At 57.4% G+C, this 57,260-nt stretch carries 56 protein-coding genes and 1 riboswitch (1 of these 57 running past the window's edge); of the genes, 36 read left to right on the top strand and 20 right to left on the bottom strand.

All coding sequences use genetic code 11. The annotated features are described in order from the left end of the window. From cobA to AC2FGB_RS00260, 5 genes are all read left to right on the top strand, one after another. Positions 1–125 carry the end of a uroporphyrinogen-III C-methyltransferase gene (cobA, locus tag AC2FGB_RS00280; protein WP_496693353.1) on the top strand. 604 nt of this gene lie to the left of the window's left edge, so only the last 125 of its 729 coding nucleotides appear in the window; its start codon lies off the left edge, out of view; its stop codon occupies positions 123–125. Beyond that, on the top strand, positions 118–861 hold the full coding sequence (gene cobF, locus AC2FGB_RS00275) for a precorrin-6A synthase (deacetylating) (RefSeq protein WP_496693352.1): 744 nt from the start codon (positions 118–120) through the stop codon (positions 859–861). The genes cobA and cobF overlap by 8 nt, the downstream gene beginning before the upstream one ends. Before the next feature lie 43 nt (positions 862–904). Next, a riboswitch (cobalamin riboswitch) is annotated at positions 905–1,113 on the top strand. Between the two features lie 37 nt (positions 1,114–1,150). Next, a complete protein-coding gene (locus tag AC2FGB_RS00270; RefSeq protein WP_142632876.1) occupies positions 1,151–1,321 on the top strand; it encodes a CbtB domain-containing protein in 171 nt (56 codons plus the stop codon). Between the two features lie 4 nt (positions 1,322–1,325). Then, complete coding sequence (locus AC2FGB_RS00265) at positions 1,326–2,024, top strand: CbtA family protein (protein WP_142632874.1); 699 nt, start codon at positions 1,326–1,328, stop codon at positions 2,022–2,024. Between the two features lie 66 nt (positions 2,025–2,090). Next, positions 2,091–2,585: a hypothetical protein gene (locus AC2FGB_RS00260; RefSeq protein ID WP_496688610.1), complete on the top strand. Its 495-nt coding sequence runs from the start codon at positions 2,091–2,093 to the stop codon at positions 2,583–2,585. Here the strand turns inward: AC2FGB_RS00260 and AC2FGB_RS00255 are convergent. Then, positions 2,582–2,995: a DUF1636 family protein gene (locus AC2FGB_RS00255; protein ID WP_496688612.1), complete on the bottom strand. Its 414-nt coding sequence runs from the start codon at positions 2,993–2,995 to the stop codon at positions 2,582–2,584. The genes AC2FGB_RS00260 and AC2FGB_RS00255 overlap by 4 nt on opposite strands. 68 nt (positions 2,996–3,063) lie before the next feature. Between AC2FGB_RS00255 and AC2FGB_RS00250 the strand changes: the two genes are divergently transcribed. The 7 genes from AC2FGB_RS00250 (at position 3,064) to mdoH (ending at position 12,555) form a co-directional block, all read left to right on the top strand. After that, on the top strand, positions 3,064–3,522 hold the full coding sequence (locus AC2FGB_RS00250) for a DUF302 domain-containing protein (RefSeq protein ID WP_271947979.1): 459 nt from the start codon (positions 3,064–3,066) through the stop codon (positions 3,520–3,522). 77 nt (positions 3,523–3,599) lie between these two features. After that, positions 3,600–5,219, top strand: coding sequence for a thiamine pyrophosphate-binding protein (locus AC2FGB_RS00245; protein ID WP_281994377.1), 1,620 nt, complete (start codon positions 3,600–3,602; stop codon positions 5,217–5,219). Beyond that, on the top strand, positions 5,206–6,390 hold the full coding sequence (locus AC2FGB_RS00240) for a CaiB/BaiF CoA transferase family protein (RefSeq protein ID WP_142632866.1): 1,185 nt from the start codon (positions 5,206–5,208) through the stop codon (positions 6,388–6,390). Before AC2FGB_RS00245 ends, AC2FGB_RS00240 begins: the two co-directional genes overlap by 14 nt. Before the next feature lie 181 nt (positions 6,391–6,571). Beyond that, positions 6,572–7,942, top strand: coding sequence for a tetratricopeptide repeat protein (locus AC2FGB_RS00235; RefSeq protein ID WP_142632864.1), 1,371 nt, complete (start codon positions 6,572–6,574; stop codon positions 7,940–7,942). Positions 7,943–7,976: 34 nt separating this feature from the next. Continuing rightward, positions 7,977–9,194: an OpgC family protein gene (locus tag AC2FGB_RS00230; protein WP_281994375.1), complete on the top strand. Its 1,218-nt coding sequence runs from the start codon at positions 7,977–7,979 to the stop codon at positions 9,192–9,194. Continuing rightward, complete coding sequence (locus AC2FGB_RS00225) at positions 9,191–10,690, top strand: OpgD/OpgG family glucan biosynthesis protein (protein WP_496693351.1); 1,500 nt, start codon at positions 9,191–9,193, stop codon at positions 10,688–10,690. The genes AC2FGB_RS00230 and AC2FGB_RS00225 overlap by 4 nt, the downstream gene beginning before the upstream one ends. Continuing rightward, positions 10,687–12,555, top strand: a complete 1,869-nt coding sequence (mdoH, locus tag AC2FGB_RS00220; protein ID WP_496693350.1) for a glucans biosynthesis glucosyltransferase MdoH — start codon at positions 10,687–10,689, stop codon at positions 12,553–12,555. The genes AC2FGB_RS00225 and mdoH overlap by 4 nt, the downstream gene beginning before the upstream one ends. On the opposite strand, the gene AC2FGB_RS00215 is transcribed toward mdoH, so the two are convergent. Together AC2FGB_RS00215 and AC2FGB_RS00210 are read right to left on the bottom strand one after the other, a co-directional pair. After that, on the bottom strand, positions 12,556–13,371 hold the full coding sequence (locus AC2FGB_RS00215) for a CE1 family esterase (protein WP_271947991.1): 816 nt from the start codon (positions 13,369–13,371) through the stop codon (positions 12,556–12,558). Then, complete coding sequence (locus AC2FGB_RS00210; RefSeq protein ID WP_142632854.1) at positions 13,368–13,841, bottom strand: rhodanese-like domain-containing protein; 474 nt, start codon at positions 13,839–13,841, stop codon at positions 13,368–13,370. The genes AC2FGB_RS00215 and AC2FGB_RS00210 overlap by 4 nt, the downstream gene beginning before the upstream one ends. 226 nt (positions 13,842–14,067) lie before the next feature. Between AC2FGB_RS00210 and AC2FGB_RS00205 the strand changes: the two genes are divergently transcribed. From AC2FGB_RS00205 to selD, 7 genes are read left to right on the top strand one after another with little or no spacing between them, the layout of a single operon-like run. Then, positions 14,068–16,941, top strand: a complete 2,874-nt coding sequence (locus AC2FGB_RS00205; RefSeq protein ID WP_496693503.1) for a monovalent cation/H+ antiporter subunit A — start codon at positions 14,068–14,070, stop codon at positions 16,939–16,941. Continuing rightward, positions 16,941–17,300, top strand: a complete 360-nt coding sequence (locus tag AC2FGB_RS00200) for a Na+/H+ antiporter subunit C (protein WP_142632852.1) — start codon at positions 16,941–16,943, stop codon at positions 17,298–17,300. Before AC2FGB_RS00205 ends, AC2FGB_RS00200 begins: the two co-directional genes overlap by 1 nt. Then, positions 17,297–18,841: a monovalent cation/H+ antiporter subunit D gene (locus tag AC2FGB_RS00195; protein WP_271947996.1), complete on the top strand. Its 1,545-nt coding sequence runs from the start codon at positions 17,297–17,299 to the stop codon at positions 18,839–18,841. Before AC2FGB_RS00200 ends, AC2FGB_RS00195 begins: the two co-directional genes overlap by 4 nt. After that, a complete protein-coding gene (locus AC2FGB_RS00190) occupies positions 18,838–19,338 on the top strand; it encodes a Na+/H+ antiporter subunit E (protein ID WP_142632848.1) in 501 nt (166 codons plus the stop codon). Before AC2FGB_RS00195 ends, AC2FGB_RS00190 begins: the two co-directional genes overlap by 4 nt. Next, on the top strand, positions 19,335–19,604 hold the full coding sequence (locus tag AC2FGB_RS00185) for a K+/H+ antiporter subunit F (RefSeq protein WP_496688625.1): 270 nt from the start codon (positions 19,335–19,337) through the stop codon (positions 19,602–19,604). The genes AC2FGB_RS00190 and AC2FGB_RS00185 overlap by 4 nt, the downstream gene beginning before the upstream one ends. Positions 19,605–19,611: 7 nt before the next feature. Beyond that, the gene (locus tag AC2FGB_RS00180; RefSeq protein ID WP_142632844.1) at positions 19,612–19,998 is read left to right on the top strand and encodes a Na+/H+ antiporter subunit G; all 387 of its coding nucleotides are present in this window, start codon (positions 19,612–19,614) and stop codon (positions 19,996–19,998) included. Positions 19,999–20,003: 5 nt separating this feature from the next. Then, entirely contained in the window at positions 20,004–22,163 is a 2,160-nt protein-coding gene (gene selD, locus AC2FGB_RS00175) for a selenide, water dikinase SelD (protein ID WP_496693349.1), read from the top strand. Here selD and mnmH read toward each other — a convergent pair. Both mnmH and AC2FGB_RS00165 read right to left on the bottom strand, forming a co-directional pair. Continuing rightward, positions 22,154–23,206, bottom strand: a complete 1,053-nt coding sequence (mnmH, locus tag AC2FGB_RS00170; protein WP_496693348.1) for a tRNA 2-selenouridine(34) synthase MnmH — start codon at positions 23,204–23,206, stop codon at positions 22,154–22,156. The genes selD and mnmH overlap by 10 nt on opposite strands. Before the next feature lie 44 nt (positions 23,207–23,250). Further along, entirely contained in the window at positions 23,251–23,916 is a 666-nt protein-coding gene (locus AC2FGB_RS00165; RefSeq protein WP_496688631.1) for an SOS response-associated peptidase, read from the bottom strand. A gap of 55 nt (positions 23,917–23,971) precedes the next feature. Here AC2FGB_RS00165 and AC2FGB_RS00160 point away from each other — a divergent pair, with 55 nt between their 5' ends. Then, entirely contained in the window at positions 23,972–25,630 is a 1,659-nt protein-coding gene (locus AC2FGB_RS00160; protein ID WP_281971806.1) for a tetratricopeptide repeat-containing sulfotransferase family protein, read from the top strand. Between the two features lie 65 nt (positions 25,631–25,695). Here AC2FGB_RS00160 and AC2FGB_RS00155 read toward each other — a convergent pair whose 3' ends face one another. Further along, positions 25,696–27,273, bottom strand: a complete 1,578-nt coding sequence (locus AC2FGB_RS00155) for a bifunctional metallophosphatase/5'-nucleotidase (protein WP_142632834.1) — start codon at positions 27,271–27,273, stop codon at positions 25,696–25,698. Between the two features lie 107 nt (positions 27,274–27,380). Between AC2FGB_RS00155 and AC2FGB_RS00150 the strand changes: the two genes are divergently transcribed. The 4 genes from AC2FGB_RS00150 to arsC are packed head-to-tail and all read left to right on the top strand — an operon-like array spanning position 27,381 to position 29,540. Then, on the top strand, positions 27,381–27,719 hold the full coding sequence (locus AC2FGB_RS00150; RefSeq protein ID WP_496693347.1) for a DUF952 domain-containing protein: 339 nt from the start codon (positions 27,381–27,383) through the stop codon (positions 27,717–27,719). Next, a complete protein-coding gene (locus AC2FGB_RS00145; RefSeq protein ID WP_496693346.1) occupies positions 27,716–28,147 on the top strand; it encodes a DUF1330 domain-containing protein in 432 nt (143 codons plus the stop codon). Before AC2FGB_RS00150 ends, AC2FGB_RS00145 begins: the two co-directional genes overlap by 4 nt. After that, positions 28,144–29,202 carry a quinone-dependent dihydroorotate dehydrogenase gene (locus AC2FGB_RS00140; protein ID WP_496693345.1) on the top strand — a complete coding sequence of 353 codons (1,059 nt, stop codon included), beginning with the start codon at positions 28,144–28,146 and terminating at the stop codon, positions 29,200–29,202. The genes AC2FGB_RS00145 and AC2FGB_RS00140 overlap by 4 nt, the downstream gene beginning before the upstream one ends. Then, positions 29,199–29,540, top strand: coding sequence for an arsenate reductase (glutaredoxin) (gene arsC, locus AC2FGB_RS00135; RefSeq protein ID WP_496693344.1), 342 nt, complete (start codon positions 29,199–29,201; stop codon positions 29,538–29,540). The genes AC2FGB_RS00140 and arsC overlap by 4 nt, the downstream gene beginning before the upstream one ends. Here the strand turns inward: arsC and AC2FGB_RS00130 are convergent. The 3 genes from AC2FGB_RS00130 to AC2FGB_RS00120 are packed head-to-tail and all read right to left on the bottom strand — an operon-like array spanning position 29,537 to position 31,797. After that, positions 29,537–30,853, bottom strand: coding sequence for an MATE family efflux transporter (locus AC2FGB_RS00130; protein WP_496693343.1), 1,317 nt, complete (start codon positions 30,851–30,853; stop codon positions 29,537–29,539). The two genes, arsC and AC2FGB_RS00130, sit on opposite strands and share 4 nt — an antisense overlap. 6 nt (positions 30,854–30,859) lie before the next feature. Beyond that, the gene (locus AC2FGB_RS00125; RefSeq protein ID WP_271948008.1) at positions 30,860–31,378 is read right to left on the bottom strand and encodes a PaaI family thioesterase; all 519 of its coding nucleotides are present in this window, start codon (positions 31,376–31,378) and stop codon (positions 30,860–30,862) included. Then, entirely contained in the window at positions 31,378–31,797 is a 420-nt protein-coding gene (locus AC2FGB_RS00120) for a PaaI family thioesterase (RefSeq protein ID WP_142632821.1), read from the bottom strand. The genes AC2FGB_RS00125 and AC2FGB_RS00120 overlap by 1 nt, the downstream gene beginning before the upstream one ends. 113 nt (positions 31,798–31,910) lie before the next feature. On the opposite strand from AC2FGB_RS00120, the gene AC2FGB_RS00115 reads away from it, so the two are divergent. The 8 genes from AC2FGB_RS00115 to AC2FGB_RS00080 all read left to right on the top strand — a co-directional run bounded on the left by AC2FGB_RS00115 (position 31,911) and on the right by AC2FGB_RS00080 (position 39,695). Beyond that, positions 31,911–32,279, top strand: coding sequence for a MerR family transcriptional regulator (locus AC2FGB_RS00115; protein WP_142632819.1), 369 nt, complete (start codon positions 31,911–31,913; stop codon positions 32,277–32,279). A 298-nt stretch (positions 32,280–32,577) separates the two neighbouring features. After that, positions 32,578–32,979, top strand: coding sequence for a MerR family transcriptional regulator (locus tag AC2FGB_RS00110; protein ID WP_142632817.1), 402 nt, complete (start codon positions 32,578–32,580; stop codon positions 32,977–32,979). Positions 32,980–33,027: 48 nt separating this feature from the next. Then, the gene (locus tag AC2FGB_RS00105; protein ID WP_496693342.1) at positions 33,028–34,809 is read left to right on the top strand and encodes an acyl-CoA dehydrogenase C-terminal domain-containing protein; all 1,782 of its coding nucleotides are present in this window, start codon (positions 33,028–33,030) and stop codon (positions 34,807–34,809) included. A 51-nt stretch (positions 34,810–34,860) separates the two neighbouring features. Further along, complete coding sequence (locus AC2FGB_RS00100) at positions 34,861–35,073, top strand: hypothetical protein (RefSeq protein WP_142632813.1); 213 nt, start codon at positions 34,861–34,863, stop codon at positions 35,071–35,073. A gap of 79 nt (positions 35,074–35,152) precedes the next feature. Next, positions 35,153–35,791: a glutathione S-transferase family protein gene (locus tag AC2FGB_RS00095; RefSeq protein WP_281971801.1), complete on the top strand. Its 639-nt coding sequence runs from the start codon at positions 35,153–35,155 to the stop codon at positions 35,789–35,791. 10 nt (positions 35,792–35,801) lie between these two features. Continuing rightward, the gene (locus tag AC2FGB_RS00090; protein WP_142632809.1) at positions 35,802–37,013 is read left to right on the top strand and encodes an acetyl-CoA C-acetyltransferase; all 1,212 of its coding nucleotides are present in this window, start codon (positions 35,802–35,804) and stop codon (positions 37,011–37,013) included. Further along, a complete protein-coding gene (locus AC2FGB_RS00085; protein ID WP_496693341.1) occupies positions 37,013–37,501 on the top strand; it encodes a cupin domain-containing protein in 489 nt (162 codons plus the stop codon). The genes AC2FGB_RS00090 and AC2FGB_RS00085 overlap by 1 nt, the downstream gene beginning before the upstream one ends. Continuing rightward, a complete protein-coding gene (locus tag AC2FGB_RS00080) occupies positions 37,494–39,695 on the top strand; it encodes a 3-hydroxyacyl-CoA dehydrogenase NAD-binding domain-containing protein (protein ID WP_496693340.1) in 2,202 nt (733 codons plus the stop codon). Before AC2FGB_RS00085 ends, AC2FGB_RS00080 begins: the two co-directional genes overlap by 8 nt. 67 nt (positions 39,696–39,762) lie before the next feature. Here the strand turns inward: AC2FGB_RS00080 and AC2FGB_RS00075 are convergent, their stop codons facing one another. From AC2FGB_RS00075 to AC2FGB_RS00065, 3 genes are all read right to left on the bottom strand, one after another. Then, positions 39,763–40,491 (bottom strand): Hint domain-containing protein, encoded by a 729-nt coding sequence (locus tag AC2FGB_RS00075; protein WP_246097113.1) that lies wholly within the window; start codon positions 40,489–40,491, stop codon positions 39,763–39,765. Positions 40,492–40,677: 186 nt separating this feature from the next. After that, on the bottom strand, positions 40,678–41,325 hold the full coding sequence (locus AC2FGB_RS00070; protein ID WP_281971797.1) for a sulfotransferase family 2 domain-containing protein: 648 nt from the start codon (positions 41,323–41,325) through the stop codon (positions 40,678–40,680). Next, positions 41,322–42,257 carry a DMT family transporter gene (locus AC2FGB_RS00065; protein ID WP_142632801.1) on the bottom strand — a complete coding sequence of 312 codons (936 nt, stop codon included), beginning with the start codon at positions 42,255–42,257 and terminating at the stop codon, positions 41,322–41,324. Before AC2FGB_RS00065 ends, AC2FGB_RS00070 begins: the two co-directional genes overlap by 4 nt. A gap of 152 nt (positions 42,258–42,409) precedes the next feature. On the opposite strand from AC2FGB_RS00065, the gene AC2FGB_RS00060 reads away from it, so the two are divergent. Continuing rightward, entirely contained in the window at positions 42,410–43,423 is a 1,014-nt protein-coding gene (locus tag AC2FGB_RS00060; RefSeq protein WP_281994364.1) for a hypothetical protein, read from the top strand. Between the two features lie 6 nt (positions 43,424–43,429). On the opposite strand, the gene upp is transcribed toward AC2FGB_RS00060, so the two are convergent. The 7 genes from upp to AC2FGB_RS00025 form a co-directional block, all read right to left on the bottom strand. Next, positions 43,430–44,062 carry a uracil phosphoribosyltransferase gene (gene upp, locus AC2FGB_RS00055; RefSeq protein WP_281994363.1) on the bottom strand — a complete coding sequence of 211 codons (633 nt, stop codon included), beginning with the start codon at positions 44,060–44,062 and terminating at the stop codon, positions 43,430–43,432. Continuing rightward, positions 44,059–45,045, bottom strand: a complete 987-nt coding sequence (locus AC2FGB_RS00050) for an adenosine deaminase (RefSeq protein ID WP_281994362.1) — start codon at positions 45,043–45,045, stop codon at positions 44,059–44,061. Before AC2FGB_RS00050 ends, upp begins: the two co-directional genes overlap by 4 nt. Further along, a complete protein-coding gene (locus AC2FGB_RS00045; RefSeq protein ID WP_496688648.1) occupies positions 45,042–46,253 on the bottom strand; it encodes a phosphopentomutase in 1,212 nt (403 codons plus the stop codon). The genes AC2FGB_RS00050 and AC2FGB_RS00045 overlap by 4 nt, the downstream gene beginning before the upstream one ends. Beyond that, a complete protein-coding gene (locus AC2FGB_RS00040; protein WP_281994990.1) occupies positions 46,250–47,557 on the bottom strand; it encodes a thymidine phosphorylase in 1,308 nt (435 codons plus the stop codon). Before AC2FGB_RS00040 ends, AC2FGB_RS00045 begins: the two co-directional genes overlap by 4 nt. Positions 47,558–47,561: 4 nt before the next feature. Then, positions 47,562–47,954: a cytidine deaminase gene (locus AC2FGB_RS00035; protein ID WP_142632791.1), complete on the bottom strand. Its 393-nt coding sequence runs from the start codon at positions 47,952–47,954 to the stop codon at positions 47,562–47,564. A 102-nt stretch (positions 47,955–48,056) separates the two neighbouring features. Next, positions 48,057–49,148, bottom strand: coding sequence for a cupin domain-containing protein (locus AC2FGB_RS00030; protein ID WP_142632789.1), 1,092 nt, complete (start codon positions 49,146–49,148; stop codon positions 48,057–48,059). Next, positions 49,123–49,815 (bottom strand): hypothetical protein, encoded by a 693-nt coding sequence (locus tag AC2FGB_RS00025; RefSeq protein ID WP_271948030.1) that lies wholly within the window; start codon positions 49,813–49,815, stop codon positions 49,123–49,125. Before AC2FGB_RS00025 ends, AC2FGB_RS00030 begins: the two co-directional genes overlap by 26 nt. Positions 49,816–50,001: 186 nt before the next feature. Here AC2FGB_RS00025 and AC2FGB_RS00020 point away from each other — a divergent pair, with 186 nt between their 5' ends. The 3 genes from AC2FGB_RS00020 (at position 50,002) to AC2FGB_RS00010 (ending at position 55,943) form a co-directional block, all read left to right on the top strand. Next, positions 50,002–52,275 carry an NADP-dependent malic enzyme gene (locus AC2FGB_RS00020; protein WP_282027863.1) on the top strand — a complete coding sequence of 758 codons (2,274 nt, stop codon included), beginning with the start codon at positions 50,002–50,004 and terminating at the stop codon, positions 52,273–52,275. A 265-nt stretch (positions 52,276–52,540) separates the two neighbouring features. Then, positions 52,541–54,430: a propionate-CoA ligase PrpE gene (gene prpE / locus AC2FGB_RS00015; protein WP_142632783.1), complete on the top strand. Its 1,890-nt coding sequence runs from the start codon at positions 52,541–52,543 to the stop codon at positions 54,428–54,430. 73 nt (positions 54,431–54,503) lie between these two features. Next, positions 54,504–55,943: an amidase family protein gene (locus tag AC2FGB_RS00010; protein ID WP_496693339.1), complete on the top strand. Its 1,440-nt coding sequence runs from the start codon at positions 54,504–54,506 to the stop codon at positions 55,941–55,943. 263 nt (positions 55,944–56,206) lie between these two features. Here AC2FGB_RS00010 and AC2FGB_RS00005 read toward each other — a convergent pair whose 3' ends face one another. After that, positions 56,207–56,968: an NAD kinase gene (locus AC2FGB_RS00005; RefSeq protein ID WP_142632779.1), complete on the bottom strand. Its 762-nt coding sequence runs from the start codon at positions 56,966–56,968 to the stop codon at positions 56,207–56,209. Positions 56,969–57,260: the final 292 nt, after the last annotated feature.

The following is a 57,260-nucleotide window of genomic DNA, read 5'->3' as shown; positions in this document are numbered from 1 at the left end:
CGACCCCCGATCAAAAACTGCAACGCTCGACCATCGGCGCCTTATCGCAGCAGTTGGAAACCGAGATCGGCACCGCCCCGGCCCTGATCCTGTATGGACCTCTGGCTGAGTTCGAAAATGATTGACCTGACGCTGATCGGAATTGGCACCGGCAACCCGGATCATGTGACATTTCAAGGGGCGCAGGCGATCCGTTCGGCGGACCTGATCCTGATCCCCCGCAAGGGCGAAAACAAGGCCGATCTGGCAGGGCTGCGCGAGCAGATCATCGCTCAGGTCGCGGATACTCCTCCGCAAATCGCGTATTTCGACATTCCCAAACGCCGTGCCGATGATGGCTATTTACGCGGAGTGGACGAATGGCACGACGCGATTGCATTGCGCTGGCACGAAGCCATCGCAGCCCACCCGAAGGCCCGCCATGTGGCGCTGCTGATCTGGGGGGATCCGTCTCTGTATGACAGTTCACTGCGAATCGCGGCACGTTTGACCCTTCAGCCAGAAACACGGGTGATTCCCGGCATCACAGCGCTGCAAGCGCTGACGGCGGCCCATGCGATTCCGATCAACGAACTGGGCGCGCCCTATATCGTAACAACTGGTCGTCGCATCCGGGACGAAGGATGGCCGGAAACCGCAGAAAACGTGGCGGTGATGCTGGATGGCGAATGTTCATTCCAAAACCTGGACATGCAAGACTTGGACATTTGGTGGGGCGCATATGTCGGCATGAAAGAGGAAATCCTGATCAAAGGCCCTTTGGCCGAGGTTGCGCAGCAGATTCTGGACCGCCGCGCCCTTGCCCGTGCCGACCATGGTTGGATCATGGATATTTATTTGCTGAAAAAGCGCATAATCTGACACAATACGTCGCAAATGATGATTGCACCGCCACAGCTATAGCGGCTAAATGGGGGTGTCTGGTCCTGCCGGAGAAATCCGGATGCTAAGAGGGAATTTGGTGCGACTGCCTCGGTGGTCAACTCCAAAGCCGCCCCCGCGACTGTAAGCGGAGAGCCCCTGTTCAACCAGCCACTCCCGGTTCTCCGGGGGGAAGGCGAACAGAGGCATCGACCCGCAAGCCAGGAGACCTGCCAGGCGCAAAAACGAAACACCGGCCGTCGGGTGCGGCGGCAGAGGAGAATACAAAATGGCAACACAAACGAAAACAGCATCCGCCGCGCGTACAGGCTTTGTTCCGGTCATGTTTGCAGTGGTTCTGGGTCTGGGCCTCATCACGCTGACCGGTCACGTTCAGGCAGCGGCCCTGCATGATGCAGCGCATGACGTGCGTCACGCGACCGGCTTCCCCTGCCACTAAGACCGTGTTCAGTCGTATATTGACCAGCGCGTTGTTCGCTGGTGCTGCAGCGGGGCTGATTGCCGCCTTGCTGCAGTTGGTATTTGTGCAACCAGTATTGTTGCATGCCGAGCTTTATGAATCCGGAGAGCTGGTGCATTTCGGGGGCGAGACCGTATCGGCTCATCCCGAGCTGCCGCGCATGTTCTCTGAACTGACGCGTGATGCGCTGAGTGTCATCTTTACCATGCTGACCTATACCGGCTATGCGCTGGTGATGGTTGCGCTGATGTCGGTAGCCGAAGGTCAAGGGCATCAGATTGATGGCCGGACCGGCGTTCTTTGGGGGTTGGCCGGATTTATCGCCTTCCACCTTGCACCAGGTTTCACCCTGGCGCCCGAAGTGCCGGGTGTCGCAGCAGCCGATGTCTATGCACGTCAGGTCTGGTGGTTCGCAACGGTTGCAGCAGCCCTTGTCGCCATGTGGTTGATCGCCTTTGGAGGTAACCTGATCAGCTATGTGATCGCTGCGGTACTTCTGTTGGTGCCACATCTTATCGGTGCACCCGAGCCCGATGTTTTCACCGGCCCTGTGCCGACTGAAATTGGCGCATTGTTCGCCGCACGAGCTTTTGGAATCGGTCTGGTTGCATGGGTTCTGGTTGGCGCGTTCGCTGGCTATTTCTGGCAGAAAGAAGCGCAACCTTCCGAAGCAACGGCCTGATCGCACTTCGAATGAACGCGCCGGGTGTAAACTTGGCGCGTTTCCCTATGTTTTCAAGGAAATACAATGACCCGTTCACTTGCTCTATTCGTGATCGGTCTGGTCTTTGGCGGCGGTGCAGGATTTGTAATTGCTGCTGCAAATGGCGTCACATTTGATGGCCACGACCATTCTGATCCGTCTCTTCACGGAGCCTCACACACTGAGACCATGGCCCACGATCATTCCACGGCCCTGAACCTACCGGCAGGCGCAGATGCACCTACACTGGACATCGCTCTGACACAGGATCCTATGTCTGGCTGGAACCTGCATGTCATGCCAAAAAACTTTACCTTCGCACCGCAGAACGCATCGACCGCAGACATGGCAGGCGAAGGGCACGCGCATGTTTACATCAACGGAGAAAAGCTCGCCCGGCTTTACGGCAGTTGGATGCATCTTGATCAGTTGCCCAAAGGCGAGGTCGAGGTTTCGGTTTCACTGAATTCCAACAGCCATAGCCCGCTTTCGGTCGATAACGTGCCGGTTCGTGCTGCGGTTACGGTTCAGGTCGACTAAAGCGCCGGAATACGCGCACGCAAACACATCCGAAGCCGCCCGCAGGGTCGGGCGTCTTCAATCCAGCCCTGCGGGCTGTTCAGGTAAGTACGGCAAGTTTCAGCGATATCCGCGGCATCCGCCACCACATCGACACCCGAAAACACATAAGATGCGCGCCCCTGCGCCTGTATAGCCAGCGCCGTGGGTTCCGCGCAGCCGCTGAAACAGGCGTGTTCGCTCACTTCGACCTGATCCGTAAATCCGGCCCTTTTCAGTGCGTCCTGCACAGCCTGCACCTCGGCCGCCCGATCACGTGCGGTGCCACAGGTTTTGCAGATCATCAGGCGCATCCGATCCAGACCTTTCCCTTCGTCCTGCGCCCGTTTCTGCGGCTTTAAGCGGCGCGGCGCAATCCCGAATGCGCACAAGATTGTGAGTGCGACGTTCTCACATTTCTGGCAGGATTCCTGCAGACACCTTAAAAGGAGGCCTCTGGATGAAACTGCTTTGGACTGTCTTCGCCCTGCTGGCTCTGCCCGCCTGGGCCGACGAACCGCTCTCGGGATGGGCCGTGTATCCAACGGGCAAAAGCTATGATGAATTGGTCTCGGACACCAAATCGGCGGTTAAGGCAAACGGTCTGATCGTTGTCACGCAGGCCGGCCCCACCAAAGCCGCCGCCGCGCGGGGGATTACAATCCCAGGCAATCTGGTGATCGGCGCCTTCAACAATGACTATGCGGTGCGCGTGCTGGAAACCTCGGTGCGCGCAATGATCGAAGCACCGATCCGGTTTTACGTGACTGAAAACGAGGACGGTACCGCCACCCTGTCCTATAAAACGCCCAGCTTTGTATTCGCGCCCTATATCTATGAGGGAGGAGACCCCCTGAGGGACATTGCCCAGGAATTGGATGACACCTTTCAGATCGTGGCCGAAGCCGCTGTCAAATAGTCACACTGGCGTGATGCGCCTTGCGTCCGGGTCTGTCCTCCGCAATCTGCGTTGAAACAGTTTTCGGAGCTTTACTGATGCAGGACTCGTCGCCCCGCGCTGCGGACATTCTGGCCCAACGGCTTTATGAGGCTGGCTGCCGCCACGCTTTTGGCATGCCAGGTGGCGAGGTGCTGACCCTAGTGGATGCGTTGGAAAAGGCGGGAATAACCTTTCACCTGACCAAACACGAGAACGCGGCTGGCTTTATGGCCGAGGCGGTGCATCACCGCGACGGTGCCCCGGCCATTCTGGTGGCCACACTCGGTCCAGGCGCGATGAACGGGATCAATGTGGTCGCCAATGCGTTGCAGGACCGGGTGCCAATGATCGTGCTGACCGGCTGTGTCGACGCAGATGAGGCGCTGACATACACCCATCAGGTCATGGATCACGCACGGGTCTATCGCTCGATCACCAAAGGGACGTTCATGCTGACCGCCAAAGGCGCGGATATTATCGCAGACAAAGCGGTATCGCTGGCCAATCAGCCGCGCACAGGACCGGTGCATATCGACGTGCCGATTTCGGTTGCGGATGCGCCTGTGACCGATGTCAAACGCCGCCGTCTTGTCAAACCTGCCGCCGTCGCGCCCGAGGGGGATTGCGTTGAAAAAGCCCGCCGCTGGGTGGCACAGGCCGAACGGCCCATCGCGATTATCGGCCTGGATGTTCTATATGACGACTCGCGCAATGTGGTGCAGGCGTTCCTTGAACATTTTGGCATTCCTTTTGTGACAACCTACAAGGCCAAGGGCGTGGTTCCCGAGGATCATCCACTGTGCCTTGGCGGCGCGGGCCTGTCGCCGCTGGCTGACACCCATCTAGTGCCGCTGGTTGAACAGGCCGATCTAGTGTTGTGTCTGGGCTATGACCCGATCGAAATGCGCCCAGGCTGGCGCGAGATATGGGACCCCGAAGAAAAGCGCGTCATCGACATTTCGGCGGTTCCGAACGATCACTACATGCATCAGGCCGGGTTGAACCTGGTGGCTGATACCGGCGCGACCCTCGAGGCCATTGCAAAGGGCAACCCTGCCCGCGCCACCTGGCCCGGCGGCGAACCCGAACAGGTTCGGGCCGCCCTGGCGCGAGCCTTCCCTACTGATGATGTATGGGGTCCCGCCGCGGTAATTGCGGAAACCCGCGCGGCTCTTCCTGCCGAGACATTGGCCACCGCTGACAGCGGCGCACATCGCATCCTTCTCAGCCAGATGTGGGGATGTTCCGAAGAACGCGGGCTGATCCAGTCTTCGGCGCTCTGCACCATGGGCTGCGCTCTGCCAATGGCCATCGGGCTGAAGCTGGCCGAACCCACGCGCCCGGTCATCAGCTTTTCCGGTGATGCCGGGTTCCTGATGGTCGCCGGAGAACTGTCGACCGTTGCCGAGATGGGTGGTAACCCGATTTTCCTGGTGTTCGTCGACGCCAGCCTTGCCCTGATCGAATTGAAACAGCGTCAGCGGCAAATGGGGAACGTAGGCGTCGATTTCGACCGCCACGACTTTGCAGCTATGGGCCGGGCCTTCGGTGGGAATGGTCACACGGTGCGCACCCGCGCCGAACTGAGGGATGCTCTGGAAGCGGCAACCAAGTCTGATAGGTTCACCGTAATCGCTGCTGAGATTGACCGCGGAGGATATGATGGCCGGATCTGAAGGACCGCTGAAGGGCGTCAAGGTTCTGGACCTGTCCCGCATTCTGGCCGGACCGACCTGCACACAGTTGCTGGGCGATTTGGGTGCCAGCGTTATCAAGATCGAAAACCCTGCTACTAAAGGGGACGACACGCGCCAGTGGGGCCCACCCTATGTCGCTGATGCCGACGGGGTTCCATCGGATCTTAGTGCCTATTTCATGTCAGCCAACCGCAACAAGAAATCGGTCGCCATCGACATCACCACACCCGAAGGTCAGGCGGAAATTCGGCGGCTGGCCTCGTTTGCGGACATCCTGATCGAGAATTTCAAACCCGGCGGGCTTGCGAAATACGGGCTGGATTACAAATCGCTCTCGCAGGAATTCCCTAGCCTCGTCTATTGTTCGATCTCAGGCTACGGGCAGGATGGGCCTAACGCATCAAAGCCCGGATATGATCTGATGGCGCAGGGCTATGGCGGTGTCATGTCTCTGACCGGCGATCCCCAAGGGGCGCCGATGAAAGTTGGAGTTGGTATCGCTGATGTCATGTGCGGTATGTATGCCTGCGTTGGCATTTTGGCAGCATTGCGCCATCGGGACCAGACCGGAGAGGGACAGCAAATTGATCTGGCTCTGGTCGATTCCCAGATTGCGTGGCTGATCAATGAAGGCGTGAATTATCTGACATCCGGCAATGTGCCACAACGCCGTGGGAATGGTCATCCAAATATCGTTCCATATGACGTTTACGAAACCGCTGATGGCCATGTGATCCTTGCTGTAGGTAATGACAGTCAGTTCCGCCGGTTCTGCGAATTCATCGACCAACCTGATCTGGCGGATGACGTCCGCTTTGCGACGAATCCGGCGCGGCTGGAAAACCGGGATGCGTTGAACGCCCTATTGCGCCCTGCGGTTCAGTCATATGACACAACAACCGTCATCGCAGAACTTGAGGCACGCAAAGTACCAGTTGGGCCGGTCCAGACCCTGGATCAGGTTTTTGACACCGAGCAGGTCGCGGCGCGGCAAATGCAGATCGCGATGCAGGCTGCCCCGGCCGAGGTAAAACTGATCGGAAACCCGCTGAAATTGTCGCGGACACCGGTTACCTACCGGACGGCTCCGCCACAGTTCGGAGCGGACACTGCAGCAGTCTTGAACGCGAAGAACCCATTTGAAGATTGAAACACAATGCCTTACTAGGCGGCATATTGCTGAAACATGCCGTTGAATCGGCGGATTTTTTCACGTTTTCCACACACAGCTTTTCACCAATTCGAGAGCAGGGCCGATACTGATACGACCCCGCCTGACTCTCTGCTAAATCGAATAAAGTAATAAATCGCAAATGGATTGGATCCCGCGCATGAAACAAGATGTTTTCGGACAGATGAACACTCTTTGCCATTCGGCCAGTGTCGAGGCGTGGAATGGTGTTCTGCTTGGTTTCATGGCGCATTCAGCTGTCACACCCCTGCATCTGGGCAAAGTGCTAGAGCTTGAGCCCGATTTCGCGCTTGGTCACGCCGTCAAAGGCCTGTTCCTGGTCTTGCTGGGCCGGCGCGAGATGATGCCAGTTGCAGCGGAAGCGTTGAATGCTGCCAACACCGCTATGGATCGCCAACCGGTAACTGATCGCGAGCGGCTTTATGTCGACGCGTTGGCCCTTTACCTGTCCGACCTGCCCTCACATGCAATCCAGAAGTTTGAAGAAATTCTGCGCCTCCACCCACAGGACTCGCTGGCGATGAAACTCAGCCACGCAACACGGTTTGTCTTGGGAGATGCCGCTGGTATGCGACGGTCGATCGAACGTGTCCTGCCTGCTTATGAACCCGACCACGCCGGCCGCGGATATCTTCTGGGGTGCCATTCCTTCGCGCTTGAGGAAACCGGGGCCTATGAAAAAGCCGAAATCGCCGGACGTCAGGCACTGTGGATGGTGTCGGATGATGCCTGGGGTCTGCACGCAGTGGCCCATGTGCACGAGATGACCGGCAATGCGCAGCAAGGTCTTGATTGGCTGGCCGGACGCGAGGATGCCTGGGCGCATTGCAACAACTTCCGCTATCATGTCTGGTGGCACAAGGCGCTGATGCATCTGGACCTGGGTCAGGTCGATCAGGTTATGGAACTGTATGACCAGTATGTCCGGCAGGACAAAACCGACGATTACCGTGACATATCGAATGCCACGTCGCTTTTGTCCCGGCTCGAGCTAGAGGGCGTCAAAGTTGGAAACCGCTGGGAGGAACTGGCCGACCTCAGCGCCGCCCGGACCGAAGATGGCTGCCTGATCTTCGCCGATCTTCACTATCTGCTGGCCCTGACCGGCGACAACCGGACCGAAGCGACCGGCAAAATGCTGCAGCGCATCCAGAAAGATGCCCAGCGCAATCAGGGCGACACTCCGATCCGGATGTCGGATCCCGGTATTGCCGCAGCCAAAGGGCTTGAAGCTTTTGGCGACGGCCTTTACGGCGAAGCATTTGATTTCCTGTCGAATGCACGGGACGGAATGCAACTGGCCGGTGGTAGCCACGCCCAACGTGATGTATTCGAGCGCATCACTATTGATTCCGGCCTGCGTGCCGGCCGTTTGGATGCTGTCGAGCGCATTCTAGACGACCGCCGTGCCAAGCGGGCCGGGGGTGAGGACAATTATGCTATGGCGCGCCGCGCATTGATCGATGCGGCCCGCGATAACCAAGACGCACAAAGCGTTCCGGCAGAATAACAAAACAAAAAGACTGAAGAAGGACAGAACTCGTATGGCGACTCTATCGCCCGCTTCTGATTTTGCACCTGTGGCAGCCACCTCGGCCGCCCCTGTTAGTACGCGCGACCCGCGTCTGGATTTCTATCGCGGAATTGCGATGTTCATCATCCTGATTGCGCATATTCCCAACGACCCCTGGGCCAAGTGGATCCCTGCCCGGTTTGGTTTTTCGGATGCAACCGAGATTTTTGTTTTTTGTTCGGGCATGGCCTCGGCCATCGCTTTTGGCGGCGCGTTCCTGCGCAAGGGCTGGTGGATGGGCACTGCGCGGGTATCATACCGGATCTGGCAGGTTTACTGGGCGCATATCGGCCTGTTCTTCTTTGTCGCGATGACGATGGCTGCGCTGAATCAAACAGGCCTGTTTGAGAAGAACTACATCTCGTCCCTGAACCTGCAGCATTTCTTCAATGATCCTGCGCCACAGATCGTCGGCCTGTTCACCCTGACCTACGTGCCGAATTATTTCGACATTCTACCCATGTATCTGGTGGTACTTGCAATGATGCCGCTGTTCATGGGCCTGTCCCGCATCGGATTCTGGGCAGTTGCAGCCACATCCGTTGCTATCTGGCTCGTGGCGCAGACAGACGTTCTGGACCTGCCCGCCGAGCCCTGGTCGGATCGTCAGTGGTTCTTTAACCCTTTTGGCTGGCAGTTGCTGTTCTTTACAGGCTTTGCATTCATGCGCGGCTGGATCCCGGCCCCTCCGGTGTCAAAAACGTTGATTTGGGCAGCGGCGCTGTTCCTGATCTTTTCAATGCCTTTCGGGTCGTGGAAAGTGTTCACATGGGTGAATGCCGCAGCCCCGGATTTGGCCGATGAAATCCGCAAAGTCTGGCCCATCACGAAGGAATTCCGCGACAAGACCGATTTCGGTCTGTTTCGCTACATGCATTTCCTGTCGCTGGCCTATCTGGGCTGGGTCGCTGCTGGCGAGCATGGACACCGCCTGATCGCAACCGGTCAGAGCGCAGGCGCCAAAGCTTGGCAAATCGTGCTGACCCTGGTCACCAAAGTGGGTCAGCAATCACTTGCCGTATTCGTATTTTCCATGGCAGCAGCACGACTTATCGGCGTTGGGCTCGATTTGTTTGGGCGGGATTTTGCCACTGTCTTTGTCGCTAATATGATTGGCTTTGCCATGATCATCAGCGTGGCCTATTTGGCCGCGTGGTTTAAGTCACAACCCTGGAAATCAAAGAAATGAAATTCACACGTCGCGCATTTCTGGCCACGACTTCGGCGCTTGCCTTCGCCCCGGCCACCTTTGCCGTGGGCGGAGAGGTCCCGTTTGACCGCAGTGACGTGATCTCGCTGGCCCGCGAGTTGGCCGCAAAGCCCTTTGCCGAGCGCAAGATGGTCCCGCAGGAATGGCAGGACCTGACCTATGAGCAATACCGCTCGATCCGGTTCCGCCTGGATCGTGCGCTTTGGTTCGAATCTGAGACGCCTTTCAACGTAGATTTCTTTACGCCCGGGCTTTATTTTCCGCGTACGGTTCAGGTCTCGACCGTCGAAAACGGCATGGCAAAACCCGTAGCCTTCGATCTGTCGATGTTTGACAAGTCGACCGAGGTCCCTCAGTTGCCCGTCGACGACACGCTGGGTTTTTCGGGCCTGCGCCTGCGGACTGAAATGCACCGCCCCGGAAAAACCGATGAGTTCTGTGTGTTTCAAGGCGCCAGTTATTTCCGGGCGATCGGCCTTCACGAGGTCTACGGCCTGTCGGCCCGGGGGCTGGCGCTGAAAACCGGCGATCCGGATGGTGAAGAATTTCCCGAATTCATTCGTTTCTGGCTGGAACGTCCCAAGCCCGGTCAGCGCAACATGGTCGTTCACGCCCTGATGGACAGCCCGAGCGTGACAGGGGCCTATCGGTTCAATGTCACGGCAGGCGCGGATTGCGTGATGGAGGTCGAGGCCACTCTGTTCCCGCGTATGGAACTGACCCATGTCGGCATTGCACCCGGCACGTCGATGTTCCTGTTCGATCAGACCAATCACAGCCGTTTCGACGATTTCCGCCCTGCGGTGCATGACAGCGACGGGCTGTTGATCCGCAACGGCGCTGGCGAGGTCCTGTGGCGGCCTCTGGCAAACCCGACCCGCCTGCAGTTCTCGTCCTTTGTTGACATGAACCCGCGCGGGTTTGGCCTGATGCAGCGGAAACGCGCGTTCTCGGATTATGCCGATCTTGAAGCGAGTTACCACAAACGCCCCGGCCTCTGGGTCGAACCAACTGGCGATTGGGGCAAAGGTGCGGTCACTCTGGTCGAAATCCCGGCTGATCAGGAAATCTACGACAATATCGTCGCCTATTGGCGCCCGATGGAGCCCTATGCGGCCGGAAGCCAGGTGGACCTGTCCTACCGCCTGATCTGGGGTGAGGAACCAGAGCGCACCCCGATGCCACGCGTGATCAACACCGCGATGGGTGACAACACATTTGGTCACGGCCGTCTTGCAGTGATTGACTTTGAGGCCAGCGAGCTATTCGACGAACCTGAGGCGATGACGATCTTTGTGGACTCGCCCCATGCAGAGACCTCGGAAGGCGTCCTACAGCGCAACCCCGATACTGGCGGCCTGCGGTTGGCCTTTTCCTTCGAGCCGGGAGACCGGAACCATGTGGAACTGCGCGCACAGTTGCTGAAAGACAAGCAGCCTGCCTCCGAAGTCTGGCTGTATCGTTGGACATCATGAGCAACGATCTGCATATCATGCCGCCTGAGGCACCCCTGGCGATGCCGGAGCAGAATTTCAGCGCTGGGTTCCGTGACGCTCAGGCGCCCCGCAGCAGGCAGGCATCTGCGGGATTCTGGCGTGCGCTGGCGTTCTCGCCTGCGATGGCGGCTACGCTGGGCTTGCTTTGGGTCATGACCGACTGGTTCGGAGCCGAAGGGATCAATCTGATCGAAGCGATTCTGTTGGCTCTGATCTCATTCAACTTTTTCTGGATCTCTTTCACGGTCTGCACCGTTTTGTTGGGTATGATTTCCCTGTCGCGGCAGGAACAGCCCAAACGTCAGGGCCGCCCACAGGCGCTGCGCGTCGCGCTTCTTATGCCGGTCTATAATGAAGTACCCTGGAACGTGCTGGGCAACGCCCGCACGATGCTGGAAGACCTGCGCGCGCGCGATGGTCAGCACCATTATGCGATGTTCATCCTCTCTGACACCCGCGACCCCGAGATCGCGGCACAGGAACAAGTCAGCGTCGAAGCGTTGCGCACCACCCTCGCGCCGGGACTGGAACTGTATTATCGTCGGCGAGAACAGAACACAGACCGCAAGGTCGGAAATATCGCAGATTGGGTCAGCCGTTGGGGTGCGGATTGGGATGCGATGCTCGTGCTGGATGCCGACAGCCTGATGACCGGCCGCGCCATCCTGCGCCTGACGGATTCTCTGGCGCGAGACCCCGGTGCGGGCCTGATCCAGAGTTACCCTCAGTTAATTGGTGCTCAGTCGGTTTTTGCCCGGATGCAGCAATTTGCCAATGGCGTTTATGGTATCGCCTTCGCCGAAGGTCTAGCCCGCTGGTGTGGTCAGGAAGGTAACTATTGGGGCCATAACGCGATCATCCGCACCAAGGCTTTTGCCAACTGCGCGGGGCTGCCAAGACTGCGCGCAATGAATGGTCAGGAAAAACTGATCATGAGCCACGATTTCGTCGAGGCCGGCCTCATGCGTCGCGCCGGATGGGGCGTGCGGTTCCTACCGCGCATCCGTGGATCCTATGAAGAAACCCCACCAACGCTGATCGACCACGCGTTGCGTGACCGGCGCTGGTGTCAGGGCAATTTGCAACACCTGAAGTTGTTGGGCTCAACCGGATTCCGCGCTGTGTCGCGGTTCCACATGTTCCATGGAGCAGTCGGATATCTGATGTCGCCGCTGTGGTTTGCCTTGCTGGTGATGTGGGCGCTGATCGGTCAGGGCGAGGATGCCTCGGTCTTGCATTATTTCAGCCCCGACAATCCGCTGTTCCCGCAATGGCCCGAGATGTCGGAAACCCGCCACGTGCTGATCATTCTGGTCATGTATGCCATGTTGCTGGCCCCCAAGGTACTTGGCGTGCTTGCCCTGCCACTTAGCGGTGTGCGTTATGCGGATTTCGGTGGCGCAGGTAAATTCATGACCTCATTCATCTCGGAAGTCATCCTGTCGATCCTCTATGCGCCGATCCTTATGGTGCAACAGATGATCGCCGTCTTCCGGACAATTCTTGGTATTCAAAAAGGCTGGTCTCCTCAGGCGCGGGATGGTGGCAGCTATGGCCTGCGAACGCTGATCTTATGTCACACGCTGGAAACTATCAGCGGTATAGCCTTGGGCGCCGGCATCCTATCGGGTCTGGTGTCAATCTGGCTGGCTCCGATTGCCATAAGCCTGGCCTTTGCCATCCCGCTTTCCGCACTCAGCGGCGTTTCAACCTCACCGGCGCGGCGCATGGTCGGAATGAAAGAAGATGTTCAGGAACCGGCAATCACCCGGTCCGCACGTCTCCACAGGGATGAATTGAAGCGCCTGGTCGAAGGCAAAACCGTCATGACCCCTGCCGAGTGATCAACCACCCGGCAGGCCCTCGTACCACTCTACCATCATATCCGACCATCCCTGCGGCACGTTGTGACCACCTGGGAAAAGTGCGAATTCCAACATCGCGCCATCGGCGCATCCGGTCCATCTGCGGCGCATGAATTGCCCGGTCGTGGAAAATCCGCTGGGTTTGGTATCGGCGCATTCGTTTGCGACCCGCCAAATTTCCAGACCGGCAAAGATATCGCCCTGATGGAATCGACCACCGCCCAAAAGACGCCCTTCCAGCGGGACTACATTGTCGATCCAGCCATGGGTGTGAAACATGCGCACCGGGCCATCGCAGGCCTCGGGATGCGGTCGCCAAAACCCACCTGAAACCGGAGCATAGGCCGAAAACGTATCCGGCGCCGCGCAGGCGAGGTAGTAGACCATGAAGGCCCCCGCAGAAAACCCGCCCAACACGACGCGGTCATCATCGACCCCGAACCGGTCCGACGCATCCTGAACCACCTCGCGCAGAAAAGCCGTTTCGTCACGCCCTTCCCAACCCGGGAAGAAATTCCAGCTTTGGCGGCCGTTACGCTCGGACCCCTCCGGTGCCATAACCGCATATCCGCGCGCAAGCAGAGGATCAACCAAGCTGCGGTTCTTCAGCGTTCCGGTCGCAGTCCCGCCATAACCGTGCAGAAACACCACCAGCGGTGGGTTTTCGGTTTCGGGAAGTTCGATATGGTACCCACCCGACGGCGTTTCGCACATGTCTTCCTGATCGACACAGGCGGCCATTCCTGCATTCGCGATCACGGCCATCCCGACCGACAGAAACAAGCTTCGGATCATTCTGCTTTCCCATCATAGTGTTGAACCGGCAGGCCTGCCCTGACCCAGCCCGGCCCTGCTGCTGAGCCTAACATACCCTCGGGCACGTCGATGATATTTGCGAACCCCGCCTCGGACAGCTGGTTGCTCAGCCGGGCCGAGCGCACACCGCGCGCGCAGATCAGGGCGATTGGGGCATCGTGGTCTCCGCCGACAATCTGCAGCAGCGCCTCTTCAAAATCATCGCGACGCATGTCTAGGGGATGCGCGCCTTCGCCCACGCCCGAGGCATCCCATTCGCGTGGGGTACGGATGTCCACCAAAAATATATCTCCAAGCCTAGCTTGTTGATGCGCATCCCCGACACTGATCCGACCGCCCGCATAGCTTTGCGGGATCAGGCGGTATTCACGGACTGCAAAACCGCCCAGAACAGCAGCCGCACCAAACAGCAGAACCTTTCGCCGTGTCCGGTTTGCCCCAGCAGCCACTGTAATCCCTCCTGATCCGATGCGGTCCTATGTATCACAGCAGCTTATCCAGTTCCGTGTCGAAATTAACCTGCCTGTTCAAGTTCGTGTCATCGCCGCTTTACCTGTACCATCCTCTGCCTTGGGGCCCCTGAACAGGCAGAATGGCTTGCAATCGCTGGACACTCCGCGAATTATCCTTACAAAATCAATAGCACTTTTGACCGCCCAGACCGGAGTATCGCAGTTGTCCCTATTCCTCATCGCGGCCCTTCCCTTCCTCGGAGCTGTATTCCCAGCCCTTTTGATCCGGGCTGGACGAAACGCAGCAGCCTCGGCCGCTGGGTTGACCACTTTTCTGGCGCTGATGGGGCTGTTGATTCACATCCCAACCGTGATGCGCGGCGAGGTCGTTACCGCCCGGTTCGACTGGATTCCGGCACTGGGCCTAAACGCCAATTTCATGTTGGACGGCCTTGGGTTTCTGTTCGCGCTGCTGATCCTTGGCATCGGTTTGCTGATCATCCTCTACGCCCGGTTCTACCTGTCGCGCGAAGACCCGATGGGGCAGTTTTACACCTATTTGCTGCTGTTTCAGGGCGCGATGGTGGGAATCGTTCTGTCGGACAATATCCTACTTTTGCTGATATTCTGGGAACTTACCTCGCTTAGTTCATTCCTTTTGATCGGATATTGGAAACACCTCCCCGAGGGACGACAGGGCGCACGTATGGCGCTGGCTGTGACCGGCTCTGGCGGCTTGGCGATGATTGCGGGGATGCTGATCCTAGGCAATATCGTTGGCTCTTATGACCTAAGCGTCATTCTCCAGAACAAAGAGCTGATCCAGTCTTCACCCTATTACATGCCAGCGCTGGTCCTGATTTTGCTGGGGTGTTTCACCAAATCGGCACAGTTCCCCTTCCATTTCTGGCTGCCACACGCGATGGCCGCCCCTACGCCAGTATCAGCCTATCTGCACTCGGCCACGATGGTAAAGGCAGGGTTGTTCCTGTTGGCCCGCATGTGGCCCGTTCTGGCGGGTACTGATGCGTGGTTCTACATTGTGGCCACAACCGGCCTGGTAACCATGCTGATCGGGGCCTGCATCGCCCTGTTCAAAGACGATCTCAAGGCGCTGCTGGCGTTTTCGACCGTGTCGCATCTGGGCCTGATAACCATGCTGCTGGGGTTTGGAACCAAGATCGCCGCCGTTGCTGCCATCTTCCACATCATCAACCATGCGACGTTCAAAGCAGCCCTGTTCATGACCGCCGGTATCGTGGATCACGAGGCCGGGACCCGCGACATCAAGCGACTGGGCGGATTGCGCCATTTGATGCCCATCACCTTCACCATCGGGACGATTGCCGCACTTTCCATGGCCGGTCTACCTCCGCTGAACGGGTTTCTGTCCAAGGAGATGATGCTGGAGGAAACGGTCCACACAACCTGGCTGCATTCGCATTATCTTGTGCCCGGACTGGCGCTGCTGGCGGCCTTGTTCTCTGCAGCCTATTCGTTCCGCTTTGTTGGTCACGTGTTCCTTGGTCCTGTACGCGACGATTACCCAACCCATCCACATGACCCACCGGCCGGGCTTTGGCTTGCACCCGCTTTCCTGGTCGTGCTTGTCGTCCTGATCGGTCTTTATTCCAACGCCATCGTAGGTCCGCTGGTGGCGGTTGTTTCAAGTGCGGTAATCGGGGGCGAGAAGCTGCCCTATTATTCGCTGAAACTCTGGCACGGGTTTACGCCTGCCTTGTATATGTCCGCGTTCGCCACACTGGGTGGCCTGGCCTTGCTGGCACAGCATCGGCGTGGTGAGTTCATCTGGAATGCCCTGCCCAGACCCGAGGCGAAAACCATTTTTGACGCAGTGATCGCTGCGCTTACGGCGACCAGCCGCTGGGTCACAGATACTCTGCATAACGGGGTCCTCAGCCGGTATGCGGCCATCCTGATCGTCTTTACGGTTGGGCTGGGATATTATGCATTCGCCACCGGATCTATTGGCGTTGAAACACGCACGCCCCTACCCGTTCAGATCATTCCGTTCATTGGCTGGATCTGCCTGATCGCCGCGACGCTGGCCATCATGTGGTTCCACCGCAACCGGCTGCTGTCCTTGGTGCTGATCGGAGTCGTTGGCCTGATCGTCTCGATGGCGTTCAACTATCTGTCCGCCCCTGATTTGGCCCTGACGCAGATCTCGGTCGAGGTGGTGACGATGATCCTGCTGTTGCTGTCGCTGAACTTCCTGCCCACGGACACGCCCTGGGACAGCAGCGCGGCACGGCGCTGGCGGGATGCCGCGATCTCGGTCGTGGCAGGCATCGGATCAGGTGCATTGATCTATGCGCTGATGCTGCGGGATTTCGGCTTTCCCAGCATTTCCGAATTCCATCTGGCCAATTCGTATAAGGGCGGCGGAGGCACCAATGTGGTCAACGTGATCCTGGTGGATTTCCGTGGCTTTGATACCTTCGGCGAAATCATCGTTCTGGGCATTGCCGCCCTGATCATCTTTGCCCTGACCGAGGCGGTTCTGGAAACCAATGTCCGGGGGTATTTGCTGAACCGTAAACCGCACTGGCCGCAATCGGGTGACTCTCATCCGTTGATGATGGTCGTGGCGACAAGAGTGATGATGCCGATCGCGCTGATGGTCGGGGCCTATATCTTTTTCCGCGGCCATAACCAGCCAGGTGGAGGGTTCATCGCCGGTCTGGTCGTCGCCATCGCCTATCTGATGCAATATATGGCCAGCGGTTATACCTGGGCCATCGAACGGCAACGGTTCTATTACCACGGCACAATCGGCTGGGGCGTTCTGATCGCCGCAGCAACTGGAATTGGCGCATGGTTCAATGAACGTCCCTTCTTGACCAGCGATTTCGGATATCTGAATTGGCCGCCGCTGGAAGAGTTCGAATGGGCAACCGCCATGCTGTTCGATACCGGCGTGTTCCTTGCGGTTTTAGGCGCGGTGATGCTGGCACTGGATAGCCTGTCCCGCTTGGCCTGGCAGCCCGGCATGGCGCAGGAATTCCCGATGGATATCAACCCGCTGCGGGACGATCCGCCTGAAGAAGAACAAGAAGAAAAGGAGCAGGTCTGATGGAAGCGCTCGTAGCCTCTGCGGTTGGCGTGATGACCGCCGCCGGGATTTTCCTGATCCTGCGTCGCCGGACTTTTCCGGTCATTCTGGGACTGTCTCTACTGACCTATGCGGTGAACGTCTTTTTGTTTGCCACCGGGCGGCTGGCTTTGGACGCGCCGCCGGTTCTGAACAAATATGAAGAGGTCGCCTATACCGATCCCTTGCCGCAGGCCCTGGTGCTGACCGCCATCGTGATTTCATTCGGGATGACTGCGGTGATCGTGATGATCTCGCTTTCGGCTTACCTGTCGGCCAAGGATGACCACATCGACATGGCCGCTCATGACAATACGGACGCGCCGGGAGAAGACGCATGAACCATTGGATCGTTGCGCCAGTCGTCCTGCCCGCGATTCTGGCTCCGTTCATCATCATGGTCCTGCGGTACCACCTTGATTTGCAGCGCATATTCTCGGTCGCCGGTGTCGTGGCACTGCTTGGCATCGCCCTGACAATCACCGCACAGGCCGCAGGTGGAGACATTCTGGTCTATGAGTTGGGCAACTGGCCAGCGCCCTTTGGAATCGTGCTGGTGCTGGATCGGTTATCTGCCATGATGGTCTTGCTGACCGCGCTTTTAGCCCTTCCGATAGTGCTTTATTCAATTGCCTCCGGATGGGATGCACGCGGCAAGCACTTTCATCCCTTATTCCACTTTCAGCTTATGGGCGTATGCGGTGCCTTTCTGACAGGTGACGCCTTTAACCTGTTCGTGTTCTTCGAGGTATTGCTGATCGCGTCCTACGGTTTGATGACGCACGGCGGTGGAGCCGTTCGGCTCAAGGCAGGCGTGCAATATGTCGCCTACAACCTTTTGGGCTCAACGCTGTTTTTGTTTGCCCTTGGCACGCTCTATTCAGTGACCGGCACGCTGAACATGGCGGATATGGCTGTACGGATTGCCGAGCTTCCGCTCGAAGACACCGCTCTGATAAGAGTGGGTGCTGCCCTGTTGCTGCTGGTATTCTGCATTAAGGCTGCAGTTCTACCGCTGCATTTCTGGCTACCGGCCAGCTATGCGAATGCTCCTATGCCAGTTGCAGCGCTGTTTGCGATCATGACAAAGGTCGGGGCCTACTCGATCTTGCGCATGTACACGCTTGGCTTTGGCCCCGAGGTATTGGTTGCGCATGATCTTGTGATCAACTGGCTGCAACCTGCCGCTTTGGTAACTCTGGCCGTTGGTACAATCGGCATATTGGGCTCACGACACATCGCGCGCCTAGTGGCTTTTTGCGCCATCGCGTCAATGGGTACCCTGCTGATTGCAATTTCCCTGTTCACCGAAACAGCAACCGCCGCCGCTTTGTTCTATATCTACCATTCGACGCTTGCGACGGCGCTGTTGTTCCTGATTGCTGATCTGGTGATCGAGCGGCGCGGAGGCGCGATTGCCCCAAAGCACCCTATGGCACAGACCGGACTGATTTCCGCACTGTTCTTTATTGGTGCGATTGCTTTGGCCGGGATGCCGCCCCTGTCCGGGTTCATTGGCAAACTGCTGGTCCTGGACGCCGCGCGAGATGCACCAGACGCAAATACGGTCTGGGCTGTGGTATTGATCGGCTCATTCGTAACCATAGTAGGGCTGGCCCGCGCCGGAACTTTGATCTTTTGGAAAAGCCATGACGCCAGCTTGGCCACCGACCAAGCCGATACAACTGACGGCGAGACCGCCTTTCAGGCAGCCCCGGAACCTTCGCCCGGGTTGGCCTTTACGTCGGTATTTGCTTTGATCATCGGTCTGGTCATGCTGACATTGTTTGCCGGGCCTGCAATGAACTACGCTACCAGCACAGCGGAACAGTTGTTTGCACCCGAAAACTACATCTCGGCCGTGTTAGGGGTGGAAGAATGAAAAAACTGCTTCACCGGATATTCCCGCACCCGCATCTGACTTTCCTGCTGACGGTCGTGTGGATTTTGCTGGCAAACACACCATCGCTGAATTCACTGGTGTTTGGCCTTGTGCTGGGGATTATCATCCCCTTCGTCACACAGCCGTATTGGCCAGACCGGCCCATTCTTCGGAATTGGCCGATGATCGCCGAATACATATTGGTGGTTCTATGGGACATTGTTGTCGCCAACATGACAGTTGCTAGGATCATCCTCTTCAAACGGGATTCCGACCGTGAACCGAACTGGGTCTGCATTCCGCTGGAACTGCGCACACCAGAGGCGATTACGGTTCTGGCCGGGACAATCACCATGACCCCCGGCACCGTCAGTTGCGATCTGTCCGCGCAGGGTCACAACCTGCTGGTCCACTGCCTCGATGCGCCAAACCCGGACGAAGTACGCGATCAAATCAAGCAACGATACGAGCGCAGGCTAAAGGAGATTTTCGAATGATCGACCTAGCAATCTACTTTGCCTTTGCCTGTTTCGGCGCAGCCATCATGATGTGCCTGTGGCGGATCATTACGGCCGATGGAGTGGGCACCCGGGTTCTGGCGCTGGACACGATGGTGATCAACACAATTGCCCTTATGGTACTCTACGGGCTGTTTCTGGGGACCGAGATCTTTTTTGAGGCCGCGATGATCATTGCAATGCTCGGCTTTGTCTCAACTGTGGCCTACGCGCGCTTTATGCTGCGCGGCAATATCATCGAGTGAGGGCGACATGTCGGTAATCTTTGAATTTCTGGTCGCCTTCTTCCTGGTTGTTTCAGGCATATTTGGTTTTGTCGGATCGTACGGTATGATCAAGCTAAAGGACCCGATGTCCAGGCTTCACGCCCCCACCAAAGCGACAACGCTTGGGGTGGGTGGCGTTCTGATCGCCTCAATCATCCATTCCGTATTGATCGAACATCATCTGTCTCTGCACGAGCTGCTGATCACGCTGTTTCTGTTCCTGACTGCTCCGATCACGGCCCTGTTTATTGCCAAATGGCATATTCACCGCCATGAAAAGCCCCAGGATCTGCCAGACGCGGGTGAGGACAAAATCTGGGCCACACATGCGGTCGAACAAGTCGAAGACGTTCCTGATCACAGAAACACCTGATACCTATGCATAGACCTCCGTTACCCCTGACCCGCGATCTGGTTCTTATCGGCGGCGGTCATACGCACGCGCTGGTATTGCGAAAATGGGGGATGAACCCCCTGCCTGGCGCGCGCCTGACGGTCATCAACCCCACGCCTTCAGCCCCCTATTCAGGGATGCTGCCCGGTTTCGTTGCCGGTCATTACCGCCGGGGTGACCTGGATATTGATCTGGTGCGCCTGGCTCGCTTTGCCGGGGCACGGGTGATATTGGGTGCCGTCGAAGGGTTAGACCCTGACCGGCAAGAGGTACATGTGCCCGGCCGACCGCCCGTCGCCTATGATGTAGCCTCGATTAATGTTGGCATTACATCCGACATGCCGGCCCTGCCTGGATTTTCCGACCATGCGGTCCCCGCAAAACCGTTAGGGTCTTTTGCCGCCAGGTGGGCCGAGTACCAATCTGGCGCAGGCGCCGCCTCGGTTGCCGTGATCGGTGGTGGTGTTGCCGGTGTCGAGTTGATCATGGCGATGGCGCACGCTCTGCGTTCCGCAAACCGCAGCGCCCGATTGACCCTGATCGACAATGCTCGGGCCCTGACCGCGATTGGCGCTAAGGCGGCCTCAATCATTCGCAATGCGATGGCTGACCTTGGCATCGACGTGATCGAACAGGCCGCCATCGTCGAAATTCATGCGGATCACATCCGGTTGGAGGACGGGCGCCAGATTGCGGCTGGATTCGTGACGGGGGCGGCGGGGGCCAAACCCTATGGTTGGATGGCGCAGTCCGGGCTGGATCTTCACGATGGATATATCACGGTGAATAGCAGGCTGCAGTCCAGCAATCCTTTTGTGTTCGCAGCCGGCGATTGTGCCCATCTGTCAGAAAACCCCAGACCAAAAGCAGGTGTCTATGCCGTCCGAGAAGCCCCGATTCTTTATGACAATCTTCGGGCCTCGCTGGGTGTCGGAAAGATGCGCCCCTATCATCCGCAAAAAGATTACCTCAAGCTGATATCGCTGGGTGGGAAATCCGCATTGGCCGAGCGATTGGGAACCTCGCTCAGTGGTCCGTTGATGTGGAAATGGAAGAACCATATCGACCAGAATTTCATGAATAAATTCCGGAATCTGCCGCAGATGAAAGCAGCCGAGTTGCCCCGCGACCACGCTTTGGGCGTGCCAGAAGTCCTGGGTGAAAAACCCATGTGCGGTGGGTGCGGCGCAAAGATTGGGCGTCGCGCTTTGCGCAGTGTTCTGTCTGATTTGCCGCCCCCCGATCGGCAAGACGTTATACCGCTTTCAGGTGACGATGCGGCTTTGCTTCTCACCGGCGGCGCGCGACAGGTGATGACCTCGGACCATTTGCGCAGCTTTACCAATGATCCGGTTTTGATGACACGGATCACGGCCATTCACGCGTTGGGTGATATCTGGGCGATGGGTGCGGCACCGCAGGCCGCCACCGCGACGATTATTCTGCCTCGGATGTCACCCGCACTGCAACAACGTACCATGGCAGAAATCATGGCCACCGCCAGTGACGTCATCCGCGCAACCGGAGCCGAAATCGTCGGAGGCCACAGTTCGATGGGGGATGAGATGACCATCGGGTTCACTCTGACCGGCCTGTGCGAAAACGACCCGATCATCCTGTCCGGAGCCCGCAAGGGCGACGCTTTGATCCTGACCAAGCCGATTGGCAGCGGCGTGATCATGGCCGCCGAAATGGCCGGTTTGGCCAATGGCATCTGGGTCGCCGAGGCGTTCCGCCACATGGTCCAGCCCCAGGGCGAAGCCGCGCGCATTCTGTTCAGCGCCCATGCGATGACCGATGTGACCGGGTTTGGTCTGGTAGGGCATCTGCAGGGTATTTGCGGTGCCTCGGGCTGCGGTGCGGTAGTTGCTCTGGATGCGGTTCCCGTGATGGCCGGGGCTGTGGAGCTCAGCGCAAGCGGTGTTCGGTCCACGATCTTCGAGGACAACCGCGCCATCGCGCCTGAATTCGCCAACGGACCCACGGCTGATCTTCTTTTCGATCCTCAAACCGCCGGAGGGCTATTGGCCGCTGTCCAAGCCGATGACGCGCCAGGCCTGTGTGCAGACCTACGTGCGGCTGGATATCCGGCAGCAATCATCGGCATGATCGACGATACGCCGGGTTTAAAACTTCAGAGCTGATCCAGGACCTGTTCGACCCGCACAGCGACCTCTTTCAGACCGGTACTTGCCAGCGAGGGAACCCGGATCGAGGCTACAATCTCGGTGCTGTGTACGCGCGCGGACTTGGCATAAGCCGGGTCGTAATGCTGTTCCATAAGTGACCGTGTAAGGGCCAACTTGTTACCGCCGTCAATCAGCGCAAACCACCCATCCACCACCTCATGCCCACGGTGAGACCTCAGCGGCGACAGGAGATCTTTCAACCGCTCGGCATCGCTGAGGACATCGTCATATGCCGAGACCAGATATTCCGCGCGCGCTTCTATCGGGGCATCAATCTGAATGCGCACGGCCGCACACATGGCGGACCAAAGCCTCGGCGGCAGGATCAAAGAGCCGATTTTGGACGATTCCGCTTCGACTACGACGGGACGGGTGGGGTCAAAACCACAAAGTTCTGCGGCCAGCGCGGATTCGAATGCCTTTTGACTGGGTTGTCCGCCCGGCATTGCCCCCAGCAATGACCCCCGGTGATTGGCAAGCCCTTCGAGATCCAGAACCTGGACACCACGTTCCTGAAGGTGTGTAAGCAGCTCGGTCTTTGCTGTGCCCGTATACCCATCCAGAAGGACGAATTGAAACGGCAACGGATCGTCATACAGATACCGGCTCACCAAGCGGCGATAAGCCCGATAGCCGCCCTCGACAACCTCGGCCCTCCAGCCAATCTGTTGTAGCATCCAGGTAAACGAACCAGATCTCTGCCCACCGCGCCAGCAGTATACAAGGGGTTTCCACCCCCCTTCGTGATGGGACAGGCTATGTTCAATGTGGTTGGCCGCATTCCTGAAAACCAGAGCCGCCCCCAGCTTGCGGGCCAGAAACGGGCTTTCCTGGACATAAATCGTCCCGACGCGCGCCCGTTCGTCGTTATCCAGAACTGGCAGGTTGATAGACCCGGGCAAATGATCCTCGGCAAATTCAGCCGGGCTGCGCACGTCTATGGTTGTGTCGAACTCATGCGCGTATAACTGCTGAAGGCTGGTGATTTTCAGAACCATGTCAACGATCTAACCCGCGTTGAACCGGATGGAAAGGCACGGTGTCAACCTGCGATGGGATCGACAAGCGTCGGTCCACTGGCCCGATTGGAATTGACGCTCGGATCGACACGATGAAAGCCAAGAATATCTTCCTGCCCCGGAGACAGCAGCCGCGCAGCCCCTTTGCCCACTTCACCCAACCATAAAGGCCAGTTTTCGGGTTCAACAATCAGGGGCATGCGGTGATGAATTCTGCCCAGATTGCGGTTTGCTGGTGTCGTAACGATAGCGCATGTTCCCTTCTGGTCGCCCTCGGGGCCCCAATCTTGCCATACCCCGCCAAAAGCAATCGGGGCCCCGTTTTTTCTGAAAATATACCAGGGCAGCCGGTCTCCGCTCTCGGTTTTGGTCCATTCATAAAACCCGCTGGCAACGATCAGACATCTGCGTTCTCTGCAGGCCGCCCTGAAAGCCGGTTTTTCAGCTAGCGTTTCCGCGCGGGCATTGATCAACAATGGCCCAGCGGTTTTGGACTTGTACCAGTGTGGTAAAAACCCCCAACGCAAGGCATCCAACTGACGCCCGGTTTCGCCTGCCCTGACCACATGCACCTGACATGTCGGACAAACGTTGAAATTCGGGACAACAGGCAGAGCATTGGCCGGGCGCGCAGAAAACAACTGGGCCATGGCATCATTTGGAAGGGTTATTGCAAACCGTCCGCACATAGGTAATGAACTTTCAACAATCGTTTTCTACAGGCACAGGTTCTCACGGGGTCATATGCAAAATCAAACGGCGAAAACCTTAAAAGTCAAAGCTGTCGCAGCGCTGGAAGAAGGCAAATTCCAGGCTGCGCTGAAAAAGGCTCAACTTGGCGTAAAAAAGTTTCCGACCGACTCGGATTTTCATGCCATTTCCGGTTTTGTTCTGACCGAGATGAAACAGTATAAAAGGTCGATCCCGCATTTTGTCGAAGCCGCGCGGATGAAACCTGACGATCCGCAATTCGTCGAAAACCTCGCCAATGCTCTTATGCAAACCGGCCAGATGGCCAAAGCCTTGGAATATGCCGAACTCAAGGCCGAAAAATTCCCAGCCAGCAAGGAACTGAACCGGGTCATTGATGAGATTACGCTGAAAGGACAGAATTGGCGCCTGATCATTGATCACGTGACCAAAAAACTTCAAAGCGACCCTGAAAATGTCAGCCTGTTGTCGACTCGTGCCCGCGCCTATGGCCGCATCGGTTATATCGAGCACAACTCACGCGATATAACCAAGGCGTATGAATTGGCACCGGACAACGAAAAGATAGCCTTTCAAAAAGCCGTAAATCTGCACCAGAGTGGCGACAAAAAGGGATGCGCCAATATTCTGCAGGGCATCTACGCCAAAGAACCCTTCCATGTTGCCACCCTTCTTCAGCTTTCGACAATGTCCAGCAAAGAGGACGCCCCGAAACTGATGGAGGCGGTTGAAGCAGCGATATCCGAAAGCGTACACGAGCTGTCGGAACTGGAATTTGCCAAGGCCCACCTGATCCAAAAAACCGATAGCCTTGGCGCAGCACTGCCGCAATTTGCACGTGCCAATGCCATCCAACACAACGTCAAACCCTATGATTTAGAGGCGGAAGAACAGAAGTTCGAACGTATCACTGGCCTGTTCCCTGTAGGAGGAAGAGTTCCTTGGTCCGAACAAACCGATCAGCCGGTTCCGATCTTCGTTCTGGGCCAGCCGCGCTCTGGCACGACGCTCATGGAAATGATGCTGAGCTCCGCGCCAGACATTGCTGGCTGCGGCGAACTGACGGTTGGGGCCGATCTTTCGCGCGACTACGCACAACATCGCAAGACCTTCGATTCCACTGCCGCAGCGAAATATGCCAAAGAGTTCCGAGAGTTGATGCCGCCGATCCCCGATGGCTCAACCGCTTTTGTTGACAAGATGCCCCACAATTTTCAGCGGGTCGGCTTCCTGTTGTCAGCATTCCCAAACGCCAAGATAATAAACATGCTGCGTGATCCGCGCGATGTCGGTCTTTCGAAATGGATCCGCCGGTTCCCTGCGGGGGGCATGAACTATGCCTCGAATCTTGAAACCATTGCCCATTCTGCCAACCTGTATCGTCGCTATATGGCGCATTGGGATGCTGTTTTTGGCGACAAGATCCTGACCGTTCCATATGAAAAGCTGGTCGCGGACCCCGAAACCTATAGCAAGCAGGTCGCCGCTTTCTGCGACCTCGAATGGACCGAGACGATGATGCATCCGGAAGAGAATACCAAACAGGTCCGGACTGCCAGTATCGACCAGGTTCGCAACAAAATCTCAACCAAATCCATTGGGGGATGGCGATCTGTGTCGGAACATATCCAGCCCATGCTTGCGGGTTTTGATACAGGGCTTTGGCCGGAATACGACATTGATCAAGGCTGAAGGTTAGCTGAATGAAATAGGGCCGCATCCCAAGGTGCGGCCCTTTTCGTTTCGCTCTGGTCGCCTTACTTTTGCTTGATGCGACCGTCCAGATAAGGCTGGTAAGGCGCGTTTTCGGCTAGGTATTCCGCCGTGACATCTGCAAGATCCGGGCCGAAGTCATAGGCATTTTTATCGTCGCCTTCGAACATACTGTACCCGTCACCGCCATTTCTGACGTAGTTATTGGTAACGACAAGGTAAGTCGCCGCCGGATCAATCGGGGTAAGCCCATCGCCGTTGGATACCATGACCTCTGATACGCGCCCTTCGTTTGGTGCCACCGATGCGTCCCAAACAAAGGTCAGACCGGCAACCTGCGGAAAGCGGCCCTTGACCTCTTCTACCTGGCTCACGCCGTTTTCAAGCGCGTCAACGATACCTTGTCCGCTGATCTCAAAGGTTGAAAGCGTATTCTGGAACGGCAGCACGGTCAGAACTTCACCCATGGTCACGTCGCCAGGGTCAATCGAAGCACGCAAGCCGCCAGAGTTCGCAATCGCGATATGAACGCCCTGATCAGCAACCCGCGCAAGCATGGCATCAGCGACCAAATTGCCCATCTGACATTCCTGAACACGACAGATCGAACGGTCACCCTCAATCGCCTCAGACGTGCTGGCCACGACCTTATTGCGGATTTCGTCCAAAGGAGCGGCCAGTTCCGCGATACGGTCCAGCGAGGCCTGATCTTCGGCCACGTTGTTGTCCATGATCAGCGGCTCACCAGCCGCCGCGACAACATTTCCGTCGTCATCAAAAGTGACATTCAGCTCGCCCAGGAATTTGCCATAGGCATAGGCCTGAATGATCTGCACGCCATCGACCACTGTCGGATAGGGGCCAACAGCCTTGTCAGAAACGTTGGACAAATATGTATTGGAATGCCCACCTACGATTACGTCAACGCCGGTCGTTTCCTGTGCAACACGCTGGTCGACAGCATATCCCGAATGGCTGAGAACGATGATCTTGTTCACGCCTTCCGCGGTTAGCTTGTCCACTTCGGCCTGAACCGCGGGAACCGGGTCCGAGAATGTGATGTTCGGGCCAGGAGAGGCCAGTTCATGCGTGTCTTCCGGCGTCAGGCCAACAAGGCCGACTTTTTCTCCGCCGACTTCAATCACTGTAGACTTTTTGATCTTGCCGTTCAGCAATTCTTCGCCGGAAAAATCCGCGTTCGACATTAGCACCGGGAAATCAACCGTGTCGATAAACCCGCGCAGGACTTCCGGGCCATCATCGAATTCGTGGTTGCCCACGGTCATAGCGTTATAGCCCAGTTTGTTCATGAACTCGGCCGCGACCTTGCCCTTGTAATAGGTATAGAACAACGAGCCCTGAAACTGATCGCCGCCATCTACCAGGATCGAGTTTTCGGCACGTCCGCGGGCTTCTTCCACTGCTGTTACGAGACGGGCAGATCCGCCAAAACACTTTCCTTCGGCGTTGTCATCTGAACTACAGCCACTGTCATATTTGTTGATCGGCTCGATACGCGAATGAAAGTCGTTGGTGTGCAGAATGGTCAGTTTATATTCGGCGGCGGCCATTCCTGCAGTCAAACCCAGCACAGCAGCCGAGGCTAGGAAACGGGTGAACATATTTTAACTCCCTTTGTTAATTGCCAAGATGTTGCGCCGCCTTCAGCAAAGAGTCAAAGGGGGAAATCCGGCTTGAATCTAGCCGCAGCGCGGGGCATGACCGTTCTATGCTGATTTACAAGATTTTCCGCGCCAACGAATGGACGGCGCTGCAGACCGATGGCGCCACGGATGGTGCTCCGATTGATGTTTCGGACGGTTTTGTCCACTTTTCGACAGCTGAACAAGCTGCGGAAACCGCTGCCAAGCATTTTGCTGGCGCCGAAGGTTTGACGCTGTTGGCCTGCGATGCTGACGCGATGGGCGAGGACCTGAAATGGGAGGTTTCGCGGGGGGAGGCTCTGTTTCCGCATCTCTACCGTCAAATCCGTATGACCGACATTATCTGGTCTTGCCCCCTGCCCTTTGACGGCAAGGCGCATCACTTCCCGGACGACATGAAATGACGGGGTATATCGACCCGGATCGCGCCCAGTTTGAGGCCTTCAAGGTACTGGATCGTGACCAGCCTATTGAGATGCTGAACCTGGTGAGGTTCCGCAACCGGGCCGAATATCCATCGGGGCACGAACTGGCCAGAAACGGTCTGTCGGGCGCTCAGGCCTATCGAAATTATGGGATCGAAACCGCGCCGATCATTACCCGCCTTGGGGCAAAGATCATTTGGCGCGGCGCGTTTCAGAATACGTTGATTGGCCCGAAGGATGAGGCATGGGACGCGGTATTTATCGCGCGTTACCCATCGGCGCATGCCTTTCTGGAAATGATATCCGACCCTGATTACAAACAGGCGATCGTGCATCGTCAGGCTGCGGTGAAGACCTCTCGCCTGATCCGGTGCGCGCCGACCGAAGGCGGAGAAATGTTTGGATGAAACTGACTGAAAAGCTGGGGCTGGCTGCCCTGCACCGCTTGGACCCGGAAACTGCACATGCCCTGTCGATCAAAGCCCTGAAGGCAGGGCTTGCGCCTGCACCAGGGCCGGTCACGTCACAGCGTTTGCAGACCAAAATCGCCGGGCTGAATCTGCCCAATCCGGTTGGTCTGGCCGCAGGGTTCGACAAGAACGGAGAGGTTCTTGGCCCACTGTCTCGCGCCGGGTTTGGGTTCATCGAAGTCGGTGCCGTTACCCCACGCCCGCAGCCCGGCAATCCCAGGCCGCGCCTGTTCCGCCTGACCGAAGACAAGGCTGCCATCAACCGCTTTGGCTTTAACAACGAAGGGATGGAGGCCATGGCCCGTCGTCTGGCGGCGCGCCCCAGGGATGCGGTGATCGGACTGAACCTTGGTGCGAACAAAGACAGCGATGATCGCCCCGGCGACTTTGCCAAGGTACTGGCCCATTGTGGGGCGCATCTGGATTTCGCTACGGTCAACGTGTCATCTCCGAACACTGAAAAGCTGCGGGATTTGCAAGGCAAAGCGGCGCTGAGCGCTCTGTTGAGCGGCGTGATCGAAACCCGAAACACCCTAATGCGCCCTCTACCAGTATTCCTTAAGATCGCCCCCGATCTGACCGAGGATGAGCTGCGGGATATCGCCGAAGTGGCCCATGAATCGGGCGTTGATGCGGTCATCGCCTCGAACACCACTTTGTCGCGCGATGGGTTGCGCAGCGCACACAGAGACGAAGCAGGCGGCCTGTCCGGCGCACCTTTGTTCGAAAAATCCACCCGCGTTCTTGCCCGGTTTAGCCATTTGACCGACGGTCAGATTCCGTTGATCGGTGTTGGTGGCATCAGCACAGCAGAACAGGCCTATGCCAAGATATGCGCCGGTGCTTCGGCCGTGCAATTCTACACCGCGATGGTTTTCGGTGGTATCTCACTTGCGGCGGAAATCGCGCGAGGTTTGGATGACTTGCTGGCGCGCGACGGGTTTGAAACCGTTGAGCAGGCCGTTGGAAGCAAAAGACAGGACTGGATATGATCGAATACTGGCACAATCCCAGATGCTCTAAGTCTCGCGCAGGGCTCGCTTTGCTTGAGGAAAACGGAGCGCAGGTCGAAATTCGCAAATACCTTGAGGACACGCCCTCGGCAGACGAAATCCGGGCCGTACTTACACGCCTTGATATCCCCGCCATCGACCTGATGCGGACTAGCGAAAAGCTGTTCAAGGAACTGGGCCTAACCAAGAATACCGCTCAGGATGACCTGATCACAGTAATGGCGGCCCATCCGATTTTGATCGAGCGTCCGCTTGCAATCAAAGGGGACAACGCAGCCATTGGTCGCCCTACTGAATCCCTTCTGGACCTTCTTTAAGCGACCAAAGCCTCAAGCTTGGGGTATCGCCATCCCAGCGTGCAGGCACGCGCGATGTTCAAGATCATCAGCGCGGCCCAAAGGCCGTGATTGCCGAGCGCAGGCACCAATATGAACAGGGCCAAAACATAAATCGCAACCGAATGGATCATCGCATTGCGCATTGCGCGTGTCCAGGTCGCGCCTATGTAGATGCCGTCAAACATCCAGCTTGCCACACCGATCACCGGCGCCAGCGCCGCCCAGACCAGATACTCGCGTGCAGCTAGTCGCACCTCAGATGCAGTTGACATCAGGTCGATCAACGCTGGCCCGGCCAGATAGAAAACCGCACCAAGTACAAATGCACCCCCTACCCCCCATTGCGAAGCCATGGCCGCGGCTCGGCGCACCTGATGCCGATCCCGCGCGCCAATGGCGCCGCCGACCAGTGCTTCGGCGGAAAAGGCGAACCCATCCAGTGCAAAGGCGGTAATTTCGAGAAACTGCAGCAAGACCTGATTGGCTGCCAGATTAACATCCCCCAGATCCGACCCGACGAAGAGGAATGTGGTAAAGGCGCCGGTCAGCAATACCGAACGGACCATGATGTCACCATTCACCTGCATCATCCGACGCAGACGCGTGGGATCAAAAATTCGCGGCCAGTCACGCCATTGATTCCCGGTAAAAGCACTGCGGCACAGCCAGAGACCCAGTGCCAGCCCGCTCCACTCGGCGATGAGCGTCGCGATGGCCACCCCCTCGACGCCCCAACCCAGACCAAGCACAAACCACAGATCCAGCAGAATATTCAGCCCGTTCATCCAGACCTGCAGGACAAAGACCCCACGCGTACGTTCAATCGCAATCAACCAGCCAGTGATGGCGAACAGCGCAATCGTTGCCGGCGCACCCCAGATGCGTATCCGCAAATAGTCGCGGGTCAGCGCCTCAACCTCGGGGCTGGCGGGGGAAAGGGCAAAAGCCCCTTTGAACAAAAGGACCTGGGCCAATATGAAAACCATACCTGCCGCACTGCCCAGCAATATGCCCCGCATCAGCAGCGCACCGGTTTCTGCAGTGTCACCTGCCCCGCGCGCCTGCGCCGCCAGGCCGGTGGTCCCCATCCTCAGAAAGCCGAATATCCAGTAGATCGAGGCCAGAATCACGGCCCCCATCCCAACAGCCCCAATCGGCGCAGCCAGACCCATCTGCCCGACTACGCCAGTATCCACGGCCCCAAGGATCGGAACCGTGGCATTCGACAGCACGATGGGCGCTGCAATTTTAAGCACGCGCCTGTGCGTGATTGGTGCCGAGGCGTCTTGCATGGAAATCTACTCAGCTTTCGATTTGGACTGCGGCATCAGAAAATGCCCGCTGGCCTGTGCGAAAGGTCGCTGATGATTGTCCTGCCACGCTTCGACACGAACCGACGCATACCGGCGCCCTAATCGGCGAACAAAGGCACGCGCATAGGCATCCCGTGGCAAGCCCGATCGCAGGTAATCAACGGTAAAATCTACTGTTTTTGGAAACATGATGGTTTCATCTTGAAAGACCGTGCTGGCATCCAATTCGCCGTTTTCGATCCGGGGAAAGAAATACTCCCAACTCAGGGTGATAACCGCGGTTACTTCCAGAAAGGCAGCCGTCACACCACCATGAAGCGCCGGAAGCATCGGGTTTCCGATCAGCTTTTGGTCAAAGTTCAGTACCCCGGTCAACTCATTTCCCCGCCGGTCAAATTCGATTCCGAGAAACTGAATATATGGAACACCATCCACGATTGCCTTCAGTGCTGCATCGCGACGCTGTTCGATGAGCTGCATGGCTTCGGGCCGAGGTCGTGACATCATCGGCTCTCCACTGTGAATGAACCGGTGGCGGTTGCCACGGGCAGGTCCTTGTCCTCATCCATCGCAGTTGCGCGGACAAAGGCCACGTTTCTGGTGATGTGATAACAGACAGCATGTGTCGTAATGCTCTGTCCTGGCGTCGCCGGGCGCATGTAGTCTATCCGCAGATCTATTGTCGCGGTGGCGCCGGGCGAAGAAGGATGGCACATGACCGCGGAACCGCAGCAGGTGTCAAGCAGGGCAAAAACCGCCCCGCCATGGATCACACCCGTGCGTGGATCACCGATCAGTTCGGCCTTGTAGGGCATCGAAATCTCGGCCTCGCCATTACCCATTTTGGTGAGTGTCAAACCCAAAGCTTTGGCATGCGGAATGGCCTCAATAAACTGTCGTGCTATAGCAGCTTTGTCGACCATCTACTTGTGTCCTCTCTGTTTCTCCCTTTATGAGCGTCAGGCTAGCAAAAGAGCAAGCCCGCCTGTTGCGCTTGAAGTCGCCACGTCCTACGCTGTTTCGAAGGAGACCAGGAATGCCCGACAACCGTTTGTCATTCAAAGAGATGTGCGCCGAGTTTGACGTGACTCCACGTACCCTGCGCTACTATGAATATATCGAACTTCTGCAGCCTGACCGCGAAGGCCGAACTCGCTTTTACGGGCCTAGGGAATGCGCTCGGATGACGCTGATCATGCGGGGACGGAAATACGGATTTCCTCTGGAAGATATCCGCCAGTGGCTGCTGATCTACGAAGATCAGGGGAATCAGGCACAGATGAAGGCCTTCATCGAAATGGCCGAACATCAGCTTGTCGAACTGAACAATCAGAAAAAACAGTTAGATGAAGCCATAGATGCCTTGGAACAAATGCGTGACCAGACCGCGAAATTGTTAGACTAGGCATTGCTGCCCAGCTGACCGCGTTTACTATCGGATTTGCCAAAGCCAAAAACAGACCCTTCCTCGGCTCTTTTACCCTTTCAGCATGCTTTTCCGTGTTTGGGAAATTGCATCTGGAAGGTGATCTGACGTGACGTCCTGAAATTCCCTGCAGTAGAAACCTTGACGCGAACGGAAGTTACGTCAACTTATTTGTGACGCAGCGTTCGCGTTACGTGAACGGCATCTACGTGCTGTAAGACGCGCATCGACTGCGCAAATCAGCTTAACGAAGGCCAGTTACAAGAGTGCAGAAACCATGACCGAAGATCTGATGACCATTCGTGAAATGTGCGAGACCTATGATGTCACGCCGCGCACATTACGTTTTTACGAGGCAAAGGAACTTTTGTTTCCGATCCGCGAAGGGCAGAAACGACTGTTCACCAAAAGCGACCGGGCGCGTCTCAAGCTGATCCTGCGAGGCAAACGCTTTGGCTTCAGCCTGGAAGAAATTCGCCAGCTTCTTGATTTGTATCACGTAGGTGATCAGCAGGTTACGCAGATGACCCGCACCTATGAGATCGCGTGCGAGCGGCTTGCCGATATGGAATCCCGGCGTGAAGAGCTGACCCAGGCCATTGACGATCTAAAAGAACAGTTGAGATGGGGCGAGAAAGTGATCGCCTCGATCAAGAGCGACAAAAAGGCCGCAGAATAACCCCGGCGGCACCCAGCCACCGGACAAGCGAAACTAAGGAAGTTCCCAATGCCCGTATACAATGCACCAACCAAAGACATGCAGTTCGTATTGCACGAAGTGCTCAATGTATCGGGATCGGACATCCCGGGTTATAGCGAGCTTGAACCTGATTTTACCGGCGCTGTCCTAGAAGAAGCCGGTAAGGTGGCGACAAATGTTCTGCACCCGCTGAATACAATCGGTGATACCGAAGGATGTCGTCTGGAAAACGGTGTGGTATATACCCCTACTGGCTTTAAAGACGCATTCGCTCAGATGAAGGAAGGCGGCTGGACCGGCCTGGACATGCCCGAAGAGTTCGGCGGCCAGAACATGCCTTATGTCATTGGCTCTGCCGTGGCCGAGATGTTTTCCGCCTCGAACCAGGCGTTCACCATGTATCAAGGTCTGACCCACGGCGCAGCCTCGGCCATTCTGGCGCACGGCACCCAAGAGCAGAAAGAAACCTATCTGCCGAACATGGTTAGCTGCGATTGGACCGGCACCATGAACCTGACCGAACCGCATTGCGGCACCGACCTGGGTCTGATGCGCACCAAGGCTGAACCGCAGGCGGATGGCTCCTACAAGATTTCCGGTCAGAAGATCTTTATCTCGGCTGGTGAACACGACATGGCCGACAACATCATTCACCTGGTGCTGGCCAAGATCGTGGGCGGCCCCGAAGGCATCAAGGGTGTATCCCTGTTCATCGTTCCTAAATTCATGGTGAACGAAGATGGCAGCCTGGGTGAACGCAACGGCGTATCGGTCGGCAACATCGAAGAAAAGATGGGCATCCACGGCAACTCGACCTGCGTCATGAACTATGACGAGGCAACCGGCTATCTTTTGGGCGAAGAGCATAAAGGCATGCGCGCGATGTTCACCATGATGAACGAAGCTCGTATGGGTGTAGCCATGCAGGGTCTGTCCCAGGCCGACGCGGCCTATCAGAACGCGGTGGAATACGCCAAGGACCGCCTGCAGGGCCGCGATGTGACCGGCGCGAAAAATCCGGACGGTCCAGCCGATCCGCTGATCGTGCATCCCGACATCCGCCGCAGCCTGATGGATCAGAAGAGCTTTACCGAGGGTGCCCGTGCCTTTGTTCTGTGGGGAGCCACCATGATCGACAAGGCCCACCGCTCTGGTGACGATGCCGCCGATGGCCTGATCTCACTGCTGACGCCGGTCCTCAAAGGGTTCCTGACCGACGAAGGCTATGACATGACGGTCAAGGCCCAGCAAGTCTATGGTGGCCACGGCTACATCGAAGAATGGGGCATGTCGCAATATACCCGCGATGCCCGGATCGCGATGATCTACGAAGGCGCAAACGGCGTTCAGGCGCTTGACCTTGTGGGCCGTAAACTTGCCCAGGATGGCGGCAAACACGTCATGGCGTTTTTCGAAGTGGTCAAAAAATTCTGCAAGGAAAACGCAGGTCAGAACGAAGCCTATGATACGGCGTTTATCGAACCGCTGAAAGCGGCCTCCAAGGATCTGCAGGCCGCTGCCATGTACTTTATGCAAAGCGGCACCAAGAACCCCAACCATGCGCTGGCTGGGTCGAATGACTTCATGCACATGTTCGGTCATGTCTGCCTGGGCCTGATGTGGGCACAGATGGCAAAAGCTTCTTATGCCGCCCTTGAAGCCGGGACTTCGGACACCGAGTTCTACGAGACAAAGATTACCACCGGCCAGTTCTACATGGCGCGTCGCTTGCCAGCCACCGGTCTTCATCTGACACGCATCCAGAGCGGTGCGGATACTGTCATGGGCCTGGACGCGGCAAGCTTCTGATCTCTGACCGGCCCCAGACCATCTTGGGGCCGGCCATTCGAAAGGCTCGATATGCCAAAACGATTTCGCCTGACACGCCGTTTCCCGGTCGCCATGACCGAAGACGGCTATCGCAAACTCAGAGGGTTCGCGCGCGAAGCTGGTCTGGACGAAGGTGAGGCACTGTCATTCCTGTTCGAGAACTTCAACAGCGTCATCGACGAAGAGAGCCTGACGCACCGTTTGCGTATCTTCAATTCCGAACTTGAAGAGCGCAAACGATAAGAAACCAGACCCGCCCGAAAAAGGGCGGGCTACGTGATACAGCACATCGCACTGACTCATGTGCCACGGGAGGCAAATGATGACCATCAAACTGCATTGTTTCGGCGTCAGCGGAAACTCGTACAAGGCGGCGCTGGCTCTGGAGTTATCAGGGTTAGAATGGGAAGCCGTCGAAGTCGACTTCTTCAAAGGAGTGACACGCACTCCCGAATTTCGTGCCACTATCAACGAAATGGGTGAAGCGCCCGTCATGATTGATGGCGACTTTCGCACCAGTCAGTCCGGGGCCATTCAGACTTATATAACTGAAAAGACAGGCATGTTCGGAGGAAAGACGCAGGAAGAGAAATACGAGGTACTGCGCTGGGTGCTGTGGGACAACCACAAACTCAGCTCGATGGCAGGCCTGACCCGTTTTTTGATCAACTTTCTGCCGGAAGAACATCGCAACCCAGATGTGATCGCATTCAACCAGGGTCGTCTGAAGGCTGCGTATCAAGTCCTGGATGCACATCTGAACGGTCGCGATTGGATCGTTGGGGACGGTGTAACCAATGCTGATCTCAGCTGCTGTGGCTATCTCTACTATCCTGAACCCTTCGGCTTTGACCGCACCGAATGGCCAAATATCGACGCCTGGCTGACACGCTTGTCCCAGCAGCCTGGCTGGAAACACCCCTACGACCTGATGCCCGGCTCTGTGCCGGATCGAGCTTAAGGAGAAAACTATGACCGACGCATATATCTATGACGCCCTGCGTACTCCGCGCGGCAAAGGCCGCAAGGATGGTAGCCTGCACGAGCTGACTTCGGCGCGCCTGTCCTCGCTGACATTGAACGCCGTAAAAGAGCGGAACAATCTAGAGGGCCACGCCGTAGAGGACGTCATCTGGGGCAACGTAACCCAGGTTATGGAACAGGGCGGCTGTCTGGCACGAACCGCAGTGCTGGGTTCTGATCTGGATGAATCGATCCCCGGGCTGGCGATCAACCGGTTCTGCGCCTCGGGCATGGAAGCTGTGAACCTGGCTGCCAACCAGGTCAAAGGCGGCGCAGGCGACGCCTATATTGCAGGCGGGGTCGAGATGATGGGCCGTGTTCCGATGGGCAGCGATGGCGCTGCGATTGCGGCTGACCCTTCACTGGCGATGAACACCTATTTCGTTCCGCAGGGTATCTCGGCTGATATCATTGCGACCGAATACGGGTTCACACGCGATCAGGCTGATGCGCTGGCGATGGAATCGCAGCGCCGTGCAAAAGCTGCGTGGGACGACAACCGGTTCTCGAAATCGGTCATCACCGTTAAGGATCAGAACGGCCTGACCATTCTGGACCATGATGAATACATGCGCCCCGGCACGGACATGCAAAGCCTGGGTGGCTTGAACCCCGCATTCCAGATGATGGGCGAGCAAATGCCCGGCTTCGACAACGTCGCAAAGCTGAAATACCCGCATCTGGAAAAGATCAATCATATCCACCACGCGGGTAACAGCTCGGGCATCGTGGATGGTGCGGCGGCAGTTCTGATCGGCAACAAGGAATTCGGCGAGAAATACGGCCTGAAGCCGCGCGCACGCATCAAGGCCACGGCCAAGATCGGCACCGACCCCACCATTATGTTGACCGGTCCGGTTCCGGTGACCGAGAAAATCCTCGCCGACAACGGCATGAAAATCAGCGATCTCGACCTGTTCGAAGTGAACGAAGCCTTTGCCTCGGTTGTTCTGCGCTTCCAGCAGGCATTCGATGTCGATCCGGCTTTGGTCAACGTCAATGGCGGCTCGATTGCAATGGGCCACCCGCTGGGCGCGACCGGCGCGATGATCATCGGCACCCTGCTGGATGAGCTTGAACGTCAGGACAAGGAAACCGGGCTGGCCACGCTTTGCATCGCATCCGGCATGGGTGCAGCAACGATCATCGAGCGCGTCTGATGCCAAAGCTGGATCTCTCTCAGATTCCGTTTCAGGGCGGCTCGGCCTATCCCGGCAAGCTGGCCGAGGCGACCGCAGGCCGTTTTGTTCAGCGCCTCGGTGATGCGGGCGGGCTAACCCAGTACGGTGTGAACATCGTGCGGCTGGAACCGCAGGGCATGTCCTCGCTGCGCCATTACCATATGGAGCAGGACGAGTTTGCAATCATGCTAAGCGGCACCTGTACGCTGATCGACGACGATGGCGAGCATGAAATGCAGCCCGGCGATTGCGCCGCATGGCCCGCAGGTGAAGCCAACGGCCATCACCTTGTGAACAACACCGATGCGCCTGCGACCTTTCTGGTGGTGGGCACACGGACCCCGAACGAGACCGGCTATTACAGCGACTTAGACATGATGGTGAAGGATGATGAGAACGGATTCTCCTTCACCCGGAAAGATGGCAGCCCGCTAGCGGCTGACCAGATTGGAGATGACAATGACTGATTTCACTCTGAGCAAAGACGCGGACGGCGTCGCCATTATCACCTGGGACGTTCCAGGAAAATCCATGAACGTGATGTCTTTTGACGGCTTCGCACAGTTGAGCGATTGCATCGATCAGGCACTTGCCGATGACGAGATCAAAGGCATCGTTATCACCAGCGGGAAAGAAGGATCGTTCGCCGGTGGCATGGACCTGAACCTGCTTGCGGTGATGAAAGAACAGGCGGGCGACAACCCAGCCAAGGGCCTGTTCGAAGGCACCATGAATATGCACGGCGTGCTGCGCAAGATCGAGCTGGCGGGCATGGACCCCAAGACCAAGAAAGGCGGCAAGCCGATTGCAACCGCCCTGCCCGGTACAGCCGCAGGCATTGGCATGGAACTACCGCTGTCGACGCATCGCATCTTTGCAGCTGAGAACCCAAAGGCGAAATACGGCCTGCCTGAAATCATGGTTGGCATCTTCCCCGGCGCTGGTGGCACCACCCGTATGGTCCGCAAGGTCGGTGCGATTGCAGCCGCTCCGCTGTTGCTGGAAGGCAAGATGCTGGACGTCAAAAAGGCGAAAAGTGCAGGCTACATCGATGAGATCGCCGAGGATCCAGTTGCCGCAGCAAAAGATTGGGTGCTGAACGCCAAAGATGCGGACATTGTGAAGCCTTGGGATGCCAAGGGTTACAAAATGCCCGGTGGCGCGCCTTACCACCCTGCCGGTTTCATGAACTTCGTCGGCGCCTCGGCAATGGTGAATAGCAAAACTCAGGGTGCGTTCCCTGCCGCCAAGGCGTTGCTAAGCGCTGTTTACGAAGGTGCGCTGGTTGATTTCGAAACCGCGCTGAAGATCGAAGCCCGTTGGTTCACCTCCGTTCTGATGAACCCGTCTTCGGGTGCCATGATCCGATCACTGTTCCTGAACAAGGAAGCCTTGGAAAAAGGCGCCGTGCGTCCTGCGGGCGTACCGGATCAGTCAGTCAAGAAGATCGGTGTTCTGGGCGCTGGCATGATGGGTGCGGGTATCGCACTTGTATCGGCGCAGGCCGGTATGGAAGTTGTTCTGGTCGACCGCGATCAGGAAGCTGCAGACAAAGGCAAAGCCTATACCGAAACGTACCTGGACAAAGGTATGAAGCGCGGCAAGGTTACGGCTGAAAAGAAAGAGGCCATGCTGGGCCGCATCACCGCGACCCCTGACCTTGATCATCTGAAGGGCTGCGACCTGATCATCGAAGCCGTCTTCGAAGACATGGGCGTCAAGGCCGAGATGACCAAAAAGGTCGAGGCGATCATTCCCGAGGACTGCATCTTTGCCTCGAACACCTCGACCCTGCCGATCAGCGACCTGGCCAAAGCTTCGGTGCGTGCGGATCAGTTCATCGGCATCCACTTCTTCTCGCCCGTCGAGAAGATGTTCTTGGTCGAGATCATCAAAGGCAAGGAAACCGGTGATCGCGCAGTGGCCAAGGCGCTGGACTATGTGCGTCAGATCCGCAAGACGCCGATCGTGGTCAACGATGCCCGCTTCTTCTACGCCAACCGCTGCATCATTCCCTACATCAATGAAGGTGCCCGGATGGTGACCGAAGGCGTCAGCCCGGTTCTGATCGACAACGCGGCACGCCAGTTGGGCTTCCCTGTCGGGCCGATCCAGCTGACTGATGAGACCTCGATTGATCTGGGTGCCAAGATCGCACGTGCAACCAAGGCCGCGATGGGCAACGAATATCCTGAAAGCCCGTCCGATGATCTGATCTTCTGGATGGAAGAACAGGGCCGTCTGGGCCGCAAGGCAAACGCGGGCTTCTTCGACTATGACGAAAAAGGCAAGCGCGTCGAATATTGGAAGGGTCTGCAGGACAAGTATCCGCTGGCAGAGGATCAGCCCGACCTGATCGAAGTGCAGGAACGCCTGATGTTCGCTCAGGTTCTGGAGGCCGTCCGCGCATTGGAAGAAGGCGTTCTGGAAGACATCCGCGAGGGTGACGTCGGCGCAATCTTGGGCTGGGGCTTTGCACCTTGGTCAGGTGGCCCGCTGAGCTGGCTGGACATCATCGGCACCCCTTATGCGGCCGAGCGCTGCGATCAGTTGACCGCACAATATGGGGAACGGTTTACCTGCCCGCCGCTGCTGCGTGAGATGGCAGATAAAGGCCAAAGCTTCTACGGGCGTTTCAACCCCGAAGCCAAGGCTGCCTAAACAGTTGGTGCTGGCGTAAGATACCTTACGCCAGCACCCTGCTTATCGTGTTTGGTTGGCCTGCCGTTCAGATCACTGGGAGAGGCCGACCCGGACGACCCGGGCGACGCGCACCCCTGCTGGGTCTCAAAGGGACAACTTGTTCCAGTGAGATGGGTGCAGGCAGCGCACCCAACGGGTTGGCAAGGGCTGCCACGCGGCCCTCAGTTCGTATATCTTCGACCAATTCCGCCGCTGTTTCGCTTTCGGCAATTTGATAGCCCGCACTTGTGCCGCTGTGGCCGCCGAAACGCCCTGACGGGCAGAAGGCGCGCATGCCGCCTTCCATATAGACCACTTCATCCTCGTCAAAGAACAGTGCGCTGACATCGAATGATGATGCCGGGACGTCCGACTTGATGCGGAACAAACCGCTCAACTTTCGTGCTGCCACAACAGTCAGATCTGCGGTGCCATGCTCCAATGCTATACCCTGTTCAGGCATGATCCAAATCGTACCTGGGCTGTCGACGGCACTTGGGGGTACGCGGACTGGCAAATACTCGATCCGACTTTCTTCAGTAGGAACCGAAATCGTATCGACAGAAATGCGCCTTACTGCCTTAAAGCCGTTCTCGACTGTCCGGATCAGATCACCAGGCTGAATGTCTTCAATCGGCGTCCAGCCGTCGACAGTTGCAACCCTGGTCCCGTGGATCAAGCCGCCACGGCGCGCGTTCAGTTCTACTCTGGTTTCGAATTGTGTCCGGCTTTCCGGAACATCTGAAATACCCATGTCACTCACTACTTCAAACACGTGCCTCCCCCCTGCTGGCACCAAAAACAATAGATATTCATTAGCATCCAAACCGATCACGCGTCCAAATTTTGACACATTTGAGCCTGATTTGGGTCCCAAACCCCGTTGGATAACGCTAAAAACGGAACAACGATCTGTAATCGCCCGGTATTAAGTCCCGCAGGGAAACGATATTTCTGTCATCTAATCAAAAGAGTATCCGAATCTGTCTATATCTTCAGCGCAAGCCTCGGCGATGGCCTCCTGTGATGCGGCTGAATAATAGCTGCGGTAATCTTTCGCCCGCTCTGATCGATTCAGATGCGGCAGTGTGATCCGGAACCCCAGGTGGTCAAACAGAGGCTCTGCGTCCTGATCAAACGCTTCGAGTCTGATGAAATACTGGCACTGCTCGATACCATCGGCTCGCGTCACGTAGTGCCGCGCCGGATGCTGACGGAGCGATTGTTGCGTCGCAGGGTGGCAGACAAATCCTTCAAACGAATGGGCGCGGGCCAGCGCGATTGCGGGGTGATCAAAGCCTTGCACCTTGAGCCAGTGATAATAGCTGACAAGCCGATCCCAGGGATTTCGGACCAGGGTAAAGACTGTCATCCCCGACAACTCATCCGGTGAAAGAACACCTTCGATATCGGCGAGGGTTGAATGTTTCCAAAGGCGGCCACGCGCCGATAGCTGTTTGATCCGCCTATTGCGTTTCTTTGCCTTGGGCGTATCTCCCAGCAAAATATCATCCTTCATCGCGCGCTGTTCCAAAGCCAGCGACAAAGATGTCCCTCCAGTTTTGGGAATGTGGACGAAGATATAAGAGCGACCGCGCGAAATGATCACGATGCGGCCTCTGTAGCGGCGGGACGCGTGGATCGCCAGGCCAGCAGAACTCCGGCCGTTGCGATCAGGCATATGCCGAGGATCTGCAGAACACCGATATTCTGCCCAAAGACCCTCCAGGCGAACAAGGGTCCAAATATCATCACCGAATATTCAAACACCGCCACATAAGAGGTCTCACCGATCTGATAGGATTTGATCAGCATGAATACCGCAATCGTCGACCCTATTGCCTGAACTATAATCCAAGGAATTGCCGGTCCCATTTGCCAGACCCAGCCACGGGTGACGAAGCCCTCCGGCCCAGCGACCGGAACCCCCGGAAACAAGGATAACACGATCAGCCCTACCGCTCCGGCCACTCCCAAGGTTGTCACCATAGCCGCCAGCAATGCCGTCGTGCTTTCCTGCGCGCAGTGGCTTCGGGTGATGACTGAACTGAACGCGTAGAACAGCCCTCCGGCGACCGGCAACAGCGTTTTTGCATCAAACTCGCCGGGATTCGGCTGCAACACGCATAGAATCCCGGCAAACCCTACTGCAACGGCCAGAATACGCCATGGGCCTATCCGTTGCTTCATGGCGACGGTTGTAATCAACAGCACAAAGATCGGCGACGTGAACAAACCCGCCAACGCCTGCGCAATCGGCATCAGCGCAAGCGAGGCAAAATAGAACAACATGGCCAATGTGATGAGAACACTACGCAGGATCACGGGGCCAAGCCTAATCGGGCGCAAGCGGCCCAGCCCAAGCAGTGACAGGCCCATTATCAGCGGTAGCATGAGCAGTGCCCGGCTGAAATGGAACTGCCACAGACCGATCGTTTCGGCCACCAAGATGACCACATTATCAATCACGCCGATGATTGCCATAGCACTGACCATCAGCACCGAGGCCAAAACCGGTGAAGTCTGGGTGTCCGCCTGCATCATTTTCCCCGCGGCATGATGGAGAGCGGTAACAGAATATTCCGCTCGTCTAGGTATCCAGCACATTTCCTGAACATCGCGCAACAGGTTTGCGCCGGTTGAATTTAGCGTGTTAAGCTGGCTCCAATTAAGAACGAGCAGACATCACCCCGATGACGGCACTGAAACAGTTCCAGCGGATCGAAGCCACCGGTCTGTGGCGCCCCTCGCCCGATGTTCAGCGGCGCGAGGTTGTTGTGTCGATTGGCGAAGCGACGCTGACGATATCGGATTTCAACGACCGGGCACTGACGCATTGGTCGCTGGCCGCGTTAGAGCGCCAGAACCCCGGTGTTTTCCCTGCAATTTACCACCCGGATGGCGACCCGCAAGAGACGTTGGAACTGGCCCAATCCGAAACCACGATGATCGAAGCCATTGACCGTCTGCAGCGTGCCATCGACCGGTCACGCCCCCACCCCGGGCGTTTGCGGTGGTTCAGCGTGGCCGGGGTTGTGGCTGCTGTGGCCGCGCTCATGCTGTTGTGGTTACCGTCAGCATTACAAAACCATGTCGTATCCGTCGTTCCCGAAATCAAACGTATCGACATCGGCGATACAATCCTGAGGCGCATCGAAAGAGTGTCAGGCCGCGCCTGCGTGTCCGAGGGCACTCAGGAAGCACTGGATCATCTGGCGGCAAGAACGGGCGTGCGCTCAATCGTTATCCTACCAGCCGGAGTACAGACCAGCCTGACCCTGCCGGGTGGAATTGTCCTGTTGAACCGATCTCTGGTCGAAGATCACGAGGACCCCTCGGTCGTGGCCGGGTACATCCTTGCGGAACGTGCACGTGTGCAGGCACAGGACCCACTGGATGATCTGCTGGACCGGACCGGCATCAGATCTGCGTTCCGCCTGCTGACAACCGGTGAGCTGACACCTCAGATTGTCGACAGTTATACCGAAGAAGTTCTATCAGAACCCCGTCCGGCTGTACCAGACGAGAACCTGCTGGAAATTTTTGCCGAGGCAGCTTTGCCCTCGGTCCCCTTTGCCTATGCGACGGACGTCACAGGTGAAACCGTGCTGGGCCTGATCGAGGCCGACCCGATGGCGGGCCAGCCTCTGCAACAGATACTGCCAGATCGCGAATGGGTCCGACTGCAGAATATCTGCGGCGGATAAGCCCGCTTACTTGGTCCCGAACATCCTGTCACCCGCATCGCCCAGACCTGGCATGATATAGCCTTTTGAGTTCAGCTCACGGTCCAGTGCGGCGGTGACGATGTGAACATCCGGGTGCGCCTCTTTCATGCGGGCAACACCTTCGGGGGCGGCCAACAGGCAGAGGAAACGGATATCCGTCGCGCCAGCCTCTTTCAGCAAATCAATCGCAGCGGCCGAGCTGTTGCCGGTTGCCAGCATCGGGTCGACAGCAATGACCAAACGGTCCTTCAGCCCCTCGGGCGCTTTGAAGTAATATTGGACGGGCTTCAAAGTCTCTTCATCGCGGTACAGGCCAACAAAGCCAACACGGGCCGAGGGGATCAGTTCCAAAACGCCGTCCAGCATTCCGTTACCGGCGCGCAGGATAGAGACCAACGCCAGTTTCTTACCTGCCAGGATGGGGGCGTCCATCTCTTCCATCGGGGTTTCGATATGGCGCGTGGTCAATGGCATTTCCCGCGTGATTTCATAGGCCAGAAGCAAGGTGATCTCACGCAGCAACTGGCGGAATTCGGCGGTCGAAGTGACCTTGTCCCGCATGAGCGTCAATTTATGCTGCACCAACGGGTGGTCGACGACGGTCAGGTGTTCGCTCATGATATCTCCAGTCTTTTCTTGACCCGCGCACGGGTCGCTTCATCGCAAAAAGCCGCATTCAGGGCGGTTTCATTCAGGGCGGCAAAATCCTCGGCCTCCCAACCGAAAGCTTTGGCCAACATCTCATATTCACGCCGCATTGTGGTGTGGAAAAACGGCGGATCGTCGGTGGACACGGTGACCTTGACACCTGCCTCGCGCAACTTGGAAATCGGATGGCTGGCAAAGTCGGGAAACAGGCCCAGAACCACGTTCGAGCCCGGGCAAACCTCGAGCGTCACACCACGATCAACGATCTCATGCACAAGGTCGGGATCTTCGATCGCACGCACGCCATGGCCTATGCGTTCAACTCCCAGATCACGGATCGCATCGCGGACACTATCCGGCCCGCCGAACTCTCCGGCATGGGTGGTCAGGCACAGTCCGGCCTCGCGCGCGCAGTCAAACGCCCACTTATAGTCGCCCTGAACCCCCATGGATTCATTGCCCCCCATACCGAACCCAGTAATCCAGTCGCCCGCTGTTTCAGCGGCACAATATGCACTGAGCTTGGCCTGTTCGGGTCCGAAATGCCGGACACAGGTCACCACGCCGCGCAGAGTGATATCGTATTTCCGCTCGGCTTCATCAGCGGCATCCTGAATGGCACTTAGATAGTCGCGCCAGGCCAGCAAATCGCCACCGCCACAGAAATCGGGGCTCAGAAAGCTTTCCGAATACACCACCCCGTTCGCCGCGCTTTCTTCAAGAATAGCCAACGTCAGACGGCGGAAATCCTCGGGCGATTTCAGCACTTCACAGGCGGCCTCATATACGCTGAGGAAATGGGCGAAATCCCGGAAATCATATGACCCGTCAGGTTTGAAAATCCCGCTGAGGTCGATGCGCTTTTCATGCGCCAGCTGACGGATGAAGGCAGGCGGCGCGGCACCTTCGTGATGCAAGTGCAGTTCGATCTTGGGTAGGTCAGCAACAGTCATAGAAAGCTCCGCCCCGGCCCTTGTGCCGGGATATTCAGGTGATGTGCGATACTGGCGGCAATGTCGGCGAATTTGACCTGACCGATCTGCCCCGCACCCTGCCCTGCAATCAGGACAGGTACTTGCTCACGCGTGTGGTCGGTGCCGATCCAGCTTGGGTCGTTGCCGTGATCAGCGGTCAACAACATCAGGTCGTCGGGGCGCAACCGGGTCAGAATTGCACCTATCTCTTGGTCAAACCATTCCAGCGCGCTGGCATAGCCGCTGATGTCGCGCCGATGGCCATAGAGACTGTCGAACTCGACAAAATTGGCAAATGTCAGGCTGCCCTCTTCGGCCTCATCGATCAGATCGGACAGATGACCCATCAAGTCAGCATCCGACCCTTTGCGCAGTGTGTCGATCCCCTGCATGGAAAAGATATCGCCGATCTTGCCCACTGCATGAACACGGCGGCCCGCATCCTGACACCAGTTCGTCAGCACCGGAGCGGGCGGCACGATGGCAAAATCCTTGCGGTTGGTCGTGCGGGTGAACCCCTGTTCGGGCGAGCCGACAAAGGGCCGTGCGATCACACGCCCCACTTTCATCTGGTGCAAACGTGGGGCCAGCGTGCGGCAGAGGTCAAGCAGACGGTCTAGGCCGAAGCTTTCTTCATGCGCGGCAATCTGAAAGACACTGTCGGCCGAGGTATAGCAGATCGGCCAACCGGTTCGCATATGCTCGGCCCCCAATTCGGCGATGATCGTGGTGCCCGAGGCGTGGCAATCCCCCAAAATCCCTTCGGTTCCGGCGGCCTCTGCTGCGGCCTTGCTCAGATCAACCGGAAATGATGGTGTTGTATTTGGAAAGTAATGCCAGTCCCATGGCACAGGCAGCCCTGCTAGTTCCCAATGCCCAGATGGCGTGTCCTTGCCCGGTGAATCCTCACAGGCGCAGCCCCACAGACCAGTCGGCTGGGCCAGCAAACCCGACGTTTCCGCACCCGAGGCCAGCCGTGCCGCAGCACCCAACCCCAGCGCATCCAAATGCGGTAGATGCAAAGGCCCGGATCGCCCCTCTTCCGCCTGACCTTGTGCACAAGCCTGCGCGATATGGGCCAGAGTGTTTGCCCCAGTATCCGGCATGTCGCCATTAAAGAACTGATCAGCATCGGGCGCGCCGCCGATACCCACAGAATCCATCACCACAAGGAAGGCGCGGCTCATGGCGTGATCCTCTCGTGGACAAGGGATGGCACCACTGGTTTACCCGTTCCAAGCGTGATCGCCTTTTGAACAGCATCAGCCGCACGTCGCGCGGCATCCTCGCGGGCGGCATGGACGACAGCCAATGGAACGCCTTTTTCGACCCGGTCGCCCAGTCGCACCAGATCTGACAGCCCGACCGCAGGGTCGATCACATCGCTTTCAACCTGACGTCCGCCACCCAATTCGACAACCGCAAGGCCCAGCGCCTCTCCGTCTATCGTGGTTACATAGCCCGCAGCGGGAGCGGGCACTTCCAGGATCACGCTGGCTTCGGGCAAATAGCGCGACCAATCGTCGACAAAGTGAATGGGTGCCCCAACTGCGGCCATCATGCGGCCAAACCGTTCTGCGGCACGGCCATCGCGGATGACCTTGGCGATTTTGTCCCGGCCTTCTTCCGAAGTGGCAAACATACCGGCGTCAGCCAACAGAACCCCACCCAGTTCGGCAGAGATCACAGCCAACGGCGCGTCAGGCGCTTGGGTCAATACCTTCATGACCTCATCCACCTCAAGTGCATTGCCCAGCGCAGAGGCAAGCGGCTGGTTCATATCGGTTATGACTGCCGAGGTCCGACACCCTGCAGCGTTGGCGGTTTCCGTCAGCGCCTGTGCCAGATTGCGCGCGTCATCAAGGGTTTTCATAAAGGCCCCACTGCCAACCTTAACGTCCAGCACCAGTGCATCCGGGCTGGCTGCAAGCTTTTTCGACAGGATCGACGCGGTGATCAGGTCGAGGCTTTCTACTGTCGCCGTGACATCCCGAATGGCGTAAAGCCGTTTGTCCGCTGGCGCGATTTGCCCGGTGGCGCCGACAATGGCTGCCCCCGTTTCGTTCAGCACCTGCACCAGCCGGTCCTGGCTGATCTGGGTGGTCACACCGGGGATGGATTCAAGTTTGTCCAACGTGCCGCCCGTATGTCCCAGTCCCCGGCCAGAAATCATTGGCACATAGGCTCCAAGCTCGGCCAGTGCGGGGGCCAGTACCAGGCTGACGCTGTCGCCCACACCCCCGGTCGAGTGTTTATCGATTACCGGTCCTTCCACATCCCAGTTCAGGACATCGCCGCTGTCGCGCATCGCAATGGTCAGATCGGCACGGCCCTGCGCACCCAACCCACCCATGCAAACCGCCATCGCAAAGGCCCCTGCCTGCGCGTCACTGACCCCACCATCGGCAAGCCCCTGGGCAAACCAGTGCAGTTCCTCGGCGGAGGGTATATCCTTGCGGCGCAACTTTGCGATGATCGAGCGGGCGTCCATGGGGTCAGACATCCTCCATATGCGAGGCGTCAAATGCGCCTGGCAGCAGATCCCCGATAGTGGTTTTCAACTCCGCCCCGTCCAAGCTGGCCAATACCACCTTGACGTCACGCTTGCCGAACTCGGCCAGTTTCTGGCGGCACCCCCCGCACGGCGGTACTGGCTGAGGAGACGACGCGACCACGTAAACCTCGGTCAGTTCCTGCTCGCCAGCAGCAACCATGGCGGCAATGGCTCCGGCCTCGGCGCAAGTGCCTTCGGGATAGGCCACGTTTTCCACATTGCAACCGGAGTAGATCTGCCCCGACAGGGACCGGATCGCCGCGCCGACCTTGAAATTGGAATAAGGCGCATAGGCGTTTTCCCGCACGGACAAGGCTGCGTCTTTCAAGCTCATGGCGATTCCCTATTTTTTGATCATCTGGTCAGAAAGTCATACCCTAAATGAAAGCCCCCGGGGAATTGAAGCCCCGAGCGCAGAATTCCTGAGCCAAAATGCTTAATCCAGAACCGTATTGAACACGCCAGGCAGCGTGACCTCAAGCAGTTCAACATCATCGGTCGGATCAGACAGGCGTGTGCGCATACCCGGCGGGATGACAAAGGCATCGCCCTGTTCCAGCCGATAGGGGTCACGCCCCTCGCCTTCGAGCGTCAACTCACCGTTCATAACGAAGGTGAAATGAATATCGGTATCATGTGTAGCCCAGGCGGTGTCACCCTGCCCCCGACGCACCACCTGAACGCCTGCGACACCCATCGTGTTCTGGGCAATCGTGGTGTCGCGACAGATATAGCCCGGCAAACGGAACGGCCCCCATTCTGCTCCCTCGGCCCGGTTGTAGACAAAGCGCTGGCCCTGCCATTCGCGATCCGGGCGGTATTGCGGGGTCGGCAACTGCATTTCGTGGTCGATTTCGGTGACATGTTCGGCAGGAACACCAATTTCGATCACCTGCACATTGTCCGATGCCTCCAACACACGATGGCGGATTTCGGGCGGCTGGATAAAGCAATCGCCGGCGGTCAGGCGCATCTTATCGCCCTGATCCTCGTAAACCACATCGACCCAGCCATGGATGCAGAAAATCAACTGAAACCCGACCTTGTGGAAATGCACCATGTCCGGAACCGGACCGCCATCAGGAATGCGGATATGGCTGGCAATGATCGACCCGCCCAAGCGATCGGGTACCAGATCGCGATAATGCATTCCGGCGCGCCCGATGACCCACGGGGCCTGATCCTTGAGTCTGCGCACGACAAAGGAATGCACGGTATCCGGCATCACCATCGGCGGGTTCAGTTCATCAATTTCAACACGCGTCCCGTTCGGCGCGACCAAACTGCGCTGGCCAGCCGCAAACTCATCCGGATTTTCGGTCAGAATGCGCAACATTCCGGGCGCCTCGGGTGCATCCTGTTCGATCCGTAATCGCAATCCATGCCCCGAGAACACGGCGACCCGAGGGTCATCAGCCGGATAGATCATATCCATCCGCATCCCCAGTACCTTGGTAAAAAACGGGATGTCGTCACGTAATTCCTGCGTCGGCAGACGAATCTCAGCTTTGGTCTGATTGCTGGTCATTCAAGTTCTCTTCGGTCGTGGCTTTGGGCCATCCGATCAGAACAGAAGCCAAAATGCCAATCGAAAAGAACATCTCAAGCGTTTCTTCCAACACAAACAAACGCATGATCATCTGGTCCGACAGGTCGTCTTTCAGTGCGCCACTGACTTCTTCCAACCCCTGTGCAACCACCGCACACATACCGGCCAGAAAGAACACCATTAGAAACGGGACCCGATGCTTGAACGCACGCCACCCGTTTGGCACCCCGTGCCAGAGCAAGCCGCCCAGAACCAAAACAGCCAGGATGACGCGAACCGCGTTCATATCAAGCAGCGTGTCCAGCCCATTCAGAATCCCATATGGCAAGCTATCTACGGCATAGATATCCGCAGCAAGTTCGCGCTCTGCCAGCAGCAAACAGACGAGACCGATATAAAGACGGGAAATCCCGCGATACCGGAAAAGCGCAATGCCCCCGGCCAGAACAAGTGCCGCGGCCGAAATGGATTCGAACGGGCCGCCCTCATGGCTGAGGGACATCGCCTGCACCGGCCAGATACAGAGGACCACCAAGATCAGCAACGCAACTCCAATCGCTGCACGAAACAGCGGCTGGTCCAGCCCAAAGGACCGCTTGGTATCGGTTGTGACGGGTATCGACTGAGATTGTTTTTCCGGGGTCATCTTGGGCCTTCGATCTCCTGTGGAAGCGGTGCCGAATATGAAGATGCGCGACCGTAACCATATTAGAACATAATTCAACCTACGGCCGTGTTTGGCAAAAATCCATTTATGAAGTGACGTCACGTAGCCAAGGCGCCAGAAATAGTTTAACCCTTCAACCAAATTCGGAACGGAGATGAATTGCCTATGTCTGACACTCCCAACCTGCGACAGGCCGCGCTTGATTATCACGCTCACCCAAAGCCTGGAAAGCTCGAAATCAGGGCTACGAAACCCATGGCCAACGGTCGGGATCTGGCGCGCGCCTACTCGCCTGGCGTCGCCGAGGCCAGCCTGGAAATCAAGGCCGACCCATCCAACGCCGAGCTTTACACCGCGCGGGGCAATCTTGTTGGCGTGGTCTCGAACGGAACAGCAGTGCTGGGCCTGGGCAATATAGGCGCTCTGGCTTCTAAGCCGGTGATGGAAGGCAAAGCGGTTCTGTTCAAGAAATTCGCAGGGATCGACTGTTTCGACATCGAGGTTGACGAATCCGACCCCGAAAAGCTGGCCGATATCGTTTGCGCGCTGGAACCCACGTTCGGGGCAATCAACCTTGAAGACATCAAGGCACCCGATTGTTTTATTGTCGAAAAACTGTGCCGCGAGCGGATGAACATCCCCGTTTTTCACGATGACCAGCACGGCACCGCAATCGTCGTGGGCGCCGCTGCCAAGAACGCGCTGTACGTTGCCGGGAAAAAGTTCGAGGATATCAAAATCGTCTCGACCGGCGGAGGCGCGGCTGGGATCGCCTGCCTGAACATGCTGGTGAAGCTGGGTGTGAAACGTGAAAACATCTGGCTGTGTGACATTCACGGGCTTGTCTATGAAGGGCGAGCCGAGGACATGAACCCGCACAAGAGCCAATTCGCGCAAAAGACTGATCTGCGCACGCTGGATGACGTGATCGGGGATGCCGATCTGTTTCTGGGGCTTAGCGGACCGAATGTCCTGAAACCCGAAATGGTCGCGAAAATGGCCAACAGACCAATCATCTTCGCGCTGGCTAACCCGACGCCCGAGATTCTGCCGGACGCAGCTCGCGAAGTGGCCCCCGATGCGATCATCGCAACCGGTCGCAGTGATTTTCCCAATCAGGTGAACAACGTTCTGTGCTTTCCTTTCATCTTCCGGGGCGCCCTGGATGTTGGTGCGACCGAAATTAACGACGCTATGCAGATCGCCTGCGTAGACGGTATCGCTGATATGGCCCGGGCAACGACCAGTGCAGAAGCCGCCGCCGCCTATAAGGGCGAGCAACTGACATTCGGACCTGACTATTTGATCCCAAAACCTTTTGACCCGCGCCTCGTCGCTGTTGTGTCCTCGTCAGTGGCCCGGGCGGCTATGGACAGTGGCGTTGCCAGGCGTCCGATTCCAGATATGGAGGCCTATAAAGAGCGCCTGAACCAGACGGTTTTCAAATCCGCCCTGATCATGCGCCCGGTTTTCGAGGCCGCAGCAGCTGCGTCGCGCCGAATAGTATTTGCCGAGGGCGAGGACGAACGTGTGCTGCGCGCCGCTCAGGCCATTCTGGAAGAAACCACGGAAACACCGATCCTGATCGGACGTCCCGAAGTCATCGAAGCGCGATGCGAGCGCCTGGGCCTGACCGTGCGTCCCGGCGAGGATTTTCAGATCGTGAACCCGGAACATGACAATCGCTACTATGATTACTGGACCTCATATCACCAGATCATGCAGCGCCGCGGTGTCACCCCTGATCTGGCCAAGGCCATCATGCGCACCAACAGCACAGCCATTGGGGCGATCATGGTTCAGCGTGGCGAGGCCGACAGCCTGATCTGCGGAACCTTTGGCGAATACCGCTGGCACCTAAGCTATGTCGAACAGGTGTTGGCCAATGGCGACCTGCGCGCACATGGCGCTTTGTCTCTGATGGTTCTTGAGGACGGCCCCTTGTTCATTGCCGATACACATGTGCGGCAATTACCAACGCCTGCAGAGCTTGCCGAAACCACCCTGGGCGCGGCCCGTCATGTCCGGCGTTTCGGGTTGGAGCCAAAAATCGCGTTCTGTTCGCAATCTCAATTCGGCAATCAGGCCGAAGGCTCGGGCAAGCGCCTGCGGGCCGCTTTGGAGATTCTGGACTCGGAGCCGCGCGATTTCACATATGAGGGTGAGATGAATCTGGACGTAGCGCTTGACCCTGAACTGCGGTCGCGCATCTTCCCGCATTCACGTCTAGAAGGTGTCGCCAACGTCCTGATATTTGCCCACGCAGATGCCGCCAGCGGTGTGCGCAACATTCTGAAGATGAAGGCCAACGCGCTGGAAGTTGGCCCGATCCTGATGGGTATGGGCAACAAGGCACATATCGTGACCCCCTCGATCACCGCACGCGGGTTACTGAACATGGCGGCGATCGCAGGAACGCCTGTCGCTCATTACGGGTAAAGGGTCACGGATCCCCTCCGGGCACCGAAACAGGTGCCCGGACTGATTCCTTCATATTTGCACCAATACATTTGCAGTTTTGCAAAACTGTGAATTCGGCGCGCAAAATCCATAAATTGCCGACAGGTTTGCAAAAATTTGCAGGGAAATTCTTATACATCTGCAAATATTTTGCGATAAAGTGACGCCCCGTCACTTCGACCGCTTGTCTGCCCCCTATACCCCGCCCTAGACACGGTGCAGGGATTTTTCGGAGGAGACCAAAGTGGCATATCAGGACGTTTACCAGAGCTGGAAATCCGATCCGGAGGCATTCTGGATGGAAGCTGCAAAAGGAATTGATTGGGTTCGGCCACCCAGCAAGGCTTTGTTTGACGACAATGCTCCTCTTTATGAATGGTTCTGTGATGCCAGGGTCAACACCTGCTGGAATGCAGTTGATCGCCATGTCGAGAATGGTCGCGGTGAACAGACGGCCATCATCTATGACAGCCCAATCACCCACACCAAGCGCGAAATCTCATATGTCGAACTGCGCAATCGGGTCGCCACTTTGGCCGGGGCATTGCGGGCAAAAGGTGTCGAAAAGGGCGACAGGGTTATCATCTATATGCCGATGATCCCCGAAGCGCTTGAGGCGATGTTGGCCTGTGCCCGGCTGGGTGCGGTGCACTCGGTTGTGTTTGGTGGCTTTGCAAGCAACGAATTGGCGGTCCGTATTGATGACGCCAAACCAAAAGCAATCATCGCCGCTTCTTGCGGGATGGAGCCGGGCCGTGTGGTGCATTATAAACCGCTGCTTGACGGTGCCATCGAACTTGCCAGCCACAAGCCCGATTTCTGCGTGATATTCCAGCGCGAACAAGAGGTTGCGCATTTGATCGAGGGGCGTGATTTCAACTGGCACGGGTTCCAGTACGGTGTTGAGCCTGCGGAATGTGTTCCTGTCGATGGCAATGATCCAGCTTATATCCTGTATACATCGGGCACGACCGGAGCGCCCAAAGGGGTCGTACGGCCGACGGCCGGCCATCTGGTCGCCCTGAACTGGACGATGAAGAACATCTATAACGTGGATCCCGGCGACGTGTTCTGGGCGGCTTCTGATGTCGGCTGGGTCGTTGGCCACTCATATATCTGCTACGCGCCGCTGATCCACGGCAACACCACGATAGTGTTCGAGGGCAAGCCGGTTGGAACCCCAGACGCGGGCACCTTCTGGCGGGTGATATCCGAGCATAATGTTCGCAGTTTCTTCACTGCTCCCACCGCAATCCGCGCGGTCAAACGTGAAGATCCCAAGGGGGAATTGATCCCTGAATACGACCTCTCCTGCCTGCGAGCCCTGTTTCTGGCCGGAGAGCGGGCGGATCCCGACACGATCGAATGGGCCAAAGACGCGCTGAACGTTCCGGTCATCGACCATTGGTGGCAAACCGAAACCGGTTGGACCATCGCGGGCAATCCGCTGGGGATTGAAGAGCTGCCAACCAAGCTGGGCTCACCTGCCAAGCCGATGCCCGGCTACGACGTGCAGATTCTGGACGAAGGCGGCCACCCGATGAAACCCGGAGAGCTGGGTGCGATTGCGGTGAAACTACCCCTGCCCCCGGGCACCCTGCCGACGCTGTGGAACGCCGAAGACCGGTTCAAAAGCTCGTACCTGAACCACTTCCCCGGATATTATGAAACCGGCGATGCGGGCATGGTCGATAAGGACGGCTACCTTTATATCATGGCGCGCACCGATGACGTGATCAACGTCGCCGGCCATCGTCTGTCCACCGGCGGCATGGAAGAGGTTCTGGCCGCACACCCTGACGTTGCCGAATGCGCCGTGATCGGCGTGTCGGACCAGCTGAAGGGCCAGATGCCGGTTGGTTTCCTGTGTCTGAATGCGGGCTGTGACCGCGACCATGGTGACGTCGTTCAGGATGTCGTCAAGTTGGTTCGCGAAAAGATCGGACCGGTCGCTGCCTTCAAGCTGGCCGTGGTTGTCGACCGGCTGCCCAAGACGCGGTCGGGCAAGATATTGCGCGGAACCATGGTCTCGATTGCGGATGGCAAGGACTACAAGATGCCCGCCACCATCGACGATCCGGCGATTCTGGACGAGATCACCGAGGCCCTCAAATCCATCGGCTACGCCCAGTAGAAAATCGGCGCGCCTGCCGCCTCTTGCAACCTGACACCGGGCCTCTACTGTCTGACCAAGACAGTGAGGCCCCATGACAGAAACCGACATCTGGCGTCTGAACGCCACCGATCTGACCGCGTTGACGCGCAACAGGGAAATCAGCGCGGAAGAGGCCGTCAAAGCCTCCATCGACCGGATGCAACAGGTCAATCCTGCGCTGAATGCGGTTGTTGAAGATCTGAGTTCACAAGCGCTGGACCGTGCGCGAAATCTGGACAAGGCGGTCGGTGACGGAGAGCAGCCCGGCCCCCTGCATGGTGTGCCGGTCACCATCAAGATCAACGTCGATCAAAAAGGACATGCGACCTCGAATGGGGTCGTTGCCCTGAAAGACGTGATCGCCCCGGATGATGCGCCGGTTGTTTCCAACCTGCAAAAGGCGGGCGCCATCGTCATCGGTCGCACCAACACGCCCGAATTTTCATTCCGTGCTGACACAGACAACGAACTGCATGGCCGCACGCATAACCCCTGGGGACGTCATATCTCGCCCGGGGGATCTTCTGGTGGCGCGGGCGCAGCTGTGATGGCTGGGATCGGTGCGCTGGCCCATGGCAACGATATAGGGGGCAGTCTGCGATTTCCTGCCGCCGCCAATGGGGCGGTTACCGTCAAACCGGGTCTGGGTCGTGTTCCGGCGTGGAATCCCAGCCAATCGGCAGAACGGGGCATATTGGCACAATCGATGTCGGTGCAGGGTCTGATCACGCGCTCCGCAGCGGACCTGCACCTGTCCATGCCCAGCTTGATCGCGCCCGATCCGCGCGATCCGTTTCACGTGCCGATGCCGTGGCGGGGTGAGGACCAAACCGGCCCGATCAAGGTCGCCTTCACCAAGCAGACCTTTGGATACGATTTGCATCCCGAAGTCGACAAGGCTCTGGATACGGCACGCGATGCATTGATCGAAGCAGGCTATGTAGTGGAAGAGGTCGCACCACCCGATATCTTTGAAGCTGGTCGTGGCGGGTACCGCGCCCTGATGGGCGAAGTTTTGACCTTGTTGAAAGCCGATATCGAGGCTGCGGGATCAAAAACAATCCGCGACATATTCGAGGTCTACTTTCAGGAATTCCCACCCATAGTTGGCACAGACCTTATAAAAATGCTGGCCAAGCGCAGCAACTATGCGCGCGAGTGGTCTCTGTTCATGCAAAACTATCCTCTGGTCCTGTCACCATTCCTGCCACAGCCGTTCTTCAAACCGGACCGAGACACCGAGGGCGCCGAGGGCGTGCATGAAGTTCTGGGCTGTGCGGTCTATTCCTATGCGATGAACTTCATCGGCCTGCCCGCGGCATGCGTTCCGGCGCGGCTGGCCGAGCTGCCGCATGGGCCGCAGCCGATCAACATCCAGATCGCAGCCCGCAGATGGCGCGAGGATATGGCGGTAGACGCCGCCGCGGCAATAGAAGACCGGGTGGGGCAAATGTGCCTGCCATTGTGGAAGAAAATGGGGACGTCCTTCTAAATAAACGTTGTCCAAAAAAAATTGACCCCGGGGTTTTGTACCCGGGGTCCGCTTTCTAAAATATGCCTAGAAATCCGATAACGAGCGTAGCACCACCTACCCTCGCCCGCACATAAACTGCACGTTCATTTCGAAACCGCCGTTGATGGCCACTCACTTCCACCATGGCGTGTTCTCCAGGCAAGTTCACAGTACCTTAATGTTAATCGGATTCGTGTGAACTGGTTCACACAAGCGCGATTAATTCATACCTGGCCTTTCATTTAGGTGAACTGCTCCGAAATCAGACGCTCTTCCAGGCCGTGGCCCGGGTCGAACAGGATACGGTGCCGGATCGCCGGTTCAGATCGAATTTCGACCCAATCAATATCCGGAAATGAATTTGAATCCGCATCCGCCATGACCGGCCGCTTGTCCGCGTCCAACACATCGAACCGCACCTGGGCGATTTTGGGCAGCAGCGCGCCCCGCCAGCGTCGCGGACGAAAGGCTGCAATCGCTGTCAGGGCTAGAACATCCGATCCAATCGGCAGGATTGGCCCATGCGCGGAATAGTTATAAGCCGTCGATCCTGCTGGCGTTGACAGCAAAGCGCCATCGCAAACCAATTCATCCATGCGCACGCGACCGTCCACACTGATCCTCAGCCGCGCCGCCTGAGGGCCTGCCCTTAGCAAAGAGACCTCATTGATGGCTAGCGCCTCATGGATCTTTCCGGACTGATCCATCGCGCGCATCGCCAGCGGGTTGATGACCTCTTCTTCAGCGGCGGAAAGACGGTCCATCAGATCTTCTTCGTGGAACTCGTTCATCAGGAACCCGATTGTTCCACGATTCATGCCATATACGGGCGTATCGAGGTGCTGCATGTTGTGCAAAGTGTGCAGCATAAAGCCGTCCCCACCCAGCGCGACAATTACACCTGCATCACGCGGCGCCGCATTGCCATAGCGCCTGACCAGTTTGTCGCGTGCGGTTTGAGCCACCTTGGCGTCGCTGGCAAGAAAAGCGATTCTTTGAATCATCTATTGTGGTTTCCAGTGCTGCACATTTGGTTCCGAAACAATCATACCTTTCCCCTATAGACCAGACTTGACGCCACCGTTGGCCAAATCGTCGCTTTAAGCCTTTTGCCGATGCCCCGTTTCCGATAGGAAATCCGCAAGAAATCCCAGCATTGTGGAGCCCCCATGAACGCCAATCTACGTGATACCGGTTTTTTCACCCAGTCTCTCTCAGAGCGCGACCCAGAGCTGTTCGGCTCGATCACGTCCGAGCTGGGCCGTCAGCGCGACGAGATCGAATTGATCGCGTCCG

It is taken from the genome of Ruegeria sp. CDSC021 (assembly GCF_059610845.1).
Note: the sequence above shows the minus strand (reverse complement) of the source record. Positions and strands in the feature narration are given on the sequence as shown.

Coding starts and splice junctions, on each gene's coding strand:
- AC2FGB_RS00080 (WP_496693340.1), top strand. CDS start 37,494: ATGACTGATTTCACTCTGAGCAAAGACGCGGACGGCGTCGCCATTATC.
- AC2FGB_RS00140 (WP_496693345.1), top strand. CDS start 28,144: ATGAAACTGACTGAAAAGCTGGGGCTGGCTGCCCTGCACCGCTTGGAC.
- AC2FGB_RS00230 (WP_281994375.1), top strand. CDS start 7,977: ATGGCGACTCTATCGCCCGCTTCTGATTTTGCACCTGTGGCAGCCACC.
- AC2FGB_RS00225 (WP_496693351.1), top strand. CDS start 9,191: ATGAAATTCACACGTCGCGCATTTCTGGCCACGACTTCGGCGCTTGCC.
- AC2FGB_RS00155 (WP_142632834.1), bottom strand. CDS start 27,273: ATGTTCACCCGTTTCCTAGCCTCGGCTGCTGTGCTGGGTTTGACTGCA.
- AC2FGB_RS00100 (WP_142632813.1), top strand. CDS start 34,861: ATGCCAAAACGATTTCGCCTGACACGCCGTTTCCCGGTCGCCATGACC.
- mnmH (WP_496693348.1), bottom strand. CDS start 23,206: ATGGTTCTGAAAATCACCAGCCTTCAGCAGTTATACGCGCATGAGTTC.
- AC2FGB_RS00245 (WP_281994377.1), top strand. CDS start 3,600: ATGCAGGACTCGTCGCCCCGCGCTGCGGACATTCTGGCCCAACGGCTT.
- AC2FGB_RS00035 (WP_142632791.1), bottom strand. CDS start 47,954: ATGAGCTTGAAAGACGCAGCCTTGTCCGTGCGGGAAAACGCCTATGCG.
- AC2FGB_RS00130 (WP_496693343.1), bottom strand. CDS start 30,853: ATGCAAGACGCCTCGGCACCAATCACGCACAGGCGCGTGCTTAAAATT.
- AC2FGB_RS00165 (WP_496688631.1), bottom strand. CDS start 23,916: ATGTGCGGACGGTTTGCAATAACCCTTCCAAATGATGCCATGGCCCAG.
- upp (WP_281994363.1), bottom strand. CDS start 44,062: ATGAGCGAACACCTGACCGTCGTCGACCACCCGTTGGTGCAGCATAAA.
- AC2FGB_RS00185 (WP_496688625.1), top strand. CDS start 19,335: ATGATCGACCTAGCAATCTACTTTGCCTTTGCCTGTTTCGGCGCAGCC.
- AC2FGB_RS00060 (WP_281994364.1), top strand. CDS start 42,410: ATGACGGCACTGAAACAGTTCCAGCGGATCGAAGCCACCGGTCTGTGG.
- AC2FGB_RS00125 (WP_271948008.1), bottom strand. CDS start 31,378: ATGTCACGACCTCGGCCCGAAGCCATGCAGCTCATCGAACAGCGTCGC.
- AC2FGB_RS00200 (WP_142632852.1), top strand. CDS start 16,941: ATGGAAGCGCTCGTAGCCTCTGCGGTTGGCGTGATGACCGCCGCCGGG.
- AC2FGB_RS00160 (WP_281971806.1), top strand. CDS start 23,972: ATGCAAAATCAAACGGCGAAAACCTTAAAAGTCAAAGCTGTCGCAGCG.
- AC2FGB_RS00050 (WP_281994362.1), bottom strand. CDS start 45,045: ATGACTGTTGCTGACCTACCCAAGATCGAACTGCACTTGCATCACGAA.
- AC2FGB_RS00025 (WP_271948030.1), bottom strand. CDS start 49,815: ATGACCCCGGAAAAACAATCTCAGTCGATACCCGTCACAACCGATACC.
- AC2FGB_RS00115 (WP_142632819.1), top strand. CDS start 31,911: ATGCCCGACAACCGTTTGTCATTCAAAGAGATGTGCGCCGAGTTTGAC.
- AC2FGB_RS00150 (WP_496693347.1), top strand. CDS start 27,381: ATGCTGATTTACAAGATTTTCCGCGCCAACGAATGGACGGCGCTGCAG.
- AC2FGB_RS00250 (WP_271947979.1), top strand. CDS start 3,064: ATGAAACTGCTTTGGACTGTCTTCGCCCTGCTGGCTCTGCCCGCCTGG.
- selD (WP_496693349.1), top strand. CDS start 20,004: ATGCATAGACCTCCGTTACCCCTGACCCGCGATCTGGTTCTTATCGGC.
- AC2FGB_RS00045 (WP_496688648.1), bottom strand. CDS start 46,253: ATGAGCCGCGCCTTCCTTGTGGTGATGGATTCTGTGGGTATCGGCGGC.
- AC2FGB_RS00040 (WP_281994990.1), bottom strand. CDS start 47,557: ATGGACGCCCGCTCGATCATCGCAAAGTTGCGCCGCAAGGATATACCC.
- AC2FGB_RS00145 (WP_496693346.1), top strand. CDS start 27,716: ATGACGGGGTATATCGACCCGGATCGCGCCCAGTTTGAGGCCTTCAAG.
- mdoH (WP_496693350.1), top strand. CDS start 10,687: ATGAGCAACGATCTGCATATCATGCCGCCTGAGGCACCCCTGGCGATG.
- AC2FGB_RS00090 (WP_142632809.1), top strand. CDS start 35,802: ATGACCGACGCATATATCTATGACGCCCTGCGTACTCCGCGCGGCAAA.
- AC2FGB_RS00110 (WP_142632817.1), top strand. CDS start 32,578: ATGACCGAAGATCTGATGACCATTCGTGAAATGTGCGAGACCTATGAT.
- AC2FGB_RS00235 (WP_142632864.1), top strand. CDS start 6,572: ATGAAACAAGATGTTTTCGGACAGATGAACACTCTTTGCCATTCGGCC.
- AC2FGB_RS00270 (WP_142632876.1), top strand. CDS start 1,151: ATGGCAACACAAACGAAAACAGCATCCGCCGCGCGTACAGGCTTTGTT.
- cobF (WP_496693352.1), top strand. CDS start 118: ATGATTGACCTGACGCTGATCGGAATTGGCACCGGCAACCCGGATCAT.
- AC2FGB_RS00195 (WP_271947996.1), top strand. CDS start 17,297: ATGAACCATTGGATCGTTGCGCCAGTCGTCCTGCCCGCGATTCTGGCT.
- AC2FGB_RS00120 (WP_142632821.1), bottom strand. CDS start 31,797: ATGGTCGACAAAGCTGCTATAGCACGACAGTTTATTGAGGCCATTCCG.
- arsC (WP_496693344.1), top strand. CDS start 29,199: ATGATCGAATACTGGCACAATCCCAGATGCTCTAAGTCTCGCGCAGGG.
- AC2FGB_RS00215 (WP_271947991.1), bottom strand. CDS start 13,371: ATGATCCGAAGCTTGTTTCTGTCGGTCGGGATGGCCGTGATCGCGAAT.
- AC2FGB_RS00030 (WP_142632789.1), bottom strand. CDS start 49,148: ATGACCAGCAATCAGACCAAAGCTGAGATTCGTCTGCCGACGCAGGAA.
- AC2FGB_RS00180 (WP_142632844.1), top strand. CDS start 19,612: ATGTCGGTAATCTTTGAATTTCTGGTCGCCTTCTTCCTGGTTGTTTCA.
- AC2FGB_RS00005 (WP_142632779.1), bottom strand. CDS start 56,968: ATGATTCAAAGAATCGCTTTTCTTGCCAGCGACGCCAAGGTGGCTCAA.
- AC2FGB_RS00105 (WP_496693342.1), top strand. CDS start 33,028: ATGCCCGTATACAATGCACCAACCAAAGACATGCAGTTCGTATTGCAC.
- AC2FGB_RS00020 (WP_282027863.1), top strand. CDS start 50,002: ATGTCTGACACTCCCAACCTGCGACAGGCCGCGCTTGATTATCACGCT.
- AC2FGB_RS00065 (WP_142632801.1), bottom strand. CDS start 42,257: ATGCAGGCGGACACCCAGACTTCACCGGTTTTGGCCTCGGTGCTGATG.
- AC2FGB_RS00095 (WP_281971801.1), top strand. CDS start 35,153: ATGACCATCAAACTGCATTGTTTCGGCGTCAGCGGAAACTCGTACAAG.
- AC2FGB_RS00085 (WP_496693341.1), top strand. CDS start 37,013: ATGCCAAAGCTGGATCTCTCTCAGATTCCGTTTCAGGGCGGCTCGGCC.
- AC2FGB_RS00010 (WP_496693339.1), top strand. CDS start 54,504: ATGACAGAAACCGACATCTGGCGTCTGAACGCCACCGATCTGACCGCG.
- AC2FGB_RS00190 (WP_142632848.1), top strand. CDS start 18,838: ATGAAAAAACTGCTTCACCGGATATTCCCGCACCCGCATCTGACTTTC.
- AC2FGB_RS00240 (WP_142632866.1), top strand. CDS start 5,206: ATGGCCGGATCTGAAGGACCGCTGAAGGGCGTCAAGGTTCTGGACCTG.
- AC2FGB_RS00260 (WP_496688610.1), top strand. CDS start 2,091: ATGACCCGTTCACTTGCTCTATTCGTGATCGGTCTGGTCTTTGGCGGC.